The 57,671-nt window shown below is 37.7% G+C and carries 33 protein-coding genes; 21 read left to right on the top strand and 12 right to left on the bottom strand.

Features of this window, described 5'->3' with window-relative positions; genetic code table 11:
• Positions 1-142: 142 nt before the first annotated feature.
• From mreC to purH, 3 genes are read right to left on the bottom strand one after another with little or no spacing between them, the layout of a single operon-like run.
• Positions 143-967 carry a rod shape-determining protein MreC gene (gene mreC, locus B5X53_RS17410; RefSeq protein ID WP_079714500.1) on the bottom strand — a complete coding sequence of 275 codons (825 nt, stop codon included), beginning with the start codon at positions 965-967 and terminating at the stop codon, positions 143-145.
• A gap of 13 nt (positions 968-980) precedes the next feature.
• Positions 981-2,009 (bottom strand): rod shape-determining protein, encoded by a 1,029-nt coding sequence (locus B5X53_RS17405; RefSeq protein ID WP_057482684.1) that lies wholly within the window; start codon positions 2,007-2,009, stop codon positions 981-983.
• 38 nt (positions 2,010-2,047) lie between these two features.
• Complete coding sequence (gene purH / locus B5X53_RS17400) at positions 2,048-3,580, bottom strand: bifunctional phosphoribosylaminoimidazolecarboxamide formyltransferase/IMP cyclohydrolase (protein WP_079714499.1); 1,533 nt, start codon at positions 3,578-3,580, stop codon at positions 2,048-2,050.
• 235 nt (positions 3,581-3,815) lie between these two features.
• Between purH and B5X53_RS17395 the strand changes: the two genes are divergently transcribed.
• Positions 3,816-5,069 (top strand): ABC transporter permease, encoded by a 1,254-nt coding sequence (locus B5X53_RS17395; protein WP_079714498.1) that lies wholly within the window; start codon positions 3,816-3,818, stop codon positions 5,067-5,069.
• A 94-nt stretch (positions 5,070-5,163) separates the two neighbouring features.
• On the opposite strand, the gene B5X53_RS17390 is transcribed toward B5X53_RS17395, so the two are convergent.
• Positions 5,164-5,625 carry a GAF domain-containing protein gene (locus B5X53_RS17390; protein ID WP_079714497.1) on the bottom strand — a complete coding sequence of 154 codons (462 nt, stop codon included), beginning with the start codon at positions 5,623-5,625 and terminating at the stop codon, positions 5,164-5,166.
• A gap of 87 nt (positions 5,626-5,712) precedes the next feature.
• Between B5X53_RS17390 and xrtF the strand changes: the two genes are divergently transcribed.
• The 9 genes from xrtF (at position 5,713) to B5X53_RS17345 (ending at position 20,078) form a co-directional block, all read left to right on the top strand.
• Positions 5,713-6,258, top strand: coding sequence for an exosortase family protein XrtF (xrtF, locus tag B5X53_RS17385; protein WP_079714496.1), 546 nt, complete (start codon positions 5,713-5,715; stop codon positions 6,256-6,258).
• Positions 6,255-6,698 (top strand): exosortase F system-associated membrane protein, encoded by a 444-nt coding sequence (locus B5X53_RS17380; RefSeq protein WP_079714495.1) that lies wholly within the window; start codon positions 6,255-6,257, stop codon positions 6,696-6,698. Before xrtF ends, B5X53_RS17380 begins: the two co-directional genes overlap by 4 nt.
• A 66-nt stretch (positions 6,699-6,764) precedes the next feature.
• The gene (locus tag B5X53_RS17375; RefSeq protein ID WP_079714494.1) at positions 6,765-7,157 is read left to right on the top strand and encodes an HYC_CC_PP family protein; all 393 of its coding nucleotides are present in this window, start codon (positions 6,765-6,767) and stop codon (positions 7,155-7,157) included.
• A gap of 205 nt (positions 7,158-7,362) precedes the next feature.
• Entirely contained in the window at positions 7,363-11,211 is a 3,849-nt protein-coding gene (locus B5X53_RS17370; RefSeq protein ID WP_079714493.1) for an efflux RND transporter permease subunit, read from the top strand.
• Positions 11,212-11,239: 28 nt separating this feature from the next.
• On the top strand, positions 11,240-12,508 hold the full coding sequence (locus tag B5X53_RS17365) for a TolC family protein (RefSeq protein WP_079714492.1): 1,269 nt from the start codon (positions 11,240-11,242) through the stop codon (positions 12,506-12,508).
• Positions 12,495-14,216, top strand: coding sequence for an efflux RND transporter periplasmic adaptor subunit (locus B5X53_RS17360; protein WP_079714491.1), 1,722 nt, complete (start codon positions 12,495-12,497; stop codon positions 14,214-14,216). Before B5X53_RS17365 ends, B5X53_RS17360 begins: the two co-directional genes overlap by 14 nt.
• A gap of 123 nt (positions 14,217-14,339) precedes the next feature.
• The gene (locus B5X53_RS17355; RefSeq protein ID WP_079714490.1) at positions 14,340-14,909 is read left to right on the top strand and encodes a DUF3347 domain-containing protein; all 570 of its coding nucleotides are present in this window, start codon (positions 14,340-14,342) and stop codon (positions 14,907-14,909) included.
• 135 nt (positions 14,910-15,044) lie between these two features.
• Positions 15,045-17,192 (top strand): thioredoxin domain-containing protein, encoded by a 2,148-nt coding sequence (locus tag B5X53_RS17350; RefSeq protein WP_079714489.1) that lies wholly within the window; start codon positions 15,045-15,047, stop codon positions 17,190-17,192.
• Between the two features lie 366 nt (positions 17,193-17,558).
• Complete coding sequence (locus tag B5X53_RS17345) at positions 17,559-20,078, top strand: glycoside hydrolase family 9 protein (protein ID WP_079714488.1); 2,520 nt, start codon at positions 17,559-17,561, stop codon at positions 20,076-20,078.
• A 473-nt stretch (positions 20,079-20,551) separates the two neighbouring features.
• On the opposite strand, the gene B5X53_RS17340 is transcribed toward B5X53_RS17345, so the two are convergent.
• The 4 genes from B5X53_RS17340 to B5X53_RS17325 form a co-directional block, all read right to left on the bottom strand.
• Positions 20,552-22,024, bottom strand: a complete 1,473-nt coding sequence (locus B5X53_RS17340) for a RagB/SusD family nutrient uptake outer membrane protein (RefSeq protein ID WP_079714487.1) — start codon at positions 22,022-22,024, stop codon at positions 20,552-20,554.
• A 12-nt stretch (positions 22,025-22,036) separates the two neighbouring features.
• Positions 22,037-25,057, bottom strand: coding sequence for a SusC/RagA family TonB-linked outer membrane protein (locus B5X53_RS17335; protein ID WP_079714486.1), 3,021 nt, complete (start codon positions 25,055-25,057; stop codon positions 22,037-22,039).
• A gap of 151 nt (positions 25,058-25,208) precedes the next feature.
• Positions 25,209-28,547 carry a CRTAC1 family protein gene (locus B5X53_RS17330; protein WP_079714485.1) on the bottom strand — a complete coding sequence of 1,113 codons (3,339 nt, stop codon included), beginning with the start codon at positions 28,545-28,547 and terminating at the stop codon, positions 25,209-25,211.
• Between the two features lie 75 nt (positions 28,548-28,622).
• Entirely contained in the window at positions 28,623-30,137 is a 1,515-nt protein-coding gene (locus tag B5X53_RS17325) for a vanadium-dependent haloperoxidase (protein WP_232764096.1), read from the bottom strand.
• A gap of 426 nt (positions 30,138-30,563) precedes the next feature.
• Here B5X53_RS17325 and B5X53_RS17320 point away from each other — a divergent pair, with 426 nt between their 5' ends.
• The 4 genes from B5X53_RS17320 to B5X53_RS17305 all read left to right on the top strand — a co-directional run bounded on the left by B5X53_RS17320 (position 30,564) and on the right by B5X53_RS17305 (position 35,767).
• On the top strand, positions 30,564-31,130 hold the full coding sequence (locus tag B5X53_RS17320) for a helix-turn-helix transcriptional regulator (RefSeq protein WP_079714484.1): 567 nt from the start codon (positions 30,564-30,566) through the stop codon (positions 31,128-31,130).
• A gap of 216 nt (positions 31,131-31,346) precedes the next feature.
• On the top strand, positions 31,347-31,667 hold the full coding sequence (locus B5X53_RS17315) for a four-helix bundle copper-binding protein (RefSeq protein WP_079714483.1): 321 nt from the start codon (positions 31,347-31,349) through the stop codon (positions 31,665-31,667).
• Positions 31,668-31,815: 148 nt separating this feature from the next.
• Positions 31,816-34,518, top strand: a complete 2,703-nt coding sequence (locus B5X53_RS17310) for a heavy metal translocating P-type ATPase (RefSeq protein ID WP_079714482.1) — start codon at positions 31,816-31,818, stop codon at positions 34,516-34,518.
• Positions 34,519-34,546: 28 nt separating this feature from the next.
• The gene (locus tag B5X53_RS17305; protein WP_079714481.1) at positions 34,547-35,767 is read left to right on the top strand and encodes a permease; all 1,221 of its coding nucleotides are present in this window, start codon (positions 34,547-34,549) and stop codon (positions 35,765-35,767) included.
• 291 nt (positions 35,768-36,058) lie between these two features.
• On the opposite strand, the gene B5X53_RS17300 is transcribed toward B5X53_RS17305, so the two are convergent.
• Positions 36,059-38,548, bottom strand: coding sequence for a zinc-dependent metalloprotease (locus tag B5X53_RS17300; protein WP_079714480.1), 2,490 nt, complete (start codon positions 38,546-38,548; stop codon positions 36,059-36,061).
• Between the two features lie 186 nt (positions 38,549-38,734).
• Complete coding sequence (lysS, locus tag B5X53_RS17295) at positions 38,735-40,426, bottom strand: lysine--tRNA ligase (protein WP_079714479.1); 1,692 nt, start codon at positions 40,424-40,426, stop codon at positions 38,735-38,737.
• A gap of 192 nt (positions 40,427-40,618) precedes the next feature.
• On the opposite strand from lysS, the gene B5X53_RS17290 reads away from it, so the two are divergent.
• Complete coding sequence (locus tag B5X53_RS17290) at positions 40,619-40,783, top strand: YqaE/Pmp3 family membrane protein (RefSeq protein ID WP_075327910.1); 165 nt, start codon at positions 40,619-40,621, stop codon at positions 40,781-40,783.
• Positions 40,780-41,478: a lipoyl(octanoyl) transferase LipB gene (lipB, locus tag B5X53_RS17285; RefSeq protein ID WP_079714478.1), complete on the top strand. Its 699-nt coding sequence runs from the start codon at positions 40,780-40,782 to the stop codon at positions 41,476-41,478. The genes B5X53_RS17290 and lipB overlap by 4 nt, the downstream gene beginning before the upstream one ends.
• On the opposite strand, the gene B5X53_RS17280 is transcribed toward lipB, so the two are convergent.
• Entirely contained in the window at positions 41,475-43,928 is a 2,454-nt protein-coding gene (locus B5X53_RS17280) for a hypothetical protein (RefSeq protein WP_079714477.1), read from the bottom strand. The two genes, lipB and B5X53_RS17280, sit on opposite strands and share 4 nt — an antisense overlap.
• 288 nt (positions 43,929-44,216) lie before the next feature.
• Between B5X53_RS17280 and B5X53_RS17275 the strand changes: the two genes are divergently transcribed.
• Both B5X53_RS17275 and B5X53_RS17270 read left to right on the top strand, forming a co-directional pair.
• Positions 44,217-47,348 carry a SusC/RagA family TonB-linked outer membrane protein gene (locus B5X53_RS17275; protein ID WP_232764097.1) on the top strand — a complete coding sequence of 1,044 codons (3,132 nt, stop codon included), beginning with the start codon at positions 44,217-44,219 and terminating at the stop codon, positions 47,346-47,348.
• A 17-nt stretch (positions 47,349-47,365) separates the two neighbouring features.
• Complete coding sequence (locus tag B5X53_RS17270; RefSeq protein WP_394341611.1) at positions 47,366-48,991, top strand: RagB/SusD family nutrient uptake outer membrane protein; 1,626 nt, start codon at positions 47,366-47,368, stop codon at positions 48,989-48,991.
• 84 nt (positions 48,992-49,075) lie between these two features.
• On the opposite strand, the gene B5X53_RS17265 is transcribed toward B5X53_RS17270, so the two are convergent.
• On the bottom strand, positions 49,076-49,672 hold the full coding sequence (locus B5X53_RS17265; RefSeq protein ID WP_079714476.1) for a ribonuclease HII: 597 nt from the start codon (positions 49,670-49,672) through the stop codon (positions 49,076-49,078).
• A gap of 343 nt (positions 49,673-50,015) precedes the next feature.
• Here B5X53_RS17265 and B5X53_RS17255 point away from each other — a divergent pair, with 343 nt between their 5' ends.
• From B5X53_RS17255 to B5X53_RS17245, 3 genes are all read left to right on the top strand, one after another.
• The gene (locus B5X53_RS17255) at positions 50,016-53,318 is read left to right on the top strand and encodes a SusC/RagA family TonB-linked outer membrane protein (RefSeq protein ID WP_079714474.1); all 3,303 of its coding nucleotides are present in this window, start codon (positions 50,016-50,018) and stop codon (positions 53,316-53,318) included.
• 12 nt (positions 53,319-53,330) lie between these two features.
• On the top strand, positions 53,331-54,851 hold the full coding sequence (locus B5X53_RS17250) for a RagB/SusD family nutrient uptake outer membrane protein (RefSeq protein WP_079714473.1): 1,521 nt from the start codon (positions 53,331-53,333) through the stop codon (positions 54,849-54,851).
• A 198-nt stretch (positions 54,852-55,049) separates the two neighbouring features.
• Entirely contained in the window at positions 55,050-56,966 is a 1,917-nt protein-coding gene (locus tag B5X53_RS17245) for a putative porin (RefSeq protein ID WP_079714472.1), read from the top strand.
• The last annotated feature ends 705 nt before the right edge of the window (positions 56,967-57,671 follow it).

The raw sequence follows: 57,671 nt of genomic DNA, 5'->3' as shown, positions 1-57,671 counted from the left end.
ACTCTGATTACCGTTAAACGGATAAAGTAAAATGAATAATATATACAGGTAAGGATTTATATACCCCAAAAAATTAATGTTATTAAGAATTAGTACCTGTATAAATACTAATCCCACAAACCTGATGATATTTTTTAAAATACTATTGTTCATCTTCGCGCTCTAATTCCAGTATTTCTTCCCTATCCAGGTTTTCAATTATATACACATAACCAATGTTGGTCATGTCATTAAAAAGCCTAACATTAATATTGTAATAACTTTCGCTTTGGTCCAGTTTAAAATCTTCAATACTGCCAATAGGAATTCCTTCAGGAAAAATTAAGGATTTCCCGCCGGTAACTATGGTGTCACCCTCTTTTACGGGTGCCTGTCGTGGCACATCAATCAACTGAACAATATTTGGATTTTTACCATCCCAGATTAAACTTCCAAAATGATTGGTTTTATTTAACTGTGCGTTAATTTGGGAATCTGAATTTAATATAGAAATTACCCGCGAAAACCTATCGTTTACCCTGTCTACAATTCCAATTACTCCTTTGCTGGTAATAACTCCAAATTCAGTTTTAATTCCAGCTTCTTTTCCCTGGTTTAAGGTTAAAAAGTTATTAGGTTTTGCGTAGTTGTTGTTAATAACTCTTGCGGTTCTAAAATAGTACGTGCTCTCAAAACTGGTGGTATCAGTATAATTTTCTACGGAAATAGTATCGTTTAAATTGGTCAATATATTACGAAGCTGCTTATTTTCTTCCATTAAGCGCTCGTTGTATTCATCTAAGTGCATATACTTGTCAAAATCGTTGGCCCAGGAATAAATGCCACCGGTAAGCACATTTGCCGAACTTATAAAACTGCTTTTGTGGAAAGAATGGGTTTGTATGGTGAAAAATACAGCTAATGCAAGCAGAAACAGGAATAAAATATTATTCTTATTCCGAATAAGAAAATTGAAAATTTGCTGCATAAAACTACTTCTCCTACTTTATCAAAATTCCCTTATAACGATTAAGGGTTTTCAAGCATATTCCGGTTCCTCTTACCACGGCTCTTAAAGGATCTTCAGCAATATAAACCGGAAGATCAGTTTTTTGAGATAATCGTTTATCCAGTCCTCTAAGCATAGATCCGCCACCGGCAAGATAAATTCCGGTATTGTAAATATCGGCTGCAAGTTCTGGTGGAGTTTGGGATAAAGTTTCCATCACCGCGTCTTCAATTCTTAAAATAGATTTATCTAAAGCTTTGGCAATTTCACGATAAGAAATATTTACCTGCTTGGGTTTTCCTGTTAAAAGGTCACGCCCCTGCACGCTCATTTCTTCCGGCGGAACTTCCAAATCTTCAGTCGCCGCTCCAATTTGTATTTTTATTTTTTCAGCAGTACGTTCTCCAACATATAAGTTATGCTGAGTACGCATATAATAAACAATGTCGTTGGTGAAAACATCACCCGCAATTTTAACAGATTTATCACAAACAATTCCCCCAAGGGCAATCACCGCAATTTCAGTAGTACCACCACCTATATCTACGATCATATTTCCTTTTGGCTGCATAATATCTACACCAATACCAATTGCTGCAGCCATAGGTTCGTGAATAAGGTAAACCTCTTTCCCGTTAACACGCTCGGCACTTTCTTTTACCGCACGCATTTCAACCTCTGTAATTCCCGAAGGAATACAAATTACCATTCTAAGCGCTGGGGTAAACATTTTCTTTTTAAGCGCGGGAATTTCCTTGATGAACATCGTGAGCATTTTCTCACTGGCATCAAAATCGGCAATTACACCGTCTTTTAAGGGGCGAATGGTTTTTATGTTTTCATGGGTTTTTCCCTGCATCATCGCAGCTTCTTTCCCTACTGCGGTTATTTTTCCCGTAGTACGGTCTCGGGCAACAATTGAGGGACTGTCAACCACCACTTTATCATTATGAATAATAAGAGTGTTGGCAGTTCCTAAATCTATCGCTATTTCTTCAATGAGAAAGTCAAAAAATCCCATGCTTTGTTTGGTATTGAGGTTTGGTAAATGTAATAAATTTAATGTTTAAAATGGCGAGTTCCCGTCATCACCATAGCTATATTATTTTCGTTGCAATAATCTATACTTAACTGATCTTTTATAGATCCTCCGGGCTGGATTACTGCTGAAATTCCTTCGTTACCGGCAATCTCTACGCAATCTGGAAAAGGGAAAAACGCATCACTGGCCATAACCGCTCCATTTAAATCGAATTTAAAAGATCTCGCTTTCTCTATGCTGTGTGTTAAAGCATCTACACGAGAAGTTTGCCCGGTCCCACTGGCACACAATTGTTTGTTTTTTACCAAAACAATAGTGTTTGATTTTGTGTGTTTACAGATTTTGGAAGCAAACAGCAGGTCAGATAACTCGCCATCTGTTGGTTTATTGTTTGTAGCTTCCTTTAAATCTTCAAGGGTATCTGTTTTATTGTCTTTATCCTGAACTAAAACTCCATTTAAGCAAGTTCTAACTTGTTTCTGCGGAAGTTCAGTTTCTTTTTGAATCAATAAAATCCTGTTCTTTTTTCCTTTCAGAATTTCTTCGGCTTCACTAGAGAATGAAGGTGCAATTACCACCTCACAGAATAATTTATGAATTTCTTCAGCAGTAGCTCTATCAATTTCAACATTACTAATTAAAACTCCACCAAAAGCTGAAACAGGATCTCCTGCCAAAGCATCTACATAAGCCTGGTGAACAGTGTCGCGTTGCGCTAAGCCACAAGCATTATTATGCTTTAAAATTGCAAAAGTAGGGGCTTCACCTTTAAATTCGTTGATGAGGTTTACCGCTGCATCAACATCAAGGAGATTATTGTAAGAAAGTTCTTTTCCGTGGAGTTTTTCAAACATTGCGTCAAAATCTCCGTAAAAAGTTCCCTGCTGATGTGGGTTTTCCCCATAACGCAATTCTTTTCCTGTTTGGATGCTTTCCTTATAGGCTTTTACTCCACCATCCTCATTAAAGTAGTTGAAAATAGCAGTATCGTAATGCGAGGAAATATTAAAAGCTTTCCCGGCAAAAAGTTTACGATCTGCAAGGCTGGTTTCGCCGTTTTTTTCTTCCAGTAAATTCTCAAAATCTTTATAATCTTCTACCGAAGAAACACAAAGCACATCTTTAAAGTTCTTTGCTGCAGCGCGAATTAGGGAAATTCCGCCAATATCTATTTTTTCAATTATATCTTGCTCTGAAGCTCCCGAAGCAACGGTTTTTTCAAACGGATAGAGGTCTACAATCACAATGTCTATTTGCGGAATTTCGTATTCAGCAAGTTCTTTAACGTCACTTTCGTTATCCTGCCTGTTTAAAATTCCTCCAAAAACTTTTGGGTGGAGCGTTTTCACCCTTCCGCCTAAAATTGAAGGATAAGAAGTTACATCTTCTACAGGGACTACATCAATTCCAAGATCTTTAATAAACTTTTCGGTGCCGCCGGTAGAGTAAATGGTGATTCCCAGTTCGTTAAGTTTTTTTACAATAGGTTCCAGGCCATCTTTGCTGAATACAGATATTAAAGCAGATTTTGCTTTTTTTAAGTCGCTCATTGTGTTGTGTTTGTTAAAGTGGCAAAAGTAAGTATTTAACCCAAAAACATAAAAGGCATTTACTTTATTTATCCAGAAATTTTGTAACGAAATTTAAACCCGGGCGTCATACCATTAAGCACATAAATATCCGGGCTTTATTTACTCGATATCCTGAGATTTAATGTGCCCGGCTTGCAGAATGTTTAAATTTACAATCTAATGCTTCGTGGGGTTATCCCGAGCTTTATTTATTATGCTGATATATTTACGCGTACTTAGGGAAAGTTTTAATTTTGCGATAAACGCGCTTAAAAACAACAAGTTAAGAACATTTCTTTCTTTGCTTGGAGTTACTATTGGAATTTTTTCCATTATTGGTGTACTCGCTGCAGTAGATTCTTTAGAGCGTGAAATTAAAGGAAGTTTAAGCGCTTTAGATAACAGTACAATTATTGTAATGCGTTTTTCTTTTGGCCCAACCGATATTCCGCAATGGAAACGACAACAATTCCCCGATGTTTCTTATGATGAATATCAATTCTTAAAGAGAAATCTTCCCAATACTGAATCTATAAGTTTTACCATAGGCGTTCCCGATGAGTCTATAAAATACCAGGATGTAACCAGTACCGGGGTTGGGGTTGGTGCCATTACTCACGAATATTACGATATTGAAGCTCTGGAACTGGAGGAAGGTCGATTTTTCAACGAATCTGAATCGGTTAGCGGTTCTCCTGTAATTGTTTTAGGTCACGAAATAGCAAATAACCTTTTTGGCGGACTTAACCCTCTTGGCAAGGAAGTGCGCTTATATGGAAGAAAACTCACGGTGATTGGTGTGCTGAAAAAACAGGGTGCCAGTTTATTTGGGGGCTCCCGGGATGGGCAGGTCTTTATTCCAGCAAATATTGCCAGAAGGGTTTATGGCGATAACAATAAAGGTGTTTTTCCGCAGTTGATTTTGAAACCTGAAGATGATGTTGATAATGCCGAATATATGGCAGTTTTAGAACAGCGACTCAGAAATTACCGCGGTATAAAACCCGGCGATATCAATAATTTCTTTGTTAACCAGCTCCAGGGTTTTGCCGATTTAATAGATAATATTACCGGCCAACTTAATTTTATAGGATTAATCATCAGCGGATTTTCATTACTTGTTGGCGGTTTTGGAATTGCAAATATTATGTTTGTGAGCGTTAAAGAGCGAACCAATTTAATTGGAATTCAGAAATCACTGGGCGCCAAGAATAAATTTATTCTTTTTCAATTCTTATTTGAAGCGATAATTCTTGCTGTTATTGGAGGACTTGTTGGATTGGGATTGGTTTGGTTGGGATCTATTGCGGCTTCGCAATTCACCGGTGATTTTGAGTTTGTACTTTCTTCCTGGAATATGTTTATAGGAACTGCAGTTTCTGCAGTTATAGGGTTAATTTCAGGAATAATACCCGCAATTTCGGCTTCAAAATTAGATCCTGTTGAAGCAATTAGGACGGGAATGTAAAATTCAAGACAATAGAAAACAGATTTTAGAACAAAGACTTTTAAGGTCTTGATTCTTGCTTCCTCTTCTTTTATCTCTAATCTTTTTTCTCTTTTTAGGCCTTTAAAACTTCTGCCACTTTCTCATTAACCCATTCCAAAAATTCTTCATCTTCCCTAGAAAATGGATCTGGGGTGTGAGAATCTATATCAATCTGGCCAATATTTTCACCTTTTAAGAAAAGCGGTACAACAATTTCGGCTTTTACATGAATACTACAGGCAATGTAATTGTTTTGCGCTTTTACATCTGGTACTACAAAGTTTTTATTAGAAACGGCTACCTGGCCGCAAATTCCTTTTCCGAAGGGAATAATTGTGTGATCTGTAGGTTCACCGGCAAAAGAACGTAATTTTAATTCGTCTTTATCACCATTTTTAAAATAAAAACCTACCCAGTCATAATAAGGGATATTTTCTTTTAAAACTTCGCACACCTGCGATAGCCTGTGGTCTATCGATAGATTTTCGTCTTCAAGAATCGTTTTAATTTCTGGTTTTAATTTCTGAAATGGCATAGTTGATATTTTGCTACAAAAGTATTCAAAAATTATAGCAAGCGCAGGCTCATATTTATATAAATTTGTTAAAAACCCCTTCGAAAATTGATCAGGTTATTCGTTAAATATAAATCAGTACTTCGTTTCATTTTTATGTTTTTGGGAAGTTACCTGGTCTTCACCCTTATTTATAGCGTTTATTTAGAGTTTTTTAGGTCGCAGGTTTATTTCCCAGATTACATCACTCATCTTGTGGCGAAACAAAGCGAAGCCTTAATCAGTAGTTTTGGTTATAATGCGCAAATTCTACCCCACCAGTCAGAGCTTTCCATGAAACTTATTGTGAATGAAGTTTACCTGGCAAGGATTGTAGAAGGCTGCAATGCCATTAGTATAATAATTCTGTTTCTTGCATTTGTCCTTTCATTCTTTGGAAGGTTGAAACTCACGTTGCTTTATTTATTGGCAGGTACTGTAATAATTTACGCGATGAATATTATTAGAATAGCTATTCTCACCATCGGGATTTACGAATATCCGCAGCATACAGAATTTCTCCATAGCATCATTTTTCCATTGATTATCTACGGTACCGTATTTTTACTATGGATAATCTGGGTGCGTATTTATAGCCAAAAACAGAAAGTATGAAACAATTTATAAGACTTTCGGAAATTGGAGTTTTAGTTCTTTTACTGGTTTCAGTGAGGCACTTTGAGTATCAGCTGTTTTATGATCCACTTATCGATTTTTATCGTTACGGTGGGCATTTAGCAATGGAAGTCCCTGAAATTAACTTTCCCAAATTATTAATGAATATCAGTTTACGCTACTGGCTAAATACTGCAATTTCCCTGGTAATCCTTTTTGTAAGTTTTCGAGATAAGAATATCGTCAAATTTGCAGCCTTGCTTTTTGCTTTACTTTTTGGAATTGGCCTGGTAACATTCAGTGTCCTTTATTTTAATTTGAATGCAGAAAATGTAATGGGCTTATTTTATGTACGCCGGTTTCTAATTCACCCTATATTTATTCTTATTTTACTGCCCGCATTTTATTATTATCGACTGAAAAAGCGTGAAAACCTATAACATTGAAAGTTATTTCGAAAAATCCGAAACGGCTTCATATCAAAATTTTCCCTATTTTTGTAGCTGATGAAAAAAGCTTTTCAACATAGTATTTCTATAGCAATGGCATTTTTAGTGCTATTTTCAACCTTTTCTTTTACGGTTGATAAGCATTTCTGTGGAAGCTTCTTAGTTGATAAAGCTATTTTTTCTGAAGCCAAAACCTGCGGGATGGAAATGGAAGCTTCAACTGAAGATTCCTGCTGTTCCAATGAAAAAGTAGCGGTAGAAGGGCAGGACGAGTTAAAACACCAGTTTGATTCTCTAAACTTAGATCAACAGGTTTTCCTATCCGGCTTTGCTTATTCTTATATCTATATTTTTGAAGATTTTTCAAAAGAAATTATTCCTTTTAAAGACTATTCCCCACCACTTCTGGTGAAAGACATTCAGCTCGAAGACCAGGTTTTCCTTATTTGATATACTTTTTATAATTATTTGTCAATTCGAGTGATTTCGATAAAATCGGAATTGTATCGAGAATCTTTCCAACTAAAATAACTTTTTTAGCCTCGGAATTCTTGAGAATCAAGCTCAATTTGACCTTTTCTTTTAGTTCATAATCAGATTTTACACTCTGTTTGTGACTACAAAATCAAATAGTTATAAATGTATATCCACATTCATGTTCAATAAGATTATAAAATATTTCCTTTATAACCGGTTGGTTTCCATCTTGCTGTTAGTCTTTCTGATCGGCTGGGGATTGGTTACTGCTCCTTTTAATTGGAACACCGGTTTTCTACCAAGTGACCCCGTTCCTGTAGATGCTATTCCCGATATTGGAGAAAATCAGCAAATTGTTTTTACCGATTGGCCCGGGCGTTCGCCGCAGGATATAGAAGATCAAATTACGTACCCGCTTACCAGTTCCCTTTTGGGAATTCCGGGCGTGAAGTCTATTCGTAGTTCTTCTATGTTTGGATTTTCCAGTATTTACATCATTTTTGAAGAAGATGTAGAGTTTTACTGGTCCAGAAGCAGGGTTTTAGAAAAGTTGAATTCACTTCCTTCAGGCCTATTACCCGATGATGCTCAACCCGCTTTAGGCCCTGATGCTACTGGTTTGGGCCAGGTTTTTTGGTACACGATCGAAGGCCGGGATAAAGACGGAAACGTAACCGGTGGCTGGGATCTTCACGAATTGCGCAAGGTTCAGGATTATTATGTAAAACTCGGACTAAGCGGAGCAAAAGGAGTTTCAGAAGTAGCTTCCATTGGAGGTTTTGTGCAGGAATATCAAATTGATGTAAATCCCGATGCGCTTAAAGCCTACGGAATTGGCATCAACCAGGTGATGATGGCGGTTAAGAATTCTAACCGCGATGCCGGGGCAAAAACCTTAGAGGTTAATAAGGTGGAATACCTGGTGCGTGGACTCGGATATATTGAATCTATTGAAGATATTGAAAATACTGTTGTTGCCGAAAGTGATAACACTCCGGTACTTATTAAAGACCTTGGTCGCGTGAGCCTGGGGCCTGCCGAACGCCGTGGAGTTTTGGACAAAGGTGGCGCTGAGGTTGTGGGCGGTGTAGTTGTTGCCCGCTATGGTTCAAATCCGCTGGCGGTTATTCAAAATACTAAAGATAAAATCCAGGAAATATCTTCCGGCTTACCTTCTAAAACACTTTCCGATGGTACCGAAAGCCAGTTAACTATCGTGCCTTTTTACGATAGAACCCAACTGATTAACGAAACCATAAATACGCTGGAGAGAGCACTTTCTCACGAGGTGCTTATTAGTATTATCGTGATAATTGTATTGGTTTTAAACCTGCGAGCTTCTATTTTAATTTCCAGTTTACTGCCGGTTGCGGTGCTTATGACCTTTATCGCGATGCGCTATTTTGGAGTAGATGCAAATGTGGTTGCACTTTCCGGGATTGCCATCGCTATTGGAGTAATGGTAGATGTTGGGATTGTGTTTGTTGAAAATACCATTCGCTGGCTCGAAATGCCCGAAAATAAAGATCTCCGCGGAAATAAACTCGCCGGAGTAATCTACAAAGCTACCGCTGAAGTAGCTCCAGCGGTAACAACAGCACTCGCCACCACAATTGTGAGTTTTATCCCGGTGTTCTTTATGGAAAATGCCGAAGGGAAATTATTCCGTCCCCTGGCTTTTACCAAAACTTTTGCCTTGGTTGCGGCTTTCCTTATCGGGGTTTTTGTGTTGCCAATGCTGTCGTATTTCTTTTTCAATATTAAAATCAATAAAAAGAAAACCCAGCAAATCTGGAATATTGTTTTAATCGTTTCAGGAATCGCATTGACTATTATTTTCAGTTTTTGGTTGCCTTTAGCTCTAACATTAATTGGAATTGTAAAAATTGTTGAAGACAGGAACCCACAGTTTTTTGGAAAATATACAAATTTGGTTATTCCCGGTTTAATCCTGACGGTTACCGTATTCTTTCTGGCTGAAGAGTGGATGCCGCTTGGCTTTCAGAAATCGGCTTTTTCCAATTATATCTTTGTAATTCTTTTACTAAGTATCACCTTGGCGGTGTTAATGATGGTGGTGAAGTTTTACGAACCGATCTTAAACTGGTGTTTAACCAATAAAGGGAAGTTTTTAACGCTCCCTATTATTACCATCTTTTGTGGTACGATGATCTGGTTTGGTTTTCCAAAATTATTCGGATTTGTAGCCAGCGGATTTGATAAAGTAGGCTGGAATGTGAGAACAACCCAGGTTTGGAGCGGGATGGCACACACTTTCCCCGGGGTGGGCAAGGAATTTATGCCATCGTTAAGTGAAGGCAGCTTTTTACTGATGCCAACTACCATGCCGCACGCCGGGATGGAAGAAACCACCGAAACCTTGAAACAATTGGATATGGCGGTAACCAGTATTCCTGAAGTTGAGATTGCGGTTGGTAAATTAGGTCGGGCAGAAACCGCTCTGGATCCCGCGCCAATTTCTATGTTTGAAAATATCATAAATTATAAACCGGAATATATTCATGCTGAAGACGGCTCGATGCAGCGTTTTAAAGTTGATGATGAAAACCGATTTATTCTGAAATCAGGGGACACTTTAACTAATACTGAAGCTATCCAGCGAGATGTAATCGCTTCAAATTTAATTGAAGATGAAGATGGAAGGTTCTACCGAAACTGGCGTGAACATATTAATAGTCCCGACGACATTTGGAATGAAATTACAAAACGCACCAAACTTCCCGGGGTTACTTCGGCGCCAAAATTACAACCCATAGAAACCCGTCTGGTAATGTTACAAACCGGGATGCGGGCACCGATGGGAATTAAAGTTTATGGACCAGATTTGAGGACTATTCAAGATTTTGGAATGGAACTGGAGGAATTGCTAAAAGAAGTGCCTTCAGTAAAATCTGAAGCTGTTTTTGCCGATCGTGTAGTTGGAAAACCTTATCTGGAAATAGATATAGATCGAAATGCGATTGCCCGTTACGGACTTAGTATTGAAGACGTTCAGCAAACCATTGAAACTGCGATTGGGGGGATGGAAATCACTTCTACGGTAGAAGGCAGGGAACGCTTTCCGGTTAGGGTGCGATATCCCCGCGAATTAAGAGACGATCCTGAAAGTATTAAGAACATTCTAATTCCGACTTCAGATGGGGCTCAAATTCCGTTAGGAGAGCTCGCCGAGCTTAAATATGAACGTGGTCCGCAAATGATAAAAAGTGAAGAGACTTTTTTAACTGGCTATGTACTTTTCGATAAACGCGATGGCTATGCTGAAGTTAATGTAGTAAACGATGCTCAGCAGCATATTCAGGAAAAAATTGATGCCGGTGAATTGCAAGTGCCGCAGGGAGTGAGCTATAAATTCTCCGGAAATTATGAAAACCAGGTTCGGGCGGTAGAACGTTTGACGATCCTAATTCCTATTTGTTTGATTATTATTTTCCTGTTGCTGTATTTTCAATTTAAAACCATTATCGCTTCAACAATCCACTTTTCAGGAGTATTTGTAGCTTTTGCCGGTGGTTTTGTTATGATCTGGCTTTACGGGCAGGGCTGGTTTATGGATTTTGATATGTTCGGAACCAATATGCGCAACCTTTTTCAAATGCAGGAAGTTAATTTAAGCGTAGCAGTATGGGTTGGATTTATCGCTTTGTTTGGTATCGCAACCGATGATGGCGTTTTGATGGGAACTTATATTCACCAGGTTTTTGAACGGAAAAACCCCCAAACAGTTTCAGAAGTTCGTGATGCGGTGATGGAAGCGGGTTTGAAAAGGGTTCGGCCCGCAATGATGACCACGGCAGTTACTATAATTGCACTTTTCCCGGTACTTACTTCCACCGGAAAAGGATCTGATATTATGGTGCCCATGGCCATTCCAATTGTCGGTGGAATGTTGATCCAGATTATGACAATTTTTGTGGTGCCAGTTTTACAGGCCATATGGCGGGAGAATGCTTCTTCCAATTTCACAGAAGAAAATGGAGAAGAACCAACTACAATTGAGGCTTAGAATTTCTGAAAGAAATAAGAATTAGATAATGAAAATAAACACAAAAAAAATATTTATAAGCTTGCTTCTAATCCCCCTTTGGGGAGGAGTTGGAATTGCGCAAGAGTTGGAAGATTATCTCCAAATCGCAGCAGAAAATAATCCGAAGCTACAATCTGCTTATACGCAATTTGAAGCTGCATTGCAGCAATCGCCGCAGGTTGCTTCTTTGCCAGATCCTACCCTAACGCTTAGTGCGTTTGGCAGGATGATAGAAACCCGGTTGGGAGCCCAGGAAGCCCGGTTCAGCCTTATGCAAATGTTTCCGTGGTTTGGAACTCTAAAAACAAAAAGGGAAGCAGCCGATTTACTGGCAGAAGCACGATTTCAAGAGTATTTGGCAATGCGAGCCGATTTGTTTTTTGAAATAAAAAAAGCCTATGCAGAACTTTTTGCCATAGAGAAAACTATCTCTTTAAAAGAGGAAAATCTTGATATTCTGGATTCCTATCGTGAGCTTTCTCTTAGTAAGTTTAGAAGCGGAAGCTCAAAAATGGTGAACGTGGTGCGAGTGGATATCAAGCGTGATGAATCTTTAACCGAAATTGAACTGGAAGAAGAACAGCTGGAAAGTTTAAAAAAGCAATTTAATATATTATTGAATAGAGATAGGGAAGCCGAAGTTTCTATTGAGGATACTCTGATTTTTAACTCTGGAATTCAAAATGAAATAATTGATACTGAAGCAGCTTTTAGCACACATCCTGAACTTACCAAATTTGATAAGGAGCGGGAGGCTTACGAACATCGTGCAGAAACCGCTCAAAAATCGGGTTTACCTAATTTTGGGATTGGTGTAGATTACTCGGTTATTTCAAAACGAACAGATGCAAATCCGCCAATGAATGGGCAGGACGCAATAATGCCTATGTTTTCGGTGAGCTTACCAATTTTCAGAAAGAAATATAAAGCCGCAGAAAAAGAAGCCGAATTAATGCAGCAGGCTGCAATTCAAAATAAAGAAGCACGGGAGAATCAGTTGCAGAGTGAATTTGAGCAAACGGTGTATGATTTAAACAAAGCTGCCAAACTGCTAAAACTTTACGAACGGCAAATAGAAAGTTCTGGCCAGGCCAACAGACTTCTGGTTTCGGCTTTTAGTAATAACGATGGCGATTTTGAGGAAGTGCTCAGGATGAACCAGGATATTTTAATGCTGAAAACTCAGCAGATAAAAGCTTTGAAAACCGGATTTACGGCTCAGGCAAAAATGGATTATTTATCAGCTAAAACTGAAAATTACGATGAAACGAATTAATAATATATGGAAAGCCGCCGGAATTCTTATTCTGGGACTTTTACTTGGATATCTGCTTTTTGGTGGAGGAAATGATGCTGAAGAAGCTGAAGATCATAATCACTCTGAAATGAGCGAAGATCAAATATGGACCTGTTCCATGCACCCTTCGGTACGACAAAATGAACCCGGCGATTGCCCGATTTGCGGAATGGATCTTATTCCGGTTTCAGAAGATGAAAAGGAATTGGATTCAGATATGTTTGTAATGAGCGATAATGCCCTGAAACTCGCAAATGTAGAGACCATGCTTGTTGGAGCAGGTGAAACTTCAAAAGAAATAAGGCTTAGCGGGAAAGTTGAGGTAGACGAGCGTAACACTTACACACAATCTACCCATATCCCGGGGAGAATTGAGCAATTACGAGTGAATTTTACCGGTGAGAAAGTGAATCGTGGGCAGGTTTTGGCCAGCGTTTATTCGCCAGATTTGGTTACCGCTCAGGAAGAATTATTACAGGCAGCCGAGATAAGGGAAAGTCAGCCGGAACTTTTTGAAGCCGCAAAACAGAAGCTTAGAAACTGGAAAATTAGTGAGGCCCAAATTAATAGTATGTTAAGCAGGGGAGAGGCTATAGATCGTTTTCCAATTACCGCCGATGTTGGTGGTGTTGTGACCGATCTAATGGCAGAACAGGGCGATTACCTGGAAAGGGGAATGCCTATTTACGAAATTGCCAACCTGGATAAACTTTGGGTACTTTTTGATGTTTATGAGAGCAATATGGCCTTGATTGAGGAAGGAAGCAAAATAAAATATTCCATTCAATCGCTGCCCGGGGAAACCTTTGAAGGAGAGGTAGATTTTATAGATCCGTTGTTAAATAATAATACCCGTGTGGCTACTGCACGAGTAGAAATAGACAATGAAAACAGGCGTATTAAACCGGGAATGTTTGTTACAGGAATTATAGAAAATAGCCTAAATGCAGAAAATGAGGAAATTGTGATTCCACAATCTGCTGTTTTATGGACAGGAAAGCGTTCTGTGGTATACGTTAAGGAAGACGTGGAAAGCGGTGCCGGGTTTAAACACCGTGAGGTGGTTTTAGGTTCTTCTTTAGGTGATTCTTATGTAGTTAAAGAAGGTTTGAATAAAGGTGAGGAAATTGTGGTAAATGGTACTTTTACCGTGGATGCCGCGGTACAGTTAGCTGGAAAACCAAGTATGATGAATCCACCGGGAAATGGAGCAGGAAATATTAATGAAATAGAATTATCTGAGGCCGAAAAAAGCGAAATTCTAGCGGTATTTACTTCTTATTTAGCTCTAAAAGATGCCCTGGTAGAAGATGATTTTGAAGAAGCTAAAAATCAGCTTACAGCGGTAGAAAATGAAATAGAAGCAGTAGATAATTCAGGTTTTGACGCTTCAGCAGTAGAGGCTATGGTGAATTATAAAACCGAGCTTCAGGAACAGTTAAATGTTTTGAAAGCTTCCGAAGATATTTCAGTATTAAGAACCGGATTTATGGATTTTTCCGCAGAAATGATCAGGATGGCAAAAAGTTTAAAACCATTTAATGAGCAGATTTACATTCAGCATTGTCCTATGGCGAATAACGATGAAGGCGCCGATTGGTTAAGCCTTTCAGAAGAAATAAGGAATCCATATTACGGTAGTGCTATGCTGAATTGCGGGGAAGTAACGAGTGTTATTGAGCAATAAGAAAAGAGTAAGTGAAAAGAATAAAAGAGGAATCGAAAAAATAAATTTATATAAGTTTGCTGAATCAAAAGCCTTAAAGTGGTTAAACAAGAATAAATACAAATAAAATTAAAAACAGAAACGATGAAAAAAAATCTAAGAAACTTAATGATGCTTAGCCTGATAGCAGGAGCAATATCAATGACCTCTTGCCGCGATGCCGAAGAAAAAAAGGACGAACCGGCAGAGCCTATGCAAAATGAAATGCACCAATCTGAAGACCAGGCTACAATGGAAACTTATGAAGGCGAATCATTGGAGGCCGAATTTAAGGATGAAAATACTGCAGAAGTCTATAATTTGTACGTAGAAATTAAGGATGCTTTTGTGAATACCGATGCTGAAACTGCCAGTGATAAAGCTGCAGAACTTGCTGAAAAAGCTGGTGAAAACGAAGAAATAGCTTCTGCGGCAACGCAAATAGCGGAAAGTGAGGATGTAAATACACAACGGGAAGATTTTTCTAAACTTACTGCAGCTATGGAGCCTGTGTTGCAGGATGCTTTAGAATCGGGCGAGATTTATAAGCAATACTGCCCCATGGCTTTTGAAGGAAAAGGTGATTATTGGTATTCTAATTCAAAAGATATTTTTAATCCGTATTATGGCGATAAAATGCTGAAATGCGGTAGGGTAGAAGCTACTCTAAATTAAGATATACTAAATAACAAATAGAGCCTGCCTACTCAACGTTGGTAGGCTTTTTTATACGTAGTTTTTCGAAAAAACGCGGGTTTTATTTGAAAAGTTCAATTAGCAAGTTATCTTACAAAGATTAATAATAAGAATATGAAATTGTCTTCCGTTACCGGAATATTACTGACTTTTTTTCTCACCATATCCTGTGTAGATGAATCTAAGAATAATTCCTCGAGTGAAAATCAATTAGATAAAGAGCCCGCAGAACACGAGTTTACCAATATGCTCGTGAATGAGAGCAGTCCGTATTTATTACAGCACGCCCATAATCCTGTCAATTGGTATCCCTGGAGCGAGGAAACATTAAATAAAGCTAAGGAAGAAAATAAACTACTGGTTATTAGTATTGGATATGCCGCCTGCCACTGGTGCCATGTGATGGAAGAGGAAAGTTTTGAAGACCCCGAAGTGGCCGAACTTATGAACGAAAATTTTATTTCGGTAAAAGTAGACCGGGAAGAGCGTCCAGATGTAGATAATTTATATATGAATGCTGCGCAGCTAATGACTGGCAGTGGAGGTTGGCCTTTAAATGTTTTGGCATTGCCAGATGGAAAGCCTTTTTATGCAGGAACATATTATCCTAAGGAAGACTGGCTTAAAATTCTTAAGCACTTTGTAAAACTAAATAAAGATGATCCAAACGCCATTGTAGAACAAGCCGAGAAAATAACTGATGGTATTCAATCTTTGGAACACATGTCAATTGTTGATAAAGAGAAAGCTTTTTCTTTAGATGAACTTGAAACTTTGTACGCTCAATTAAAATCTAAAATAGATTTTGAAAAAGGGGGGAAAGTAGAAACGCAAAAGTTTCCGGTGCCGGTTTTATGGAAATTTCTTCTTCACTATAACTATTTAACCAACGACCCCAGTGCTTTGGAAGCCGTAGATATTACCCTTGAAAATATGGCTTATGGAGGAGTTTACGATCAGCTTGGCGGAGGTTTTGCCAGGTATTCTACAGATGAAGATTGGTTTGCACCTCACTTTGAAAAAATGCTCTATGATAATGCACAACTTATTGAGCTTTATTCCCAGGCCTGGCAAAAAACCCGGAAGCCGCTTTATAAAGAAGTAGTTTACGAAAGTCTGGAATTTGTAGGACAAGAACTTACCGCTGAAAATGGAGCGTTTTATTCTTCACTCGATGCAGATACCGATGGAGAAGAAGGAAAGTTTTACGTCTGGACCGCCGATGAAATTGATACTCATTTAGGTGGAAATTCCTCCCTTTTTAAAGAGTATTATAATGTAGAAGAAGAAGGTAATTGGGAAGATGGAAAAAACATCCTGCATAGGGAAAAATCTGATAAAGCCTTTGCCGATGAAAATTCACTCTCACGCAAAGAATTGAAAGAAATACTTTCTGAAGGGAAAAATAAATTGCTGAAAGAAAGGCAAAAGAGAACATTACCTGCCCTGGATGATAAAGTGCTTACTTCCTGGAACGCGTTAATGATAAAAGCTTACCTGAATGCCTATAAGGCTTTTGACGAAAAACGATTTTTAGAAGCTGCGCTTAAAAACGCAAGTTTTTTAAATGAAAATGTTATTGCTGAAAATGGGGCTGTAACCAGAAATTATAAGAACGGAAAAACGAGTATTCCCGGCTTTTTAGATGATTATGCCTTTGTAATTTCTGCATTTATCGATCTTTACCAGGCTACATTTGATGAAAAATGGTTGTTTCAAGCGCAAGATCTTGCAAATTATACGAAAGAACATTTCTTCGATTCTACTTCCGGGATGTTCTTCTACACCCATGATAATCATTCCGGTCTAATCACGCGGCAAAAGGAAATTCTGGATAATGTTATTCCTTCCTCTAATTCAGAGATGGCAAAAAATCTTTTGATTCTGGGACATTATTTTTACGATAACGAGAACAAAGATCTAGCTGAACAAATGTTATTAAACGTACAAAAGGATTTAAAGGAATACCCGGATTTTTATGCAAACTGGGCTATAGTAGAAGCGCTCCTGGTAAAACCTCCATTTGAAGTAGCGATAGTAGGAGAGAATCACAATAGCGTAAAGAAAGAACTTAATGATGATTACCTTCCCAATGTTATTTTAATGGGTGGGGAGGAAGAAGGCAATTTAGAATTATTAAAAGGCAAATTTATAGAAGGGCAAACAACTATTTATGTTTGTAAAGATCATGTATGTAAATTTCCGGTAACTACAGCCGGAGAAGCTTTGGGACAAATAAATGAATCTGAAGGTTTTTGGTAATAGAAAGCTGTAATACCCTGAATATAGTTTGATCGTTTTTCGCAATCGAAAGCCTTTTGAAACTATTTTTAGTAAAAATTTGTATTGAGAGAGTGTGGTTTTTCATTCTTGATGCAAAGTATCTAAATTCAGTTTTAAGATTTTTTGCTTTGCTGAAGAGAAAGGTATATTTTTAAGAAATAATACTTTTTTCAGTATTCTATTATCAGAAGAAATAAGAAATTACCCATGAAACTTTTGAGTTAAATATAGTTGAAACTTTTTGCTGGATTTTTTAACTGATTTACGCAACCGATTGATTTTATTAGGAATAGTGCTAGAGGTATTTCCGATTAACCCATAAAGCTTATAAAACCGATAAATATTATGAAGAATATTACAAGAGCACCTTATTTAGCTCATAATAATCTCTGCCAGAAACTTCTCGTTAAGGCGATTTATATGAGTACATTTTTAATGGTAGGCAGTCTATTTGGTCAGAGTTCACAGCTGACACTTAATGAAGAAGAATATTTTGAAAAGCCAGGAGTAAATATTCTGGTTTTTAGTAATTGGTATGATGGTCTGTTTAGTGATTCAAAAATTAGTGGTATAGAAGTTATTCATCACGGAGTGAGAACAGTCACTAACGGTGATGTAAGGCTACACGCTACCCCGGAGCAATGGGACGCGATTCCTACCTTTGTTAGAAGGGAAGTGGATAGAGAGAAAATCCGCATAGATACTTATGAAAAATATCCCGACCACGATTTTGAATATATGATTCGGGCCGAACGAGATGGAGATAAAGTGATTTTAAGTGTACACTTAGAAGAGCCGGTTCCGGAGGAATTAAAGGGAAGAGCCGGGTTTAACCTAGAGTTTATACCCTCGGCCTATTCTGAGAAAACATATTATATGGACGGTGAAGGAGGGAATTTCCCGTTGTATCCTCATAGTAGTATGGATAAAGATACAACAGGCTACACAGCGCCAAAACCGTTTGCTGAAGGGAAAACCCTAGTAGTTGCTCCGGGAGACCCTGAACGAAAAATTACAATTGTATCAGATGAAGCGAATTTAATGCTTCACGATGGAAGAGATAAGGCGCAAAACGGCTGGTTTGTGGTTAGAAGTTTACTTCCCGAAGGTGAAACAGGTAAAGTTTTACAGTGGCGTTTAGATGTTAATTCTACCCCCGGCTGGACGCGTAAGCCGGTTATTGGGCATTCTCAGGTTGGATATCATCCTACTCAGGAAAAAGTGGCAGTTATTGAGCTCGATAAAAATGACTCCCCTGCTGCCCAGGCCACACTTTATAAGTTAAATGAAATAGGAGAAAAGGTAGAAAAACATACAGCTGCCTTATCTAATTGGGGACAATATACAAGGTATGAGTATTTATATTTCGATTTTTCTGATGTAAAAGAAGAAGGCTTATATGTGATTTCATATAAAGAAGAAACTACGGCTCCTTTTAAAATTAATGAAGATGTATATGAAAAGGCCTGGCACCCTACAAACGATGTTTTTTTTCCGGTGCAGATGGATCATATGCTGGTAAACGAAGCGTATAGGGTTTGGCACGGTGCTTCCCACCTGGATGATGCTTTACAGGCGCCTGTTAATCATGAGCATTTTGATCTTTATGCCCAAGGTCCCACGACAGATACCGATTATGAACCCGGAGAACATATTCCGGGGCTTAATATTGGAGGTTGGTACGATGCAGGGGATTATGATATAAGAACTCAAACCCAGTATTATGTAGTTTCTAACCTGGCTCATGCTTATGAAGATTTTAATCTGGAACGAGACCAGACTTTGGTAGATTACGATTCCAAATATGTAGATCTACATAATCCAGATGGGAAACCGGATATGCTTCAGCAAATAGAACACGGAACCCTGGGGTTAATAGCCCAGCATCGTGCTCTTGGAAGAGCTATTCCCGGGATTATTGTACCCGATATTTCTCAGTATACCCATTTAGGAGACGGATTAACCATGACAGATAACCTGATATATGATAAAGAAATGGAGCCCCTGGAATCTGATGGTTATAGAAGTGGAAAGTTTGATGACAGGTGGGCCTTTACGAGCAAAAGTACGCCTTTAAATTATGGTTCTATTGCGGCATTAGCTGCTGCCAGTCGGGTGTTAAAAGGTTATAATGATGAATTAGCAGAGGAATGTATAAACACCGCTATAAATGTTTGGAAAGAAGAACATTCCAAAGAGCCAGATCTTTTTCATCACGGAAATACTACCGGCGGCACTTTAGAAGATGAAGAGTTAAAAGCAGCGGTAGAATTATTACTTTCTACTAAAGATGAAATGTATGCCACGCGAATTAAAGAGATGTGGCCAATCATAGATAAAAACTTTAACCTACATGCAGGTCGGGTGATAAAAATCTTGCCTTTTATGGATGAGGATTTTAAACAGAAACTTAAAAGCAGGGTAGAAGCCTATAGAGATGAGATCGCTGCGCACAGTGAAGAGAATCCTTATGGAGTGCCAATTGGTAGAGGGGGTTGGGCCGGCAATGGTCAAATTGTAGCCTATGCTATTAATAATTACCATCTCCATAAGGCGTTTCCGGATCTTATTGAGAAGGAAGAAGTTTTTAAAGGTCTTAATTATCTCTACGGAACGCATCCTGATTCAGATATTTCCTTTGTTTCGGGAGTGGGAACTAAATCTAAGAAAGTAGCTTATGGAATGAACCGGGCAGATTTTTCATTTATTGCCGGTGGGGTAGTGCCCGGAGTACTTATTTTAAAGCCAGATTTTCCTGAAAACAAAGAAGATTGGCCCTTTCTATGGGGAGAAAATGAGTACGTGGTAAGTGTTGGCGCCTCTTATATTTATCTCGTGAATGCTGTACGTGATTTACTTAATTAATAATGTATAATTGACCTCAAGACGATAAGTTTAATGTTTTGCAAATGATTTTCAGAAAGCATCATTATTGAAATAAAAAAATCTGGCACCAAGGCCAGATTTTTTTATAACCACAGCTCAGTATTTTTCGATTTAAGGGTTTAAATAATGATTTATTACCTGTCTAAAGATCTTTAGATGCCGAAGAAAATCCTGTTGGGGGAACTGCTTGTAATTAGCTTATTTCAATTTATATAGTGCTTTTCCAATGCTGAAAACTTTTATTTACTTCCAAAAAATTATTTCTCAGCTTAATTGTAATTACTCGATAATAGAGAATCCAATGCCCCGAGACTTGTCCTACGCATAATTTAAATGCCTTGTGTATTTGCTCCCAGATAGTTTCCGTTTTTATATTTTTCTGAAGAATTTGAAGATAAAAAAAGCCCTTTCAAATTAATGAAAGGACTTTAAGTTTAATGCCTGAATACTTATTAGTATCCTGGATTCTGATCTTCCGCACTTATACCCTCATTTGCTGATATTTCATCATTAGGAATAGGCCAGATTTCGTGTTTGCCTGCCTGGAAACCAAATTCAGAAAGGTAATCGGCAGCAAGTCCCCATCTTACAAGATCTGGGAAACGTACTTGTTCACCGGCTAATTCTACCATTCTTTCGTGTACTATGGCATCAAAAACTTCATCTTGAGAAAGATCGTCAGAAAGAGGCGCTAACTCTGCCCTTTCCCTTACTTCATTAATATAATCAATTGCTTGTGATTTATCACCAGCACCCATTGCATTCTCAGCTTCAGCCATCATTAAAAGGACATCAGCATATCGAATAACTTTCATGTTTATCCCGGAAGCCTGATCTTCATTCACATCTTTGTAATAATTCTGATACTTTCTCCAGGCAGCATTTCTTTCAAGTGGTAATTCTTCAATTTCTCCACCTGCAAAGGTATCGCCAGGGAAATAGAAAGTTTCATCACGTCTAATATCACCGTCTTCGTATTCATCAACAAGAACTGGATTAGGGTATACATTAAACCAATCGTTGAAACCATATTCCTGGCCACGAAAGGTAACTTCATTTGCATCTTCACCGGCTGCGTTAGAGTTCCATACGGCAGAATTACCCATATCATCGTCATACTGAATCTCAAAAATTGATTCAGGTCCAAATTCTTCTTCTTCTCTGAAGTTTGCAAAGTAATCTTCTTCAAGAGAATATTCTCCGTAAATATTATCAAAAGCAGCTAATGCTTCTTCATATTCTTCCAGGTATAGGTGTGTTTTTCCTAAAAGGGCAAAAGCAGCACCTTGGGTGGCTCTACCATTTTCAGTACGTCCTTTATCCCATAAAGACTGGCTGGCATCATTTAAATCTGCTATTATCTGGTCGTAAACCTGGTCTGCAGGAGTACGTGGAAAACCAGATCCATCTTCAGGAACTTCTGTAATTAATGGAACATCACCAAAGCGGGTTACCAATAAGAAATAGTAAAAAGCTCTCATATATTTGGCTTCACCAATAAATCTTGCCTTTTTCTCATCACTTAATAAGGAAGATGGAATTTCATTAATTCTATCTGCATTATCAATCACAAAATTTGCTTTATTAATTCCTCTAAAGCAAGAATCCCAGTACCAGGCAATTGGAGGGTGGCTGGCGTCAAAAGACCAGTCCTGATAAACTCGCTTATCTGCCTCTAACTGTGGATTACCCAGCGCTTCACGAGACATAATATCCATCGCGAAAAACATAGTTCTGGTGTATAATCCTATTGTCTGCGTGTTAGCATATACAGCATTCACTGCCGATTGCACCTGGGCTTCTGTCCTAAAATAGGTTTCTGGAGAGAGACCACTAGGGTTTGTTAGTTCAAAATCTTCTTCTTCACAGCCGTTTACTACGAACAATGTGACAAAGACCATTAATATTATTCTTATTTTTTTCATAATTATATTTTTTTAAAATCCTAGTTGTAGACCAAAAGTTAATGAAGTAGGCTGAGGATATAAACCTCTATCTATACCTATAGCCCCGGTACCCTGTTGCAACACGTTATCAACTCCAATTTCTGGATCAAGTCCGGAATAATCGGTTAGGGTAATCAGGTTTTGTCCACTTATGTATATTCTTAGATTGGCAAGAGATTCACCAAATATATCTTCATCAAAGGTATATCCAATATTTAGATTCTTAAGCCTGGTATAAGAACCATCTTCTATAAAACGATCTGAAGCATTTAGGTTTTGTGGAGCTCCTAATGCACGTGGTATTGTGTTAGAAGTTCCTTCTCCAGTCCATCTATTTAACACAGCAACACCACTATTAAATAATCTTGGCATTCCTTGAAGGTCATATAGGTTTGTATTATAAACTTCGTGACCATACGCGCCTTGAATAAACAGAGAAATGTCAAAACTCTTATACTGAGCACTTAAATTAAGTCCCATAGTAAGAGTTGGATATGGATTCCCGATTACTGTTTTATCTGCGGCGGTTATATCCCCGTCTCCGTTAATATCTACAAAGCGAATATCTCCAGGTTGCACGGTTGTTTGATCTGGATTAGCTGTGAAAACCTCATCAACTTCTGCCTGATTTTGGTAAATACCATCAGTTTTTAAACCATAGAAATGAAATAATGGTTCTCCCGGTGCAATTCTGGTAAGGTATTCATTTTCAAAAAATCCTCCCTGAACCTGATCCAGGCTACCTATAGAAAGAACTTCATTTCTACTTGTTCCCAGGTTTAAATTGGCAGACCAGGTAAACTCACCTTCGTAATCGTTATATCCAAGATCGGCCTCGAAACCGGTTGTTTCTACAGACCCAACATTAGAAGCGATGGTTGGTACATTATAACCTAAACTAAGTGGAAGTGGTAATTCATAAAGAAGATCATCACTCTGGTTACTATAATATTCAAGGGATAGGGTTAATGCATTATTAAACATACCTAAATCTAAACCTATGTTTTTCATAGTAACTTCCTCCCATTTAAGGTTTTGATTAGGAAGTCCTTCTGCAGTAGTACCCTGTAAGGCTGCGCCTCCAATTGGGTAAATAAAACTTGTAACCAGTGTAGAAGCGTAACGATAATTACCAATCTGGTCGTTACCGGTTGTACCCCAGCTACCTCTAATTTTGAAATTATTAAAGTCTGTATCTTGCATAAAGCTTTCCTTGGCTACGTTCCAACCTGCCGAAACAGACCAGAAAGTACCCCAACGGTTGTTGGCACCAAAACGGCTGGATGCGTCTCTACGATAAGATCCAGATAAAAGATATTTTTGATCAAAATTATAATTTAGTCGTCCTAAATATCCAAATCTTCTGTATTCTGAAGAAGCTGATTCTAATCCGGCTTGATTCAGAGATAGTTCTTCCACATCATCTGTAATAGGATTCTGGCTGCTAGCATTCAAACTTTCACTATCGATTGTTTGATCTTCAGCTAAAACTAAAATTTCAAAGTTGTGTAAATCTGCAACCTCAAACTTGTAGTTTAAGCTATTGGTTAGCGTAAGTGATTGATTTGTACCACTGTTTTTAGTGATTTGAGCAAAATCAAATTGGTGGGTTCCACCATTACTATCGTCGTTATAAGAAGGAATAAAATTATTGTTGTTGTACTTATAATAATCTATACCTGCCTGGCTCTTAAAAGTAAGGCCGTCAATTATTTCATACTCAGCAAAAAGGCTTCCTAAAATAGTAAGTCCTTTATTCTCAGCACTTCCAATGGTTTGAACTCTAACCGGGTTCGCCGCATCCTGACCATCGAGCGCAGAGTTTGGTCCCTGGAAGCCACCCCTGTTGTCAGGGTTGTAAACGCTTAAATAAGGCGCAGACTTTATTGCGTGTTCTATTATTGATCTACCTCCGTCTTCTCTTTCAGGATTTTGTAAAGTGAAAGCCACATTTAATGTTTGGCCAAAACTAAGTCTCCCAAAATTGAAGTTACTATTGGATCTAAAGTTAAAACGTTCAAATTCTGTTTCTACAACCGCACCTTCCTGGTTAAGATATCCTCCTGAAAATCTATAATTACTGTTTTCATTCCCCCCGGAAAGTCCAAGGTTGATACTTTTCATAACTCCAGTTCTAAAAATTTCGTCCTGCCAGTCGGTATTGTTGTCAATAAAGTCTGCATACTCAGGGTTTGTAATGCGCTCTGGATCAGTATCTGTTACCTCTCTTGCATATTGTATGTATTGATCTCTATTTAATAAATCGTAACGATTACTATTAAATTGAACCCCGGTATAAGTATCAAGACTTAACTGAGCTTTTTGTGAAGCTGTTCCAGATTTGGTGGTAACAAGTACAACCCCATTTGCCCCTCTAGAACCGTAAACAGCTGTAGTAGATGCATCTTTAAGAACCTGTATGTTCTCAATATCATTGGGGTTTAAGCTACCCAAACCGCCCGCGATAACACCATCTATAACATATAAAGGGTCGTTATTGTTAGGTGAGGCCAAACCTCTAATCCTAACTGCAGGTGAGTTCCCGGGAGAACCTGAGTTAATTACGGTAACACCAGAAGCTCTACCCTGTAAGGCCTGCTCTGCGGTAGATACCGGAAGACTATTAATCTCTTCTGTGTCAATAGAGGAAATTGCTCCTGTAACTTCAGCACGGCTTTGAGTACCATACCCTACCACAATAACATCGTCCAGGGATTCTGACCCGGCTACTAAATTTACATCTATTACATTTTGATCGTTAACGGCAATTTCCTGGGTTTGATAGCTTATATAGCTGAAAACGAGAACTGCGTCTTCGCCTACTTCTATGCTATAATTTCCATCAAAATCTGTAGTTGTACCGTTGGAGGTTCCTCGCTCTATGACGTTCACTCCTGGTATAGGACCGGATTCGTCACTTACTGTTCCCGTAACGGTTTGCTGGGCTGTCATGAAGCCAAAACAAAGAAATGTTACAATGAAAAGCCCCCTTTTCAAGTAATTGTTTTTCATAATTATTTGTTAGTTAGTTTATTAATTCGGTTTAAAAGTAACAAAAAATAAATTTACGCAATCGGTTTTCTAAAAAAAATCTCAAATTTTCGTATTTTTTTTCCATAAATTCATTGATTGTGTAATATATAGAAGAGTAATTGTCATATCACTAACGGTTTTGGTTCTTTAGGTGAATATATTGAACAGGATTGTTGTTTTTTGCTGCAATAATAATTTCACGGCCTTCAACCTGAATAGTTGTCATATCTTTAACATCTCCAGGCAAAAAGAAACCACTTTCAGCAGGTACAACACCTTCAAAATTTCCCGTTCCATCTCCTCTAAGAAACATTCCATACCCGGCATCGCTTCTTGTTGTTTCTACTTCAGACCAGAATAAGTTCCCCGCAATTAAAGCGTCTAAATGCCCGTCATTGTTATAATCCTTTACGAGAATTTGATTTATTGAGGATATTTGGGCCACATTTGGGAGTTTATGAATTTTAAATTTCCCTTCTGCATTTTCTAAATAGATACTGGAAAAAGATTTTACCTGGTAGTGTAGGGAATTCTCCAATTCTTTTTCTGAATATACTTCCTCAAGTGTTGCTGTTGAAAAAGATTCGTAATCTGGGAACTTCTCTTTTATACCCGGAATCTGTTGCGAGGAACATTCTCTTCCTCTCAATGGGAATTTTTCACCTTTGTTGTAATAACTCAGTACAATATCACTGTGATTATTATCATCAAAATCCTTAAAATAGATGTCAAAGGTTTCATCTTCACTAGCGGTGTATTTATAATTTTCACCTAAATTTCCTAAGACAAAGTCCTGGTCTCCATCATTATCAAAATCACCTTTTTTAATACTCCACCACCAGCCGGCAGTGTCATCGGTTATTCCCATTTTCTTAGAGACATCTTTAAATGCTGTTTTATTATTCCGGAAGATTTTAATAGGCATCCATTCTCCAACTATAATAATATCCTGCCAGCCGTCATTGTCAATATCAACAATTTCTGCACTGGTTGCCATACCTAAAGAAGTGAGAAAAGGAGCAACCGATTGTGTGATATCTTTAAACGATACTTTACCATTTTTACTATTATTCTTCAAAATATAACTGTTAGCAGGGCTTGGATAATTACCCGGTACTAATCTTCCCAATACCAATAATTCTTCCTTTCCGTCTTTATCAAAATCGGCTTTGTATACTTTAGAACCGCTGTCGTGCATTTTTGGGAGAGCGTTTAAGTCTCTGGTGAAATTTCCTTTTCCATCATTAATATATAACCTGTCCTGAAGCATCTCAGAATCTGGATCAAACTCATTGCCTCCGCTAACTACATAAATATCGTTATGGCCATTTCCGTTGGCATCAAAAATTAAGGCATCCAGGTCTTCGTAAGCTTTATCTTTTTCAAAGGCCGAACTGTTTTGCTTTTCAAAGCCGTTCTCAGTCCAATAGTATAATCCGGCCTCATAGGTGGCTGCTCCTCCTACAATAAAGTCTTCTTTGCCATCACCATTTAAATCTCCAACCGCTATACTTGGGCCAAAGGTAGAGGTGCGGTGAGGTAAGAGTACTTCATCTTTAAAATCGTCGTACTCGTTTTCTATATGTTTGTGAGCAGGGAATGAAGTTGAATCTGTAATTGTGGTAAATAAGGTTTCAGGCTTTAGTTCCTTAGGAGTTTTTATTTCTGAAGCATTTTTATAGTTGAAACTTAAAAATTGATTTGCTTCAACATTCTCCTTTATTTCAACTTTACCATCTGGCCATTCAATTCTAATTTCATCAATAAGATCTGCCTGTGCAAGCCCGAAATGCAGTTGAGGAGCCACAGAAGATTGAAATCCGCGGGATAATGTGAGTTCCTGCATCTGTTCAGAATCATTGGCGGTAATATAAGCACGGCTGCCTATACCGAATTTATTTTTTTCTGGCCCTTCCAGTTTTATTTGTACGTAATTATTGTTTTTAGAACTCTGATTTTCAAAAACAGAAGCTTTATCGTCAATATTATTGGTGATAATTTCCAGGTCACCGTCATTATCAAGATCTACATATACTACCCCGTTGGAAAATCCTTCATATTTAATTCCCCATTTCTCATTCGCTATATTAAAGGTAAGGTCGCCGTTATTTTCAAAAATAAAATTGTCTATTTTTTCTGAAGGGATATTTAAACTTTTCTCAAGGCGATCTTCTTTACTCAATGACTTGTCTTTAAGCTCATTGAAATAATCATTATTGTTGATTTCTCTTCTCGTCCCATTGGTTACAAAAAGATCTTTGTGACCATCATTATCAAAATCGGCGAAAAGCGGACCCCAACTCCAATCTGTAGAAGCTGCCCCGGCAATACGGGATTGATCTGCAAAAAACGGCGTGTCATTATTAAAAACCCCGGTATTAGTTTGCAGCACATTTTGCATATATTGATAATGAAAACCGGCTTCCACGGTGCTCCAGAATAAATCTGGGTTCATACTGGCCATATTTGCTTTTTTTCGTCTATTATCTTTGGCAGACATATCTACCTGATAAATATCTAGAAGGCCATCATTATTATAATCTGCAATATCTACACCCATTCCGTAGAATGAAGTATGGGAAGTAGCATCTTTTACAACTTCTCTAAAACTACCTTCCCCGTTGTTTATATACATAAAATCTGGCGAGCTAAAATCATTAGAAATATAAAGATCTGGCCAGCCATCGTTATTTAAGTCTCCTACGGTAGCAGAGAGCGTTAATCCGAAACTTCTAACCCCGGCTTCGTTAGTGACATCGGTAAATTTCCCACCGTCATTGCGCATTAGGTGATCGGTTTGCAGATCGGTTACACTTTTCATTTGATATTCATACACAAAATTTGGTGCATCAAACCGGGTTGGAGGATAATTGGCGATATAAACATCCAGGTCTCCATCCTTATCGTAATCAAAAAACGTGGCCTGTACACTATTGCCGGGATCGTCTAAGCTATATTCTTTAGCTTTCTCACTAAATGTTCCGTCTCCATTATTTATAAATAGCTGATTGTTTTTAGGCTGAAATTTCCCTCCTACAGAGAGATAGATATCCAGAAAACCATCTGCATTTACATCGGCCATGGTTACTCCAGTGTACCATCTCTCATCTCCCGCGACACCAGCAGATTCTGTAATATCTTCAAATTCCATATTTCCTTTATTCAAATAAAGTTTATTGGGAACCTGGTTTCCTGTAAAATATACATCTGGAAGACCATCATTATTAATGTCTCCGGTAGATACCCCGCCACCCATATAAATATAGGAGTAGGTGAAGTAATTTAAGGAATCGTTTTCGGTAAGGTCGTTGCTGAAATCTATACCAGATCTTGCAGCAGAAACAGTACTGAAAATTTTAGTATTTTCAGTTGATTCCTTTTTCGCTAATTCCTTTTCCGGGTCGGAATCTTTACAGGAAATAATCAAAGAAAAAAGAATCAGAAAAAATGACTTAAAGAGTATTTTCATTTTGGGATAATTATTTTGAAGGCTATTGTTAAATTTTATCTGGTACGACTATTAATTGAAATTCCAGAAATTAATTTAATTATTTGAAAGGCTGTTGTGGTCACTTATCACAGGTTCTCCGAGATGCTTTTTAAAGAAAATCCAATTTTCCCTGGCAACTTGCCTTCCCAACTCCAGACCAGCAATATTATCTGCCTGGATATGGTAACCTCCTAAAACACGAGATAAACCGGCCATTTCTGCAGCTTCCGAAAAAGTAGGGAATTCTATAGTAACTTCTTCACCCAGGCGGTCAGGTTCTGTGAGGATACCGGGAATTAGTTTAACTTCAGATCCAAATTCGTCACTTCCGGTAAAAAGTTTTAAAGCTTCACCGCAGGCACCGCTAATGGCACTGTGACCCGATACGTAACCTGGAAAAGGCGGGCATAAGAAAGTTGAAGGAGAATATGGTCTCCAGTCCTGCCCTTTCATTTTTATCATTCCTTTCTCCGGGCCACCCCAACCGTAAATCTCTTCGTCTTTGAAAAATTCGTGAACTAAGGCATAGGGCCTTGCGTAATCGTAATACATTTTACTATCCCAGCACGCAATAAATGCATCCATTGCGGTAATCTGGTTATAGAAATACATTTTTACATCTTTATCCAGGTTGTGTTGATCTCTAACCGAAATTTCCTGGGCAAACTTTAACCAATGGCCCGCCTGTTGCACAGACTGAGGCCCATCTCGCATAAATTCTACCAGGGCCCTTTGCTTATCGGTTAGATTTGCCTGTAATTGTACTACTTCTTCTACTTCTTCTTCTAATTGAGTTGAACCTACCATAGGAGGCGGCCCCGGCCTGAACTGATCTGAGGATTGTAATCCAATCGGTTCAACTTTGTGCCAGTAAGGCGTTAAACATTCTGGTGCGAATTGCCCGCCTTTGCCATCAGAGAAATATTTAGATTGCCACCTGTTCAGGTCTATATTCTCATCAGCTGAATTAACGGGTTCATAACCCATATAATCATAATAAGCTTCACCATTAGAACCTTCTTCTTCCCCATATTGATTAGCACCGTCATTATACCTAGCTTCAATTACGGCTTTTGCTGCAAGGTTACCTATTCCAACAGGGGTGGTAGAATCTAAAGAAGTATCATCTGGGTCTAATCCCAGTTCCACCATGAATTCCCGAAAAATCGCTTCATCGGTAAAATAGTATTCGTTCATTGCTCTAAAAGCCGCGTAGCTTATGGCAATTTGCTTATTGCTTAAATTTTGTTCATCAAGCGGCCGACGTTCTATGTCATGCATATAAACGGGAACTGCTTTTTCATCATACCTGGACCAGGCATCAAAAACTGCGGTAAAAATAAGCCCCAGGAAACGCGAACTTATCGTTGGTCTTGGTTTAAATCTATCTGTGTCTTTGGCGGTGGCAACTAAAGCCAATTTCCCCCATTTATAAGCAAGATTATTTTCTCCCAGGTTTTCTTTGGGAGTAATTACTTCAATTTTATCTTCTGTAGTAGAAGGGGAAGTTTTGGTGACTTCCATCCCCCCTTGTAGGTTAAAGAAAAGTAATGCAATAAATCCCCACATAATTTTTTGTTTTTATTAACACATAAAATAACTGAATTTTTTCTTTACCTGCTAAATTATTTGCGGCTTTTTTGAAAGAGAAAATGCTGTAAACACTTTTAAATTAAGGGGGTAGTGCCGCTAAGCCCAGTCTACGCAATGGATTGCTTAAAATTTTCGGTTTTAAAATTTTTTGAAATTGTTTAAATAACTTTTTTCTCATAATTATTAAAAATGAAAATTCTGGTTATATTTAATTCTCAATTCTTATAGTGGATTTTAAACCCATAGCGGGAAGTTTTATTCTTCGTAATTTTGCAATCACTAATTTTTTATTTCAGTTTATTTAATTTGGGGTCTTATCCATCTATCAGTAAAAGGTCTGGTGTGACTCAAAATCATTATTTTAATCTCTTAATACAAATGCGTAAGTAAGTTTAATAAACAATGAATAATAACATCCTGCATATAAAGAACATGGTTTGCGATCGTTGCCTTATGAGTGTAGAAAATACTTTGCAGCAACAAAAGCTTAGGTATGTTCATATAAGTTTGGGCAGGATAGAATTTGAAAAAGAACTTTCTTTAGCTCAATTTCAGCTTTTTGAAGAAGCGCTTAAGGCCAACGGATTTGAAATAGTGGCTGAACGCCATGACAGAATTGTAACCGATATTAAATCCATAATTATTGAGTGGGTTTACGAACGAAAAGATTTTAAGAATAAAAAACTTTCTGAAGTCTTGAGTGAAGAACTGCATTACGATTACAGTCATCTCACAAGTATCTTCAGTAAAGTTGACGGGCAGAGCATTCAAAGTTTTCAGAATAAAATTAAGGCAGAGCGTATTAAAGAATTGCTGGAATATGATGAATTAAATATTTCTGAAATTGCCGATAAAATGGGTTTTGGGAGTGCGGCGTATCTTTCAACTTTCTTTAAAAAAGAAACCGGTCTAAATCCATCCCAATACAAGCTCCATCACCAGGAACGAAAATCTCTGGATAAGTTATAATCAGTTTTTTGCCCCGAATTCTCGAATGGGAAGTAACTAGGTTCCTTTTTGTTTTATAGATTTTATAACCTACCGAAAAGAACTATTTAATAATAGTAAATTTACGTCTTTCCCTTTTTTAACTTTTCAATTTTCTTATAACTTCTTACCATAATTTTAAAACTCATTGCGGTTTATAGTCCTTAACTTTGGGTTAAACCATTAAAAACCAATATTATGAGAAATGAGAAATTATTAAGCACATTAGGAAATTGCATTAACCACTGTAATTATTGTGCTGATGCCTGTCTTGATGAAGACAATGTGAAAATGATGAAAGACTGCATTAGAACCGACAGGGTTTGTGCAGAAGTTTGTAGTACACTTAACCAGGTGCTGGTTACCGGCTATAAAAATGTAGAGGGACTCGTAAAATACTGTATTGAAATTTGCAATGCCTGCGCCGACGAATGTGGTAAACACGATCACCAACACTGTGAGGATTGCGCTAAAGCCTGCCGTGAGTGTGCAAAAGCTTGTGAAGCATATTTGGCATAAAATTTAAATTTTAAAGGCTGTTTGAGTCTGGTTTCGATACCATGCTGAACTTGTTTTAGCATATAGGTTAAAAAAACTAGACCCTGAAACGAGTTCAGGATGATGATTATTCAAAATTCAAACAGCCTTTTTTTCTTCAATAAAATCTATGAAACATACCTATCAAATTTCTGGAATGACCTGTATGGGTTGCAGGGCCCACGTTGAAAATACTTTAAAAAATGTGGAAGGGGTTACAGATGCCCGGGTAGATCTTCAAAAAGCTTCTGCCGAAATCGAAATGCAAAAACATATTGAAATTGAAGAATTTCAAAAAGCACTGGAAGATAGCAACTATCAAATTCATCCAAAAAACGAAATCGTACAAACATATCCCGTGAGTGGAATGACCTGTAAGGGCTGCAGATCTCACCTAGAAAAAACTCTGAGTAAAGTTGAAGGAGTAAAAACTGCCGAAGTAAATCTCGAACAACAGGAAGCTAAAATTGTTGCTGAAAAAAATGTTTCATTAGAGAAATTGCAAAAAGCATTAAAAGAAGATGGTGGAAACTATGAAATTCACGAACCAGGAAAAAAAGTAGAATCTAAAAATAAAAAATCTTCTAAATCAGGACAGGGAACCGGAGTTTATTATTGCCCCATGCATTGTGAAGGCGAGAAAACTTACGATGAACCTGGCGATTGCCCGGTTTGCGGGATGGATCTTGTTGAAGAGGCCAGCCTCAAGCCTCAAGCCACAAAATATACCTGCCCAATGCACCCGGAAGTTGTGCAGGATGGTCCCGGTTCCTGCCCAAAATGTGGGATGGACCTGGTTCCTAAGCAACCCGAAGAATCCTCAGAAAGTAAATCATATAAAAAACTGCTAAAAAAGTTTAAGATCGCGGTTGCATTTACCCTACCTATTTTTATTATCGCGATGTCTGAGATGATTCCGGGCAATCCCCTGTACGATATTTTAGATATGGAATACTGGAACTGGGTGCAGCTTGGATTATCAATTCCCGTAGTATTTTACGCTACCTGGATGTTTTTTGAACGCGCCTGGCGATCTATAAAAACCTGGAACCTAAATATGTTTACCCTTATTGGCATTGGGGCCGGGGTGGCGTGGCTTTTTAGCGTTTTTGGATTATTATTTCCCGATTTCTTTCCGCCGCAATTTAAGACCGAAATGGGGACCGTGCACGTTTATTTTGAAGCCGCAACGGTAATTCTTACTCTTGTTTTGCTTGGCCAGGTTTTAGAAGCAAGAGCCCATAGTAAAACAAATTCAGCTATTAAGGAGCTACTAAAACTTGCTCCAAACAAAGCGATAAAGGTAGTTGACGGTAAAGAAAAAGAAGTTTCTATAGATGAAATTGAAAAAGGAGATATTCTAAGGGTGAAACCCGGAGATAAAATTCCGGTAGACGGAATTATTGAAAACGGAAATTCCAGTATTGATGAATCCATGATTACCGGAGAACCTATTCCGGTTGATAAGGCTGAAGGAGACAAAGTGAGTTCGGGAACAATTAACGGCAACCGAAGCTTTACTATGAAAGCCGAAAAGGTAGGGGAGGAAACCCTGCTTTCTCAGATTATAAAAATGGTAAATGATGCCAGCCGGTCTCAGGCGCCTATTCAGAAATTAGCCGATAGGATTTCAGCTTATTTCGTGCCCGTTGTAGTACTAATTGCAGTGATCACTTATATAGTTTGGGCTGTGTACGGTCCTGAGCCGCAATATGTATATGCGCTTGTAAATGCGATTGCAGTTTTAATTATCGCCTGTCCATGTGCCCTTGGCCTGGCCACACCAATGTCGGTTATGGTGGGAGTGGGAAAAGGTGCTCAAAACGGGGTCCTAATCAAAAATGCACGTGCTTTAGAGCAAATGGATGATGTTGATACTTTGATTATCGATAAAACGGGCACCATTACCGAAGGCAAGCCCAAAGTGGAAAAAGTTGAAGTGATTTCTGAAGAAAATAAAGATGAAATTATAAAACTTATTGCTTCTGTGAATTCTCAAAGTGAGCACCCCCTGGCAAAAGCCACAGTGGATTTTGCAAATGAAAAGGAACAGAAATTTACTGAAACTTCAGATTTTAATTCTGTTACGGGAAAAGGGGTGACAGGGATGGTAAATAATAAAAAAATAGCCATTGGAAATGATAAACTGATGCAGGCAGAAAATGTTGAAATTCCTTCTGAAATCACTAGAAGAGTAACTGCAGAACAGGAAAAAGGTAAAACCGTTTCCTATGTTTCGGTAGATGGAAAAGTAGCTGGATATTTCACAATTACTGATCCCATTAAAAAAACGAGCAGGGAAGCCTTAAAATCTTTAATGGATGATGGGGTTGAGGTTTATATGTTTACCGGAGATAATGAGAAAACTGCGAAATCGGTTGCTGAAGAACTTGGATTAACAGGATTTAAAGCCGGAATGCTTCCGGAAGACAAACAAAATGAAGTAAAAAAACTTCAAAAGGAAGGTAAAAAAGTAGCGATGGCCGGAGATGGAATAAACGATGCGCCTGCCCTGGCACAAGCCGATATTGGGATCGCAATGGGAACCGGAACCGATGTTGCGATAGAAAGTGCCGAAATCACCCTGGTTAAAGGGGATCTAAAAGCAGTGAAAAAGGCCAAGATGCTAAGTAAAAAGGTGATGAAAAATATTAAACAAAATCTGTTTTTTGCTTTGATCTATAATACGCTGGGAGTACCAATTGCGGCAGGGGTTTTATATCCCGTTTTCGGACTTTTACTTTCACCAATGATCGCTGCTTTGGCAATGAGCTTTAGTTCAGTTTCAGTAATTGCAAATGCTTTAAGATTAAAAAGTGCGAAATTAGATTAGAATACTAACCAACCAAAAACTAATAGAAATGCAGGACTTTTTAAGCAAATGGGGAGAAGCGGCGTATACCAGCGCCGGTTTTTTCTGGATGGCTTTATGGGCCTTTATTTTAGGTTATGTAATAAGTAGTTGTATCCAGATTTTTGTGACCGAAACACGTATGGAAAGAACTATGGGAAAAGACGAATCTAAAAGTATTTTACTTGGAACTTTCTTTGGTTTCGTTAGCAGTTCCTGTAGTTTTTCTGCTTTGGCTTCAACAAAAAGTTTGTTTAAAAAAGGAGCCAGTTTTTCTTCTTCCATTGCTTTTTTACTGGCTTCTACCAACCTTGTAATAGAACTGGGAATTCTAATCGCTATCTTTTTAGGTTGGCAGTTTGTAGTAGGAGAATATGTTGGTGGAATATTGCTTATCCTAATCAGCTGGATACTTATCAGACTTATCAATCCGAAGAAATTAATTAAAAAAGCGCGTGAGCGGTTGGACGAAAAAGATGAAGATGATGAAGATTCAGAAAAATCCTGGAAGAAAAAAATAAAGTCGGAAACCAGTTGGGCTAAAGTTTCCAAGCAATATGCGATGGAATGGAAGATGGTTTGGAAGGATGTGACACTTGGTTTTACAATTGCCGGAGTGGTAGCTGCATTTGTTCCAGATTCTTTTTTTCAAACCTTATTTATAAACACCGGTGATGGAAATATAGATTTTGGTTTTTTTACCATTCTTGAGCATATAATTGTAGGGCCTATAGCAGCTTTTTTAACCTTTATAGGTTCAATGGGAAACATTCCTTTGGCCGCGCTTCTCTTCGGAAAAGGAGTGAGTTTTGCCGGGGTAATGGCTTTTATTTTTAGCGATTTGGTAGTCTTCCCGGTTTTAAGAATTAATGCGAAATATTATGGCTGGAAAATGTCCTTATTTATACTTTTTCTTCTTTTTACCGCGCTAATTGGTACTTCTTTATTACTGCATTATGGGTTTAATCTATTTAACTTATTACCAGATCCAACATCAGTAAAAATAACCGATGCCGAACATTTTAAAATAGATTATACTTTTTGGCTGAATATGCTCTTTTTAGCAATTTCAGGGGTGCTAATTTATCTTGGATTTTTTAAGCGAAAGGATGTGATGCATATGAAAGAAATGGCACCTAAAAGTCAGTTGTTAGAAACGAGCTTAAAATATATTGCCTTTGTATGTTACCTGTGGCTTGCGGGCGGACTTATTGCTAAGTTTTTTATTTAAATAAAAAAGAGAGCAGTACGGAGGTAAATTTTATATGGGTAGGATAAAATTTAGATTTTCGATTTTTACCGATGCTGCTCTCAATTCAAAACAAACTAAACTAACTAACTAATCTAAAAAGTCACTTTTGATTTTTTGAAATTTCAATCAAAAAAATCTTTTTCATAGCAATTTAAGTGGGGCTTTTATAATAAGACTTTGTAATTTAAAAAAGGTTTAATCTAAAGGATAAAAAAACCACCGCGTAGGGACGGTGGCTTTCCAAACTAATAAATCCAAAAAACGTTGAGGTTATTTTATAGGATTTAAAATTAAATCTATTCTTTCTAAAGCATCCTGGAGGTGGTATCTTGTTAAACGGTCTCCCCGGTTGGCTGCTCTTCTAATTTGATTTTGAAGCGTTTTAAGCTCTCCTCTTACCACAGGACGAATATCACTTTGGGCAACATCTATATTGCTTCGGCTAATCCAGCTTCTGTATCTTGAAGGAATTTCGCTCTGCTCTTCAGTCATTAAATGTTCCATACGCTCAATATAAGCCCGCTGAAGGTTTCTGCGGTACCGGTCTATATTTTGTCCCGAAGAAAGTTCGCTCCAAATTCCGGTTCTAACATCAGTCATCATATCTATTAAAGCGTAAGCTTCTTCACCGTTTATTTCTTCATTTTCCATTAAACGCGCCATTCTTCCAAAATCCAGTAGATTATTAAGACTGCGTTCCTGCATATTTCTAATGCGTTCTACCTGCCCGTCAAATTCAATTTTATTGAAGATCTCCTGGTCTATCATCCATTCCGGAGTTTCAAATAATTGTTCGTGCAAAAAATTCATCGCCTCTTTTTGGCGTTCAGCATCTACATGAGAATAAACAGCACCTTCCTGGTCGTAAGTTTTGTAGTATTCGTAAACACCACCAATATTTGCAGTTACATGTCCCATATAACGGTTAAACTGACTTAAAACCTGTCCGTATAAATCATCAAGATCATCGTAGTTTTTACCGTCTTCGGCAGTCCACTCAATTAAGTTTGGCATTATACGCTTCAGGTTTTTAATACCATATTCACTGGCCAAAACTGCATCGTCACCAAGATCTTCAGTTTGAGAACTTGGGTCTATCACTCCGCCACTTTGCTGGCTTCCGAAGCGATATAAAGGATCATCAGCTTTTTCAAGAATCCACTCGTCAAGAATTTCTTTTTCTTCTTCAGCAGATTTATCCAAAATTGGTCGGTATCCCCATTCAATTGCGTACTTATCGTAAGGCCCAATGTCAGGCATTAGCGCTACATCACCGTCTTCAGGCTGTGCGATATAGTTGAAACGTGCGTAATCCATAATAGATGGTGCAGTTCCATATTCAGCAGTAAATTCAGGATCACGAAGATCTTCTACAGCGTAAGCAACACTACTTCCCATATTATGCGGAAGTCCTAAAGTATGTCCAACTTCGTGAGAGGAAACAAATCGAATTAAACGACCCATAACTTCATCTTCAAACTCAACGCTACGAGCGTCTTCGTTTATAGCTGCAGTTTGTACAAAGAACCAGTTTCTAAGCAAGGTCATTACATTGTGATACCAGTTAATATCTGATTCTAGGATCTCTCCCGAACGTGGGTCACTAACGTGAGGCCCATTTGCGTTTGGAATTGGAGAAGCCAGGTAGCGCACTACCGAATAGCGTACATCTTCGGGGCTCCAGTCTGGATCCTCTTCTTTACTTGGCGGATCTTTAGCGATAATTGCATTTTTAAACCCAGCGGCCTCAAAAGCAACCTGCCAGTCTTCAATACCTTGTTTGATATATGGTATCCACTGATCTGGAGTGGCACGATCTACATAGTAAACAATAGGCTCTTTTGGTTCTACCAATTCGCCGTTTTCAAATTTTTCTTTGTCTTCTTCCTTAACTTCAAGTCTCCAGCGATCAAGAAATTTTACTTCTTTACTCTTCTGAGCATCAAGCCCGTAATCTGTTTGCCCGCGGGCAAACCAACCTACACGCTGATCGAAATAACGGCGTTTCATTGGCTCTTTTGGAAGTAAGATCATAGAATTACTGAATTCTAAAGAAATAGACCCGGTACTTTCATTAGAAGGCGGTTCACCTGCATTATATGTTTTTACGTGTCTAACTTCAATATTTTCAGGATAGCTGCGGATAGTATCTATATAAGAACGGCTATCGTCTAAACGGGAAACTTTGTATTGTTTTCTTGCACCATCTCTTAAACCAAGCGCCTGAACATCTTTTGTATAAAGATCGGTTACTTCAATCACTGTAGTTTTACTAACGGAATCTTTTCCTACAGTTTTTATAGGGAAACGCTGTAAAACAGGTTCAAAATTAGAATTTACCACGGCTTCATGGACAGGAAGTGAATCTGCGGCGTAGATTTCGTGAGAAACAACTCGTAAAAGTACGTGCCCGTCTTTTTTCTGCCAGCGGTGAACCTGGGTATTTTGTTTTCCGCCACCAAAACCAATTCCGGTAGCAGTTTTGGCAATTCTTGTTACCGTAAGCATTTCACGATTAAAAAGCCTATCTGGAATTTCGTAGAAATATTTGTCTTCTACCCGGTGTACGGTGAATAAACCCTCGTCGCTTTTAGCGTCTTTGGTGATTACCTTGGCGTAAGGCTCAAAGTCTCCATTCTTTTTTGAGGCTTCTTCTTTGGAGGCATCAGCCGAAGATTTATTAGGCTGAAAAACCGCACAACTGGAAACCGAAACCGATAAGACTACTAAAAAGAGCTTATGCGTAAATCGTTTGGTCATAAAGTTTAATTTTGGTTTGTGTGATTAAATTGAAGTGATAAATTTTCTTTAGCGAAAGCTAAAAAACGAAAAAAGACCACCATTTGGTGATCTTTTGACTGAAATATCTTAAAAAGGTTTAAAACTGAAGTTAAAAAAGCCTTAATTTAACCTTTGTTCAAATTTTATAAAATATAATTTGAATAATTACACAGCTTTAATCTTCATTGTTTCATCATCTTTAAAAACATCTATCATCTTATATTTTCTAAGTGATTTAAGGGTTTTGTCCCATTTTTTATTACTTAAACCCGAAGTGGTTTTTATAGTTTCCAACTCCTGGATTTCATCACTTTTTAATAACTGAAAAACCGCTTTTTCGTCTTCGCTAAGTTCAACAGCTTTTCGTTCCGGCTTCATTTGTGGGAAGAATAAAACTTCTTGGATTGATTGGTTATTGGTTAAGAACATAATTAAACGATCCATCCCAATTCCTAATCCAGATGTTGGAGGCATTCCGTACTCCAGGGCTCTCAAGAAATCCTGATCTATGAATTCGGTTGCCTCGTCGTCTCCTTTTTTAGCCAGTTTTAACTGTTCTTCAAAACGTTCCCGCTGATCTATTGGATCGTTTAATTCAGAATATGCATTTGCAATTTCCTTACCACAAACCATTAATTCAAAACGTTCGGTCAACTCAGGGTTTTCACGGTGCTCTTTACAAAGCGGACTCATTTCTTTTGGATAATCGGTAATAAATGTTGGCTGGATGTAATTGCCTTCACATTTTTCGCCGAAAATCTCGTCAATGAGTTTTCCTTTTCCCATTGTTTCATCAACTTCAATTCCCATATCTTCGGCTGCTTTTCTAATTTCAGCTTCTGATTTTCCGGTAATATCAAATCCGGTAAACTCCTTGATGGAATCAGTCATTGTAACGCGTTTGTATGGCGCTTTAAAATCTATTCTATGTTGACCGAAAACTGCTTCGGTAGTATTATTTACTGCAATAGCACAATGTTCTAATAGGGTTTCGGTAAACTCCATCATCCAGTTGTAGTCTTTGTATGCTACATAGATTTCCATCGCTGTGAATTCCGGGTTATGGGTTCTATCCATTCCTTCATTTCTGAAGTTTTTTGAGAATTCATAGACTCCGTCAAATCCGCCTACAATTAATCTCTTAAGATATAATTCATTGGCAATTCGAAGATAAAGCGGAATATCCAAAGCATTATGGTGGGTTACAAACGGTCTTGCTGCAGCACCACCGGGAATTGATTGTAGAATTGGAGTTTCAACCTCAAAATACTCTCTTTCATTAAAGAAATTTCGCATCGCGTTGAACAACTTTGTGCGCTTTACAAAAATCTCTTTAACCTTTGGGTTTACGGCCAAATCGGCATATCGCTGGCGGTAACGGTGTTCGGGGTCGGTAAATCCGTCGTAAGTATTTCCGTCTTTATCGGTTTTTGGAAGTGGCAAAGGGCGAATAGATTTGCTAAGCAAAGTGAAATCTTTCACCATCACCGTCATTTCACCAACCTGGGTTTTAAAAAGTTCTCCTTCAATTCCTATAAAATCGCCAATATCGAGCAATTTTTTATATACATCGTTGTACTTACTCTTATCCTCACCGGTGCAAATTTCATCACGGTTAAAATAAACCTGGATTTTTCCTTTAGAATCCTGTATTTCGGCAAAAGAGGCTTTTCCCTGGATGCGTCGAGACATTAACCTCCCGGCCAGTACCACTTTTTTTCCATCTTCAAAATTTTCCTTTATTCCCTTGCTGGTGTCTTCAACCGGGAATAAATCTGCCGGATAGGGGTTAATACCTGCTTTTCTCAGTGCAGAAAGCTTCTCTCTTCTTACTATTTCCTGTTCAGATAATTGCATACTAGTATTTGAATTTATTGCTTGCTTTGGCAAAACGAGTGCAAATATAGTGACTATGTGGCTACCAACCAATGCGATATAAACCTGAATTTTTGATAATATTTTAGCGATAAAATGAGGTCGCTTCTCCAATAAGATTTCTGTATTTATAATCTTATCTTTGCGACATATTTGATAAAAGCTTTAAATAATATGAGTGTTTGGCGTGTAATACTTTCTGTTTTATTTCCACCTCTTGCGGTTTACGATCGTGGTTGTGGGTCTATTTTAATCGTTTTAATTCTTACTATTTTGGGATGGATTCCCGGAGTGATCGCGGCACTTATTATTTTGAATAATCCGAGAAAGGGCGTATGAACAAGCAGATAAATTTGCAGAATTTAGGGTATAGGGATTATAAAGAAACCTGGGATTACCAGGAAAGTCTTTTTAAGGAAATTCTTGAGCTGAAAATTAAAAACCGAAGACAGAATCTAAATGAAATTACGCCAAATTACCTTCTAATGGTGGAGCATCCGCACGTTTATACTTTGGGGAAAAGCGGTAATATTAAAAATCTGCTAATTTCTGAAGCCGAACTTGAAAAAAGACAGGCCAAATATTACAAGATTAATCGAGGTGGCGATATCACTTACCATGGGCCGGGGCAGTTGGTTGGTTATCCAATTTTAGATCTGGATAATTTCTTTACTGATATTCATAAATACCTTCGGTTTCTTGAAGAATGTATTATCCTCACTTTAACCGAATATGGTTTAAAGGCTGAACGGAGTCCCGGCGAAACCGGAGTTTGGCTGGACGTAGGAACGCCGTTTGCCAGAAAAATATGTGCTATGGGTGTTCGTGCCAGTCGCTGGGTCACTATGCACGGTTTCGCTTTAAATGTAAATGCTGATTTGGGTTATTTTGACCATATTATTCCCTGCGGAATTGAAGGAAAAGCAGTCACTTCTTTAAATGTAGAACTCGGAAAAAAGGAAATTCTCTTAGCTGAAGTTCAGGAGAAAGTTTTGAAACATTTTGGGGAATTGTTTGAAGCGGAATTGAATTAGAGTTTATACAATAAAACTTCTTTCTCCCCACCTTTTACTACAAATTCCGGACGGTTATCGATATCGGCATTGTTTAAATTGATTTTTGAAGTACCATAAACCGGAAAGCCGGCAAGTAGTTCTGCATTGCTGTCAAAAATGTAAACTTTTTGAGTTTGGAAATCGGTTAAGCTGATGTAATACTTGTCGTTTACGTAATGGATTTCTGGTTCAGTGTAAAGTCCGTAATCCAGGTTTAATTCTTTGTCCCTAATCTTTAAAATATTTTCTGAAAGACTAACCAATAAATTTGGTCTGGCAGAAATCTTGTGGTTTTCACTAAAATTGGTATTTTGAGTAGTTACCTGTCCAGATTGCGTGACTTTTACCAGATGGCCTTCAGCATTGGTTGAAACAAAATCGTTTTCAAATTCATACCATTGGTTATCTGAAAAATCTATGCTTTCTTTTACGCTTACCCTATGATCTCCTTGCCGACTTAAAATATTAAGTTTGCCCGATTTTTCAGGAAAAACGATATAATCTTTATTCTGAATTCTCAAATGTTTTGGCGCTTGCAAAATTTCAGAATTGGTTTTTCTAAAATCAAATCCTTTTACGCTTTTCCTATTTTTATCATACATAAAAACTTCATCGTTTTGTGTAATCAAAAAGCGATATTTCCGGTTATTATCATAATCGAATAAAGACAAAGGCTGCGTGATTTCATCTTTAAATTCTAAGGGAAATAATTCTACAGTGTTTCCGTTCCGGTCTAAGACTTCAATGGAATAAGGAGTGGCAAAAGCAAGCTGAAACCTGCCATTTTTAAAAAGATCTACCTGTTTAATTTCGCCCAGGATTGGGCCGCTTAATTTCTTCTTCCAGAAAATCATGCCTTTATTAGAAATTAGATAAAGCGTGTTATTAATATCCTGAACCGCAATATCCATTTGATTATTCAAATGATTTTTGACCAAAACCGGTTCGTTTAATAATTCGGCTTCCAGGCTTACCGAAAGGATTTCCTCCGTTTTTGTATTTGAATTATTTTTGTTGTTTTGCGCCACAAAAGTCCCGTGAATATGGGCGAAATCGCCTTCTTCTACCAATTGTAAAATCGCCAGTTTATGTTCGCCGAAATCCAAATTGTTCATTTCTTCACTTAACTCGTTTGCAACGGCCTTAGCCAGCCTGGATTTTAATGCTTCGGGTTTGCCAACAATGAGTATTGAAGATTCCCGGGCAAGTTTTTGTTGACTATTTTTATAATAAGATTGATGCGCCAGGATATTCTGATTTACATAATCGGCAATTAATTCCCGCAGTTGCGGAATTGAACTGGCGAAGATGAGATATTCGTCAATCGCTGCGGCGAAATTATTTTTTTTCGAAATTAATATCGGACTAAAGAGTTTTTCAAAAATTCTGGGTTGTGATACCTTATAAATAGGAAAATCCCGATAGTTTTCTTCCAATTCGGCATAATCTGAAATCAAATCGGTAGCTTCAATATTCACCAAAGTTTTTATTCCGAAAAGGGGATTTTCTTCCGTATATATAATTCCGGCTTCCTGGGTTTTTAAGATAATTTCATCAATAGCATTAGAAACGGAATCCCCTCTAAACTTTTTTAAATTTCTAAGAAATATTTCAGGATTTCTGTAACCTATAGCTGTAAAACCAAGCGCGTTTACTGGTGTGATTGAAGCAAATTCCTGTGAAACAGTACCTGGATTTTGAAGAATCTTATGAAGATTAGAGGAATTTTGTGCAATACTCAGTCCGTTGAAGGAAACGTCTTCCTGTGAAATGTCGAGATCTATTGCGCTCCAATCGGCATAGTTTTCTACATTTTGCAGCTCTAAATTTGGAAATAATTTTTGCTGAAAATCTTTAAAATTTTGGTGATTGAAGATTACAGAAGTCTTGTTAGGATCTATAGCCAAATATACTCTTTTGAAATCTTCGTTTTTCAGCAACTTTTCTTCATTAAGTAGCTGTATCAGTTTTTCTTCAGAATTCGATGCTATAATAAGAGCATTTTCTGTTGAAATAAAAAAAGTATTTTCTTCTAAGACCATTTTTTGATAGGCATGACCTTCCGCTTTAATACTTTCTACCGATTTATTTTTAATAGAATCTAATTGAAATTTTGGTTGGTCTTTAAATAATAAGGAATAAACCAATTTATCGTTTTCTGATGTTGAAATGCTAATTATCGCTTCGGTTAAAGTATCTGTTTTTTTCAAAAATCCTAAAACGTTTTTGATGTGATTTTCAGCAGTCAGTTTATTTTTATTAAAAAAGCTAAAGTTTTCTAAATCCTGCTGAAGATCCTTAAGGTTAGGAGTTTGAATAATTACCGCAGCATCTTCAGAAATAAATGCAGAAGGATCCACGAATTTTTCCTGATTTTGACAGGAAATAAAAAAGAAAACCAGTAAAATTTTGAACGGAATTTTCTTCATAAAAGCTAAAAATTTCAGCAAATATAAAAGTTATAGGCTCAGGAATAAGCCTTGCTACTAAAAAATATACTTTTATCATTTTGGTAAAATAAGGTCATTTTTTTGAGATTAATTATTAAAAATTTTACAAAAAGAACATAAGCGTTTTTTAAAGCAGCCCATTTATTTAAAATCAATAAATAACCTAATTTTTGAGGGTACACAAGACTAAATTAAAAGTTAAAATAATTTCTTCGTTTAGGAAAAAATTAAGATTTTTGAATTAGGCTAATTCTAATAAAGTATAATATGAATGGAAAGAAATTACATGGAATTCTAGCACTTTTTGCAGTGTTAATGATGCAATTTTCGTTTGCCCAGGAAAAAACAGTTTCTGGTAAAGTAACTGATGATAATGGTTTTCCATTATTGGGGGTAAACGTAATTGAAAAAGGAACAAATAACGGTACTCAAACAGACTTTGACGGTGAGTTTAGTCTTTCTGTTGAGCCGGGTGACGTTTTGGTTTTTAGTTATGTTGGTTTTATAGCTAGAGAAGTACAAGTTGGGGCCGATGATGTTTACAACGTGGCATTGGATACCGATACCGGAAGTTTAGAAGAAGTAGTAGTTGTAGCTTATGGTACCACAACTAAAGAAGCTTTTACAGGTTCTGCCGAGGTAATTAAATCGGAACAAATGGAGCAGCGTAGTTTAACTTCTCCTATTTCCGCAATTGAAGGGAATGCAACCGGGGTGCAAATTACTACTTCTTCCGGTCAGCCCGGTTCTTCTCCAGGCATTGTAATTAGAGGAGTTGGTACTTTAAATGGTAGTACCGATCCTTTATATATTGTAGATGGAGTTCAATTTGAAGGTGATCTTAATGCAATAAACCAAAATGATATTGAATCTATTACGGTATTGAAAGATGCTGCTTCTACTTCCCTTTATGGTTCGAGGGCGGCAAATGGAGTTGTGTTGATTACTACCAAAGACGGAAAAAAAGCCGGCGGTTTAAGAGTAGATGTCAATTCCCAATATGGAGTAATAGACAAGGCGATAGATGAGTATGATTTTGTTGGTCCTGGTCAATATTACGAGTTGATGTGGGAAGGGTATAAAAATTCCTTAGATGTAGATAACCCTGCTGCTGAAGCTTCGGCTACTATCTATAATCGTTTGGGTTATAATCCTTTTGATGTTCCTAACGATCAAATTGTTGGAACCGATGGGCAATTAAATCCTAATGCGAATGTGATTTTTCAGGGCTTAGATTGGTATGATGCTCTGGAACGTCAGGGAAGTAGAGAAAGCCATAACTTAAGTGTTTCCGGTGGAGGTGACAATCATACTGTTTTCTTTTCTGCATCAAATTTGCACGAAAGGGGATATGTTGTTGAAAGCTCCTTTAGAAGAACTACTAGTAGATTAAATGCCAATTTTACACCAACCGATTGGTTGACTTTAGGTGGTAACCTTAATTTGTCCTTATCAAATACCACGGGTCCTTCTTCAAGAGGAACTTCTATTGCAAACCCGTTTAGTTTTGCTAAAGACATGGGGTCTATTTACCCGGTGTATGTTGTTGATCCGGCCACGGGAGAATACGTAAGAGATGTTGAAGGTAACCTACAGTATGATCGTGGTGAAGGATATCCAGATTTGGGTATTAGATCGAGACCGAACAATGTTGGCCGTCATGCAATAGAAGAGGCGATATTAAATAGTGATGTAACCAAAACCAATAATTACGGGTTTAGGTACAATGCCGGATTCAAAATAATTGATGGTCTGGAATTAACCTTACGTTACGGGCAGGATGTAAATGACTATCTCAATAAAGAATACGAGAATAATCTTGTAGGAGATGGTGCTCCGGCTGGACGATATAGTGAATTGAGATATAGAAGGACAGTAGAAAACTTCAACCAAATTATAACTTACGCTAAAAGTTTTGGAAATCATAATTTCGATTTGACGTTAGGTCATGAAAGCTTTGACCGTCATTATTCTGAAGTAGATGGGTTTAAAAATACCCAAACTGCAGTAGGAATTTATGAGTTTGATAACTTCTCTACCATCGCCGATTTATCTGGATATAGCTCTAATAAAACACTAGAGGGATATTTTTCAAGGTTAAATTATAATTTTGACGAGAAATATTACCTAAGTGCATCGGCCAGACGCGATGGTTCTTCTGTTTTTAATGAAGATGTACGTTGGGGTAATTTTTATTCTGTAGGTGGTGCCTGGAGAATAGACCAGGAAGCATTTATGGATAACGTAGATTTTGTTAATAACCTTAAATTAAGAGCTTCTTATGGTGAGGTAGGTAATGACGACCTGAACGATTACTTTATCTCGCAACCGCGTTATTCATTATTTCCTAACGCCGGCGAGCCTGGTATTTTTTGGTCAGATTTAGGAAACGAAGAGTTAACCTGGGAAACTGTAGAAAGCTGGGATGTAGCTCTGGAGTTTGGTTTTTTTGATTATCGTTTATCTGGATCTATTGAATTCTATAGAAGAAATTCTACAGATCTTCTTTATAATGTTCCGTTACCAATATCTATGGGGCTTAGTGAAGGACCTGCGAATATTGGAGATATGTACAACCAGGGTTGGGAATTAGGACTTGAAGGCTTAATCGTAGATACCGAAGATTTCAGCTGGGAGTTAGGTTTACAGGCTTCAACACTTAAAAATGAAATTACTTTCCTTCCAGATCCCTTTGTAGATGGATCTAAAAGATGGATTGAAGGAAGATCGCGATACGATTATTTTATACACCATTATGCAGGAGTAGATCCTGAAAATGGAGATGCATTGTATTATGCGTATGAAGAAGATGAAACCGGGGAAAATGTTCCTGTTTTAAATGATGATGGAACACACCAAACAGTTAATGATCAAAATGATGCTAACCGGGCATATGTTGATGCTACTTCAATACCAGATCTTATTGGATCTATTAGAAATGATTTTACTTATAAAAATTTCAATTTAAACTTTTTGTTTACCTACCAGCTTGGAGGAGAAATTTTAGATTATGGTTATGCTAATATGATGCACGAAGGTAGTTACGGAGACTCTTTTCATCCAGATATTTTAAATGCCTGGAAGAACCCTGGAGATATTACAGATGTACCTCGTTTAGAGACCGGGAATAATACTCTTGCTCCTACCTTATCTTCAAGATGGTTAACAGATGCTTCTTTTCTATCTCTTAGAAACGTAAATCTATCTTACGATTTGGGCGAAAGTGCACTAGATCAAATAGGTATGGATAGGTTAAGATTGTTTGTTTCTGCAGAGAATCTTTTCATATTAACAGAAAGAACAGGTTTAGATCCTCAATACAATCTTTCTGGTACTCCTAGTGGAAACGACTATAATCCTAACAGGGTAATTTCAGTAGGTGTGAATGTTGCTTTTTAAATTGAAAAAATAGTATGATGAAAAAAAATATAATAAAATTGAAAAGCCTTATAGTAATTGCTGTTGTTACAGTAATAAGTATAGGGTGTACCGAAGATTTTCTGGACACGGCACCTACAGATGCAATATCTGCTGATGCTGCGCTTTCCAGTCCGGAAAATATGATGCTAGTCTTAAATGGGCTTCATAGAATAATGTACGCGCAAAATCCACTACCAGGCGGGGAATCGAGTAGAAGTGGGGAAAGCCATTTTATTCCAGCTTTAGATGCGCAAGGAGGGAGTATTATACATTCCTCCCCCGGAAATGGATGGATGACTGCAGATTTACAGTGGTTGAATCACACTAATCCTAATACTACAACTGTTTATAATTTTTGGTACCAACGTTATCATTTTATAGCCAGTGCAAATTCTATTATTAATACAATAGAAGAGGGTGATTTTGCAGAAACTCCTGAATTAAATAATATTCTGGGACAGGCCTATGCTTACAGAGCCTGGGCTTACCATAGGCTGGTGACTACTTTTGCAAAAGGTTATTTAATTGGAAATCCTTCTTCAGATCCTGGTGTTCCGTTGGTTTTTTCTACAGAACCTCCTTATGAAAGCGCACCAAGATCTAGTGTAGAAGAGGTTTATAATCAAATCGAAACTGATATTAATACCTCTATAGATTATTTAGCTGATGCAAGTGCTCCAGCGAATAAATCTCATATTTCCATTAATGCAGCACACGGTATTAAAGCCCGGGTTGCACTTTCTAAAGGAGATTGGGAAGTTGCTGCAACATCTGCAGAAGCGGCCAGAGAAGGTTACCCATTGCTTTCTGAATCAGAGTGGTTGTCTGGTTTTAATACTTACGACCTTTCAGAAGTTATTTGGGGTGGTAGAGTAATAGACAGTGAGACTAATTACTTCCAGTCTTATTTCTACTACATTTCTCCAACTTTCAATGGAAGTCAAAACAGGAGTAATCCTAAAATTATAAGTTCAGAATTATACGATCAAATTCCTGAGACTGATTACAGAAGTGAAGCCTGGTTGCCATTGGCGCCAAACACGAATCCTTCTGCATCTAATGATCAGGGTGGAGGTTTCGAATCTGATCCTAATTACGATAGCGAAGACGAGTTTTGGAATGCCTGGGAAGAAATTATAGCTACCTATGGAATGACCTCAGGTCATAATACCCATCCATATATGACTGTAAAATTCTTGCAGCAGAATCCGGGCACAATAGACCCAGATGATGTTATTTATATGAGAGCTTCAGAAATGGTTTTAATTGAAGCTGAAGCCAGAGCTATGATGAACGATATTGAAGGGGCTCAGGAGGCATTGGCTATTCTAGGAAATGCCCGTGATTCAGCTTTTGATGTGTCTGAATTCAGTACCCAGGAAGAATTAATGGAAGAGATAAAATTCCAGAGAAGAGTAGAACTTTGGGGAGAAGGCTTTAGTTTCCATGATCATATCAGATGGGACGAGCCGTTGGATCATACTAATTCTGGTGCAGCAAGAGTGTTGTATCAGGATGGTTTCACCCAAGACCGACCTTCTGAAAATGACGATTGGATTTGGAAAATTCCTCAGGCTGAGATCAATGCAAACCCTTATATCACTGAGTCAGATCAAAATTAATTTTAAAACATATTTATAATTTTAAATAAAATAAGAGCCGTCTAAACGATTTTGTTTAGACGGCTTTTTAATATAATTTCTTATTTAGAAACTCAGTTTTAATTGTTCGGGTAAAAGTTTAAAACTTTTTCTGTGATAAGGAGTGCTGCCAAACTCCATAATTGCCCGGCGATGCTCTTTGGTAGGATAACCTTTATTTTGATGCCAGTTGTACATAGGAAATTCATTATGTACTTCTTGCATAAATTCGTCCCTGGCAGTTTTTGCCAAAATCGAGGCTGCAGCAATACTTAAGAATTTTCCATCTCCTTTTATAATACAATCATAAGCAATATTGCGGTAGGGCTTAAATTTATTTCCATCTACTATAATATGTTCCGGTTCGCAATTTAGCTGGTCAATTGCCCTGTGCATAGCCAGAATTGAAGCATTTAGAATATTAATTTCATCAATTTCCTCCATGTAAACGTGGGCTATTCCAAAAGTGATAGCCTCATTTAAAATAATTTCTTTCAGTTTATTTCTATCGCTTAGCTTGGTTTGTTTTGAGTCGTTTAATAATTTATTCTTAAAATTCTTTGGTAAAATAACAGCTGCAGCGGTTACGGGACCGGCAAGACAACCGCGCCCGGCTTCGTCGGTGCCGGCTATTTGACAGGGGAGATTGAACATCTTTAACATGGTAGTGCAAAAATTGTAAGATTTCCGGCTAAATACAAAACTATTGCTTCTTTTTCTTCGTATATAATATATAATGTAGACCGAAAAAATTGCGCGAAACGATAGGAAACGCTCGTTATTGCCTTTTTTGTATTAAAATCCTCATAAAGTTTTAGCTCATTGAAAACTGCCATATTTATGAACTTTTGCAATATTCGTAAAAAAACAAGCCCTCAAACCGGCTCTATTTTATATCTTTCAAAGATGTTTTAATAATTGAATTGATAATTCAATTAAAAAATCATTTGGTTTATTAAGAATTTATTATGATTTTTGGCGTAGGCTAATTCAAATTTAAATAATAATGAAAAACAAATTACATGGAATTCTTACGCTATTGTTAGCGTTCGTAGTGCAATTTACATTTGCACAGGAAAAATTGGTGACGGGTACCGTTGTCGATGAAGATGGTTTGCCCCTACCTGGGGTGAACGTAATTGAAAAAGGAACCAATAATGGTTCTCAAACTAATTTTGATGGGCAATACAGTCTTTCAGTTGATGTAGGGGATATTATTGTGTTTAGTTATGTTGGTTTTAGGACGCAGGAAATTACTGTAGGAGAGGCTGATGTCTATGATGTTACCCTTGGTACAGATGCTGCGGCACTAGATGAGGTAGTGGTTGTTGGATATGGTACTGCTACAAGGCAGTCATTTACTGGTACTGCTACAACTATTGATGGAGAAAATCTTGAAGGTAAAAACTTCTCTAACGTAACCCAGGCACTAGCCGGGGAAGTTGCAGGGGTAAATGTTATTAACAACTCTGGTCAGCCTGGTACCACTTCTACTGTTAGAGTTAGGGGTTTTGGATCTATTAACGGAAACCGTGCTCCTCTTTATGTTATTGATGGGGTGCCATTATCTAGTGGAGATCCAAATAGTGATGCACAAGCCGCTATTGTAGAATCTACATTAAACTCTATTAACCCTGCAGATATCGAAAGTACAACTGTTTTGAAAGATGCGACTGCCACGGCTATTTATGGTTCCAGAGGTGCAAACGGGGTGATCCTTATTAATACCAAATCAGGTAGATCGGGCGAGAGCTATATAGAGGTAGATGTAAAGACAGGTGTGAATAATCAATGGATTCCTCGTTATGATGTTATATCTTCTCCTGAGCAATATATTGGTGCCGTTTGGGAAGGTATTTACAACAGGGGTGTACTAGAGGACAGTGAAAATCCTGTTCAGTTTGCAAACGAGCGTTTGTTTAGCAACGACTATGTAGCGCCAGGTTATAACATGTGGAATGTAGAAGATGGTGGAGAATTGATTAATCCAGACACTCGCATGGTTAGAGATGGTGTTACCCGTAGGTATACGCCGGAAAGATATGAAGATGCTGCATTCCAAAAGGGGGCACTTAGAAAAGAAGCTAATGTTAGATTTGGTGGTGGAAGCGATAAAACAACTTACTTTGCTTCTGTAGGTTATTTAGATGAAGAAGGAACCGCTATTAATACAGGATATGAAAGATATAGTACGCGGTTAAACCTAAAGTCAGATGTTAAAGATTGGTTAGAAGTTTCAGCTAACATGGGATATGCTTATTCGGAGAGAATAGCGAACGGGCAAACTGATGGAGCTGAGAACTTATTCGAATTTTCAGATAAGATGGCTCCTATTTTCCCTGTGTTCCTTAGGGATGATGCAGGCAATTTGGTAGCAGATCCTATATTTGGAGGAAATCAATATGATTATGGTTCAGCTTCAACAGGTGCTGGTACTCAAAACCCAGGTATTACTGCTAGGCCGAGACCAAATGCGAACAACCTTAACCCAATTGGTTCAGCTCTTTATGATTTTGACGGAACTGATAGACATGAAATGAATGGTAACTTCGCTTTAAATTTCATCTTAACTGAAAATCTGACTTTTGAAACCAGGTTTGGTGCTCAATATTTTATGAGTAGGAATAAAGATTTTAGAAATCCATTTTATGGAGGTGGTAACGCTACCGGTGGGGATCTTATAACAAGAGATTATGAAAGTTTAACCACAAACTGGCTAAAGTTGTTACGTTACGAAAACCAATGGGGGGATCATTCCATAGAGGCACTTGTGGCTCATGAGAACAATGAATTTGATATATCTTATTCTTCACAATACAAAGGGACTTCAGTAAGTCCGGATATTTATGAGCTTAATAACTTCGTAGATAATTTATCGCCACCAACTGGATTTGTTGAAGGAAGAGCTTTAGATTCCTACTTTGGTCAAATCAATTATAACTATTTAGGGAAGTACTATTTCAGTGGTTCACTTCGTCGAGATGGTTCTTCTCGTTTTGTTAATGATAAATGGGGAACCTTTGGTTCTGCAGGTGTGTCGTGGGTTGCTTCAAATGAAGACTTTTTAGCCAATAACGATCTTATCACTTTCTTAAAGCTTAAAACTTCTTACGGAATTACCGGAGATGAGGCTGGTGTAGGATACTATGCTGGATACGATACTTTTAGCCTTGGTACTTTAGGAGGTGGAATTTCTATAACGCAGAGAGATAATGGTAACCCTAATCTTACCTGGGAAACATCTAAAATGTATCAGGCTGGTGTAGAGTTTAGTTTAGGCCGCTTCTTAGATGCAACTGTAGATTATTATATAAAAGATACGGAAGATCAAATTTTTGAAAGAAGAGTTGGACCATCTCAAGGTATCGCAATCATTGATGTTAATGATGGAGATTTAAGAAATTCTGGTCTGGAATTTAATTTAACCGGGCATCTGGTAACAACCGAAGATTTTTCATTAGACCTTAATATTAACGGAGAGGTATTGAGTAACAAAATTACAGCTATGCCTATAGAGCCATCTACCGGAGAGCCTAGAGTTTTAGATACGTCCCCAACGTATTTCGCGTACTCTGATGGAGGATCAATATTTGATTTCTATATGAGAGAATGGGCCGGAGTTAATTCTGAAAACGGAGCGCCTCAATGGTATCGTTATTTTGATGATGTGAATGGGAATGGTACTTTTGATGAAGGGGATGGAGCTATTACAGATCTTCCTGTTTACTTAGATGATAATCCTGGAGCTGATATAGAAAGAGAGATTACAGAGACTTATTCTCAGGCAACCAATAAGTTCATAGGTAAGTCCGCTATTCCAGATGTACGTGGAGCTATCCGTTTAGGTGGTCGTTATAAGAGTTTTGATTTCTCTACACAGCTTCTATATAGCTTGGGTGGTCATGCGTATGATGCACAATATGGAGAGTTGATGAGCGACCGTTTTGGAGCAGTTGGAAATAACTATCATACAGATATCGCACAAAGATGGCAAGAGCCTGGTGATGTGACTAACGTACCAAGGTTGTCTGATGCTTTTGATGTAAATAGTACAGCTACTTCTAGCAGATTCCTTACCAGTACAGATTATGTGGCGCTAAACAATGCCCGTATTGGGTATACCATAAGTGAAGAGTTGCTTGGGGATACTGGAATTAATTTTATTAATATTTTCTTTTCTGGGGATAACCTATGGGCAAAAACTGCTCGAGATGGATTTTTACCTTTCACCAGGGAAACTGGTAACTCAGGAAGAGCTTTATATGCACCACTTACTACAATAACTGCAGGTGTAAGAGTGAAATTTTAAAAAAAAAGAATTATGAAAAATATATTTAAATTAACGGGAGTTGCGGCTTTGCTGATGTTTTCGGTAGGTTGTAGCGAAGAGTTTTTAGACAAACAGCCTTCAGAGTTTTTAACAACCGAGCAAGTTGGAGCGGCAGCAGAGAAAAATCCTGATGTGACTATAGGTACCATGAACGGTATTTATTTCCAGACCTTTCAAACTCAAACCGGGGGAACTACCGGTCATACAGACTTTGGTCATAAGGGTTATGATATCTATGGAGATATGCTAAGTGGGGATGTAGCACTTAGTGTTAGTACTTATGGATGGTATCGTGCCGATATTACCGAATTCCAGGCGCCTTTAGATTTTACACGTAACTCTAATTATCAGCCCTGGAGATATTACTATAGAATTATACGTTCTACAAATACAGTAATTGATGCACTTGGTGGGAATGATGTGGTTCCCGAGAATGAAGAGAACCTATACATTATGGGTCAGGCAAAAGCGATGAGAGCTCACTCTTATTTTTATTTAGCTCAATATTTCCAAAAGACTTATGATCCAAGCGAAGAGATTTTACCAATTTATACTTCGCTAGAAGATGAAAATGGACCTAAAGTTCCAGCTTCGGAAATTTATGCACAGATTGATAGTGATCTTAATGATGCGATCGCTCACCTCGATGGTTTTAACCGTACGGGTAAAAACCAGATAAATCAATCGGTGGCTCAGGGAATCAAAGCCTACGTGGAAGGTGTTAAAGGTAACTGGCAAGAGGTTTATGATCTAACCAACGATGTAATTACCAATGGTGGTTATACCTTAATGTCTGCTGAAGAAGTTGTGCGTATGAGCCACGATGGACCTGATACAGATCCTTATGGTGGAGGCTTTGGTGATCTTAGTACCCCAGGTTGGATGTGGGGTGTGGACCTTACCTCAGATCAGGAACTGGCTTTAGTTTCCTGGTGGGGTCAAATGGACCTTTTTACCTATAGCTATGCCTGGGCAGGTGATGCCAAAGCAATAGATGAAGATCTTTACAATAAAATCCCAGAAGGTGATGTGCGTAAGGCTCAATTCCTGGCTCCTACAGGAATATATGAAGATCTAATGCCTATTAATAAATTTTACGCTCCAAACCGCGTAGTAGGAGGCCAGGATCCCGTGGAAACAGATTACGTATACATGAGAGTTGCTGAAATGTACTTATTACATGCTGAAGCTGCGGCTCAGTTGGGCAATGAGGCAGAAGCGATTTCTACTCTTAAGACTCTTCTTGATGAAAGAATGGACGATACATCTTATGTAGACGGTCTTTCTGGTCAGGCGTTGTTAGATGAGATATACCTTCAAACAAGAATTGAACTTTGGGGAGAAGGTAAGAGTTACCTTGCTTTGAAAAGAAACAAAGCTACTGTTGTAAGAGGGCCTAACCACTTGTCGTTTGTAGGGGAACCTATTCCTTTTGATGACGAGCGTTTGACTTTTGAAATTCCAGAACAGGAAATTCAAGCTAACCCTGCAATTAATACTCAAAATAACTAAAATTAGTTTTTTTGATATTTTTAAAGCCTCCGGTATTCCGGGGGCTTTTTTTTTAAGCTGCTTGTGCAGAATTTTTTAAACTGTTTTAATCCATTTTGATTAAAAAATAATAATCTTCTAATTATATAGGGTATTTTAAATGTGAGGAAATGAGTAAATGTTTTTCAAATAATATAACTTTGCTGTAAACCTTATTAAATGAAGAAAATATTTTTTGTTTTACTTCTAATTCCTATTTGTGGTCTTTCTCAAAATCGATTAAGCGGTGCAGGAGGTAATCAAAATACTGAAGAAGGCACTACTCAGGAAGACACCATAAAACCCCCAATTTCTGATTATAAAATTATTTCGGTAGAAAACGACACTACTTTCTTAGATACCACCCTTACCATAGAAAAAGATTATAAATTCAATTACCGCCGTAAAGACAATTTTGAATTATTACCATTTTCCAACACCGGGCAAACCTATAATCGGCTGGGAGTAGATTTTGATGCAAAAAAGTTATATCCCGAATTTGGCGCTCAAGCCCGGCATTATAATCTTTTAGATATAGAAGATATTTATTATTACCACGTACCCACTCCGGTAACCGAAGCCTATTTTAAAACGGTACCCGAACAGGGTCAGCAGTTAGATGTATTATTTACTATTAATACTTCAGAGCGATTAAATTTTTCGGTAGCTTATAAAGGCGTCCGCGCATTAGGTAGATATCAAAATGCACTTACAAGTACCGGCATTTTTCGGTTCGGTTTAACTTATAAAACGCTGGACAGGAAATATCATTTAAGAACGCACTTTGTTTCTCATGATTTAATGAACCAGGAAAACGGCGGACTTTCAGATTTAGCGCTTCAGCAATACATCAATAAAGAGGAGGAATTTGAAGACCGCTCATTGCTAGCCATGAATTTCGAGAATGCCGAAAGCACACTATACGGAAAGCGTTTCTACCTGGATCATTTTTATCACGTTACCAGGCCTGATACTCTTTCCTCTAATGCACTCAAAGTCGGTCACATTTTTAATCACGATTATAAGAAATTCGATTTTCTTCAGGCTAATGCGGTAAACGATATTTTTGGTCCTTCCTTTCAGCGAAATAATTTGCGGGACCGTGTACGCTTAACCGAATTTTATAATGAAGCTTATGTACAATGGTCTAATAAAACCCTGGGTGAAGTAAAAGCTAAAGCCGCCGTTAAGAATTTTGAATACGGTTATAAAACATTCTATATCCGGGAAAGTGATACAATTAATAATAAACTTACGGGTTCAAATTATGCAATAGGTGGAGAATATAGAAAAAGTATAGGCGGTTTTGATGTAGAGGCCGATGTCATGCTCAACCTTGCAGGCGATTTTACCGGGAGTTATTTTTCTGCACACGCTGGTTATAGTCTCGATGAAGAGAATAGGTTAGAGTTTGGGGTTAATCAAAACAGCCATATGCCTAATTATAATTTCCTGCTTTACCAGAGTAATTATATAAACTATAACTGGCAAAATGAATTTGATAATGTAAATACCCAAAGTATCTACGGAAAATTACGTTCTCAAAAGTTATTGAATGTTGAAGGTAGATTAACCCAAATTCAAAACTATACTTATTTTGCCGAAGGGGAAGATACGTTGGTGAAACCATTTCAATCTGGAGACCAGGTTCGTTACTTAAAGTTAAAGGCAAGTAAGGATTTTGATTTTGGCCTTTTTGCTATAGATAATACATTAATGTATCAAAATGTTCTTGATGGAGCTTCGGTTTTAAATCTTCCGGAATTTGTAACCCGAAATTCTATTTATTATAAAGACGAATGGTTTGACAAGGCGCTCTACCTCCAAACAGGATTCACTTTTAAATACTTTACTAATTATAATATGAATGCCTACGATCCTGTTTTAGCCGAATTCTATGTACAGAATTCAGCCGAATTTGGGAATTATCCCGTGGTAGATTTCTTTTTCAATGCAAAAGTAGATCAGACTCGAATATTTTTGAAGCTTGAAAATGTTAATTCGCTGCTGGAGGCAAATAATAACTTTGTAGCACCGCGCTATCCTTATAGAGACTTTTTACTTCGATTTGGTGTGGTTTGGAACTTTTTTCTTTAATTTTTTCTTGGGAAGCAATTCTCTTTTTAATGTTTTTTAGCCAATTGTTTGCTTAATTAGAAGGAGTGGCGCGGCTGAAACATGATATTTATGAGAATAAAGTAAATTCTATTGAAATTTCCCGAAAAATATTTAAAATTGAATAAAGTCTTGTGCATCTAAAAAACCGCAGTATATTTGCACCCGCTTTGAGACACAAGGAGGCTTGGCGAGTAGAAGCGAAGAAGTTCATTACATACTGGGAAGAGGTTTTTTTTAGAGTTGCAGAAAGCTTTAAAAATTAAAAGTAAAAAAATATTTTTTTTTACTTGCCAGATTCAAAAGAGGTGGTATATTTGCACCCGCAAAAACAACGAAGGATTTTAATTAAAATTTTGCGGTGTTTTTAAAGTTCTTTTGAGGTGTTGCTTTTAAAAAATAAAGTCAAAAATTTTTCTAAAAAATATTTGGCGTATAAAGAAAAAGTAGTGTATATTTGCAGCCGCTTACAGCGGAAACAAGTTCCCAGAAATATTGAAAAGAAATCCCGGGTGGGTTAAGATAGAGTTAAGGTTCGAGTCCTTTAGTTTCGGCGAGAATATCCCGAGTAATATCGGGGAAGTTCATTGATTTATTGAATTGACAGCGCGTACATTTTTCGAGAGAGAAATGATACAAATAATTTAGAATTAAGACTAGAGAAGTCATCTTTGAGTACAGACAATT

Source organism: Salegentibacter salinarum (assembly GCF_900168115.1).
GTDB lineage: Bacteria > Bacteroidota > Bacteroidia > Flavobacteriales > Flavobacteriaceae > Salegentibacter > Salegentibacter salinarum.
Note: the sequence above shows the minus strand (reverse complement) of the source record. Positions and strands in the feature narration are given on the sequence as shown.

Coding starts and splice junctions, on each gene's coding strand:
- mreC (WP_079714500.1), bottom strand. CDS start 967: ATGCAGCAAATTTTCAATTTTCTTATTCGGAATAAGAATAATATTTTA.
- B5X53_RS17405 (WP_057482684.1), bottom strand. CDS start 2,009: ATGGGATTTTTTGACTTTCTCATTGAAGAAATAGCGATAGATTTAGGA.
- purH (WP_079714499.1), bottom strand. CDS start 3,580: ATGAGCGACTTAAAAAAAGCAAAATCTGCTTTAATATCTGTATTCAGC.
- B5X53_RS17395 (WP_079714498.1), top strand. CDS start 3,816: ATGCTGATATATTTACGCGTACTTAGGGAAAGTTTTAATTTTGCGATA.
- B5X53_RS17390 (WP_079714497.1), bottom strand. CDS start 5,625: ATGCCATTTCAGAAATTAAAACCAGAAATTAAAACGATTCTTGAAGAC.
- B5X53_RS17380 (WP_079714495.1), top strand. CDS start 6,255: ATGAAACAATTTATAAGACTTTCGGAAATTGGAGTTTTAGTTCTTTTA.
- B5X53_RS17375 (WP_079714494.1), top strand. CDS start 6,765: ATGAAAAAAGCTTTTCAACATAGTATTTCTATAGCAATGGCATTTTTA.
- B5X53_RS17370 (WP_079714493.1), top strand. CDS start 7,363: ATGTTCAATAAGATTATAAAATATTTCCTTTATAACCGGTTGGTTTCC.
- B5X53_RS17365 (WP_079714492.1), top strand. CDS start 11,240: ATGAAAATAAACACAAAAAAAATATTTATAAGCTTGCTTCTAATCCCC.
- B5X53_RS17360 (WP_079714491.1), top strand. CDS start 12,495: ATGAAACGAATTAATAATATATGGAAAGCCGCCGGAATTCTTATTCTG.
- B5X53_RS17355 (WP_079714490.1), top strand. CDS start 14,340: ATGAAAAAAAATCTAAGAAACTTAATGATGCTTAGCCTGATAGCAGGA.
- B5X53_RS17350 (WP_079714489.1), top strand. CDS start 15,045: ATGAAATTGTCTTCCGTTACCGGAATATTACTGACTTTTTTTCTCACC.
- B5X53_RS17345 (WP_079714488.1), top strand. CDS start 17,559: ATGAAGAATATTACAAGAGCACCTTATTTAGCTCATAATAATCTCTGC.
- B5X53_RS17340 (WP_079714487.1), bottom strand. CDS start 22,024: ATGAAAAAAATAAGAATAATATTAATGGTCTTTGTCACATTGTTCGTA.
- B5X53_RS17335 (WP_079714486.1), bottom strand. CDS start 25,057: ATGAAAAACAATTACTTGAAAAGGGGGCTTTTCATTGTAACATTTCTT.
- B5X53_RS17330 (WP_079714485.1), bottom strand. CDS start 28,547: ATGAAAATACTCTTTAAGTCATTTTTTCTGATTCTTTTTTCTTTGATT.
- B5X53_RS17325 (WP_232764096.1), bottom strand. CDS start 30,137: ATGTGGGGATTTATTGCATTACTTTTCTTTAACCTACAAGGGGGGATG.
- B5X53_RS17320 (WP_079714484.1), top strand. CDS start 30,564: ATGAATAATAACATCCTGCATATAAAGAACATGGTTTGCGATCGTTGC.
- B5X53_RS17315 (WP_079714483.1), top strand. CDS start 31,347: ATGAGAAATGAGAAATTATTAAGCACATTAGGAAATTGCATTAACCAC.
- B5X53_RS17310 (WP_079714482.1), top strand. CDS start 31,816: ATGAAACATACCTATCAAATTTCTGGAATGACCTGTATGGGTTGCAGG.
- B5X53_RS17305 (WP_079714481.1), top strand. CDS start 34,547: ATGCAGGACTTTTTAAGCAAATGGGGAGAAGCGGCGTATACCAGCGCC.
- B5X53_RS17300 (WP_079714480.1), bottom strand. CDS start 38,548: ATGACCAAACGATTTACGCATAAGCTCTTTTTAGTAGTCTTATCGGTT.
- lysS (WP_079714479.1), bottom strand. CDS start 40,426: ATGCAATTATCTGAACAGGAAATAGTAAGAAGAGAGAAGCTTTCTGCA.
- B5X53_RS17290 (WP_075327910.1), top strand. CDS start 40,619: ATGAGTGTTTGGCGTGTAATACTTTCTGTTTTATTTCCACCTCTTGCG.
- lipB (WP_079714478.1), top strand. CDS start 40,780: ATGAACAAGCAGATAAATTTGCAGAATTTAGGGTATAGGGATTATAAA.
- B5X53_RS17280 (WP_079714477.1), bottom strand. CDS start 43,928: ATGAAGAAAATTCCGTTCAAAATTTTACTGGTTTTCTTTTTTATTTCC.
- B5X53_RS17275 (WP_232764097.1), top strand. CDS start 44,217: ATGAATGGAAAGAAATTACATGGAATTCTAGCACTTTTTGCAGTGTTA.
- B5X53_RS17270 (WP_394341611.1), top strand. CDS start 47,366: ATGAAAAAAAATATAATAAAATTGAAAAGCCTTATAGTAATTGCTGTT.
- B5X53_RS17265 (WP_079714476.1), bottom strand. CDS start 49,672: ATGTTAAAGATGTTCAATCTCCCCTGTCAAATAGCCGGCACCGACGAA.
- B5X53_RS17255 (WP_079714474.1), top strand. CDS start 50,016: ATGAAAAACAAATTACATGGAATTCTTACGCTATTGTTAGCGTTCGTA.
- B5X53_RS17250 (WP_079714473.1), top strand. CDS start 53,331: ATGAAAAATATATTTAAATTAACGGGAGTTGCGGCTTTGCTGATGTTT.
- B5X53_RS17245 (WP_079714472.1), top strand. CDS start 55,050: ATGAAGAAAATATTTTTTGTTTTACTTCTAATTCCTATTTGTGGTCTT.